The 57,671-nt window shown below is 72.4% G+C and carries 45 protein-coding genes and 2 pseudogenes (1 of these 47 running past the window's edge); 20 read left to right on the forward strand and 27 right to left on the reverse strand.

Going from position 1 to position 57,671, the window contains the following annotated elements:
- The coding region (locus tag RBH18_RS14955; RefSeq protein ID WP_306208034.1) for an alpha/beta hydrolase family esterase at positions 1-570 on the reverse strand (570 nt) is incomplete at its 3' end.
- 77 nt (positions 571-647) lie between these two features.
- Here RBH18_RS14955 and RBH18_RS14960 point away from each other — a divergent pair.
- A complete protein-coding gene (locus RBH18_RS14960; RefSeq protein WP_306208036.1) occupies positions 648-1,229 on the forward strand; it encodes a TetR/AcrR family transcriptional regulator in 582 nt (193 codons plus the stop codon).
- Here RBH18_RS14960 and RBH18_RS14965 read toward each other — a convergent pair.
- Together RBH18_RS14965 and RBH18_RS14970 are read right to left on the reverse strand one after the other, a co-directional pair.
- Complete coding sequence (locus RBH18_RS14965; RefSeq protein ID WP_306208037.1) at positions 1,222-2,340, reverse strand: acyltransferase family protein; 1,119 nt, start codon at positions 2,338-2,340, stop codon at positions 1,222-1,224. The genes RBH18_RS14960 and RBH18_RS14965 overlap by 8 nt on opposite strands.
- A 44-nt stretch (positions 2,341-2,384) precedes the next feature.
- Entirely contained in the window at positions 2,385-4,628 is a 2,244-nt protein-coding gene (locus tag RBH18_RS14970; RefSeq protein ID WP_306208039.1) for a putative bifunctional diguanylate cyclase/phosphodiesterase, read from the reverse strand.
- A gap of 80 nt (positions 4,629-4,708) precedes the next feature.
- On the opposite strand from RBH18_RS14970, the gene RBH18_RS14975 reads away from it, so the two are divergent.
- The 3 genes from RBH18_RS14975 to RBH18_RS14985 all read left to right on the forward strand — a co-directional run bounded on the left by RBH18_RS14975 (position 4,709) and on the right by RBH18_RS14985 (position 8,063).
- A complete protein-coding gene (locus RBH18_RS14975) occupies positions 4,709-5,563 on the forward strand; it encodes an SGNH/GDSL hydrolase family protein (protein ID WP_306208041.1) in 855 nt (284 codons plus the stop codon).
- An 89-nt stretch (positions 5,564-5,652) separates the two neighbouring features.
- Positions 5,653-7,269, forward strand: a complete 1,617-nt coding sequence (locus RBH18_RS14980) for a methyl-accepting chemotaxis protein (RefSeq protein WP_306208043.1) — start codon at positions 5,653-5,655, stop codon at positions 7,267-7,269.
- Between the two features lie 122 nt (positions 7,270-7,391).
- Positions 7,392-8,063, forward strand: a complete 672-nt coding sequence (locus tag RBH18_RS14985; RefSeq protein WP_306208045.1) for a lysophospholipid acyltransferase family protein — start codon at positions 7,392-7,394, stop codon at positions 8,061-8,063.
- 19 nt (positions 8,064-8,082) lie between these two features.
- Here the strand turns inward: RBH18_RS14985 and RBH18_RS14990 are convergent, their stop codons facing one another.
- The gene (locus tag RBH18_RS14990; protein ID WP_306208047.1) at positions 8,083-9,912 is read right to left on the reverse strand and encodes a sensor domain-containing diguanylate cyclase; all 1,830 of its coding nucleotides are present in this window, start codon (positions 9,910-9,912) and stop codon (positions 8,083-8,085) included.
- 73 nt (positions 9,913-9,985) lie between these two features.
- On the opposite strand from RBH18_RS14990, the gene RBH18_RS14995 reads away from it, so the two are divergent.
- Positions 9,986-11,014 carry an LLM class flavin-dependent oxidoreductase gene (locus tag RBH18_RS14995; RefSeq protein WP_306208049.1) on the forward strand — a complete coding sequence of 343 codons (1,029 nt, stop codon included), beginning with the start codon at positions 9,986-9,988 and terminating at the stop codon, positions 11,012-11,014.
- 57 nt (positions 11,015-11,071) lie between these two features.
- Here RBH18_RS14995 and RBH18_RS15000 read toward each other — a convergent pair whose 3' ends face one another.
- Positions 11,072-12,700, reverse strand: a complete 1,629-nt coding sequence (locus RBH18_RS15000) for a methyl-accepting chemotaxis protein (protein ID WP_306208050.1) — start codon at positions 12,698-12,700, stop codon at positions 11,072-11,074.
- 268 nt (positions 12,701-12,968) lie between these two features.
- On the opposite strand from RBH18_RS15000, the gene RBH18_RS15005 reads away from it, so the two are divergent.
- On the forward strand, positions 12,969-14,573 hold the full coding sequence (locus tag RBH18_RS15005) for a GGDEF domain-containing protein (protein WP_306208052.1): 1,605 nt from the start codon (positions 12,969-12,971) through the stop codon (positions 14,571-14,573).
- Positions 14,574-14,727: 154 nt separating this feature from the next.
- Here the strand turns inward: RBH18_RS15005 and RBH18_RS15010 are convergent, their stop codons facing one another.
- The 11 genes from RBH18_RS15010 to RBH18_RS15060 form a co-directional block, all read right to left on the reverse strand.
- Positions 14,728-15,360, reverse strand: coding sequence for a DivIVA domain-containing protein (locus tag RBH18_RS15010; protein ID WP_456237628.1), 633 nt, complete (start codon positions 15,358-15,360; stop codon positions 14,728-14,730).
- A gap of 259 nt (positions 15,361-15,619) precedes the next feature.
- Positions 15,620-16,036 carry a MerR family transcriptional regulator gene (locus tag RBH18_RS15015; protein ID WP_372338918.1) on the reverse strand — a complete coding sequence of 139 codons (417 nt, stop codon included), beginning with the start codon at positions 16,034-16,036 and terminating at the stop codon, positions 15,620-15,622.
- Positions 16,036-17,505 (reverse strand): SulP family inorganic anion transporter, encoded by a 1,470-nt coding sequence (locus RBH18_RS15020; protein ID WP_306208057.1) that lies wholly within the window; start codon positions 17,503-17,505, stop codon positions 16,036-16,038. Before RBH18_RS15020 ends, RBH18_RS15015 begins: the two co-directional genes overlap by 1 nt.
- 46 nt (positions 17,506-17,551) lie before the next feature.
- Complete coding sequence (locus RBH18_RS15025) at positions 17,552-19,834, reverse strand: discoidin domain-containing protein (RefSeq protein ID WP_306208059.1); 2,283 nt, start codon at positions 19,832-19,834, stop codon at positions 17,552-17,554.
- Positions 19,831-20,763 (reverse strand): peptidyl-prolyl cis-trans isomerase, encoded by a 933-nt coding sequence (locus tag RBH18_RS15030; RefSeq protein WP_306208061.1) that lies wholly within the window; start codon positions 20,761-20,763, stop codon positions 19,831-19,833. Before RBH18_RS15030 ends, RBH18_RS15025 begins: the two co-directional genes overlap by 4 nt.
- On the reverse strand, positions 20,760-22,169 hold the full coding sequence (locus tag RBH18_RS15035) for an alpha-L-fucosidase (RefSeq protein ID WP_306208063.1): 1,410 nt from the start codon (positions 22,167-22,169) through the stop codon (positions 20,760-20,762). The genes RBH18_RS15030 and RBH18_RS15035 overlap by 4 nt, the downstream gene beginning before the upstream one ends.
- Positions 22,166-22,330 (reverse strand): DUF6903 family protein, encoded by a 165-nt coding sequence (locus RBH18_RS15040; protein ID WP_306208066.1) that lies wholly within the window; start codon positions 22,328-22,330, stop codon positions 22,166-22,168. The genes RBH18_RS15035 and RBH18_RS15040 overlap by 4 nt, the downstream gene beginning before the upstream one ends.
- A 2-nt stretch (positions 22,331-22,332) precedes the next feature.
- A complete protein-coding gene (locus RBH18_RS15045; RefSeq protein ID WP_306208067.1) occupies positions 22,333-23,211 on the reverse strand; it encodes a carbohydrate ABC transporter permease in 879 nt (292 codons plus the stop codon).
- A 10-nt stretch (positions 23,212-23,221) separates the two neighbouring features.
- Positions 23,222-24,172 (reverse strand): carbohydrate ABC transporter permease, encoded by a 951-nt coding sequence (locus tag RBH18_RS15050; protein ID WP_306208069.1) that lies wholly within the window; start codon positions 24,170-24,172, stop codon positions 23,222-23,224.
- Positions 24,173-24,250: 78 nt separating this feature from the next.
- Positions 24,251-25,564 (reverse strand): carbohydrate ABC transporter substrate-binding protein, encoded by a 1,314-nt coding sequence (locus tag RBH18_RS15055; RefSeq protein WP_306208071.1) that lies wholly within the window; start codon positions 25,562-25,564, stop codon positions 24,251-24,253.
- 148 nt (positions 25,565-25,712) lie between these two features.
- A complete protein-coding gene (locus RBH18_RS15060; protein ID WP_306208072.1) occupies positions 25,713-26,720 on the reverse strand; it encodes a LacI family DNA-binding transcriptional regulator in 1,008 nt (335 codons plus the stop codon).
- 55 nt (positions 26,721-26,775) lie between these two features.
- Here RBH18_RS15060 and RBH18_RS15065 point away from each other — a divergent pair, with 55 nt between their 5' ends.
- Positions 26,776-28,584: a glycoside hydrolase family 35 protein gene (locus tag RBH18_RS15065; RefSeq protein ID WP_306208074.1), complete on the forward strand. Its 1,809-nt coding sequence runs from the start codon at positions 26,776-26,778 to the stop codon at positions 28,582-28,584.
- Between the two features lie 8 nt (positions 28,585-28,592).
- On the opposite strand, the gene RBH18_RS15070 is transcribed toward RBH18_RS15065, so the two are convergent.
- A complete protein-coding gene (locus RBH18_RS15070) occupies positions 28,593-31,160 on the reverse strand; it encodes an amidohydrolase family protein (RefSeq protein ID WP_306208075.1) in 2,568 nt (855 codons plus the stop codon).
- 3 nt (positions 31,161-31,163) lie between these two features.
- Positions 31,164-33,200, reverse strand: coding sequence for an AAA family ATPase (locus RBH18_RS15075; RefSeq protein WP_306208076.1), 2,037 nt, complete (start codon positions 33,198-33,200; stop codon positions 31,164-31,166).
- Between the two features lie 222 nt (positions 33,201-33,422).
- Between RBH18_RS15075 and RBH18_RS15080 the strand changes: the two genes are divergently transcribed.
- Positions 33,423-34,169 carry a CBS domain-containing protein gene (locus RBH18_RS15080; protein ID WP_306208077.1) on the forward strand — a complete coding sequence of 249 codons (747 nt, stop codon included), beginning with the start codon at positions 33,423-33,425 and terminating at the stop codon, positions 34,167-34,169.
- Positions 34,170-34,196: 27 nt separating this feature from the next.
- Complete coding sequence (locus RBH18_RS15085; protein WP_306208079.1) at positions 34,197-35,474, forward strand: YibE/F family protein; 1,278 nt, start codon at positions 34,197-34,199, stop codon at positions 35,472-35,474.
- Between the two features lie 2 nt (positions 35,475-35,476).
- On the opposite strand, the gene RBH18_RS15090 is transcribed toward RBH18_RS15085, so the two are convergent.
- A complete protein-coding gene (locus RBH18_RS15090) occupies positions 35,477-39,913 on the reverse strand; it encodes a WD40 repeat domain-containing protein (protein ID WP_306208081.1) in 4,437 nt (1,478 codons plus the stop codon).
- Complete coding sequence (locus RBH18_RS15095) at positions 39,910-40,296, reverse strand: effector-associated constant component EACC1 (RefSeq protein WP_306208083.1); 387 nt, start codon at positions 40,294-40,296, stop codon at positions 39,910-39,912. The genes RBH18_RS15090 and RBH18_RS15095 overlap by 4 nt, the downstream gene beginning before the upstream one ends.
- A 99-nt stretch (positions 40,297-40,395) precedes the next feature.
- On the opposite strand from RBH18_RS15095, the gene RBH18_RS15100 reads away from it, so the two are divergent.
- Genes RBH18_RS15100 through RBH18_RS15115 form a run of 4 tightly spaced genes read left to right on the forward strand, consistent with a single transcriptional unit; the run spans position 40,396 to position 43,969 of the window.
- Positions 40,396-41,997 carry a xylulokinase gene (locus tag RBH18_RS15100; RefSeq protein WP_306208085.1) on the forward strand — a complete coding sequence of 534 codons (1,602 nt, stop codon included), beginning with the start codon at positions 40,396-40,398 and terminating at the stop codon, positions 41,995-41,997.
- 44 nt (positions 41,998-42,041) lie between these two features.
- Positions 42,042-42,221, forward strand: a complete 180-nt coding sequence (locus RBH18_RS15105; protein WP_306208087.1) for a hypothetical protein — start codon at positions 42,042-42,044, stop codon at positions 42,219-42,221.
- 9 nt (positions 42,222-42,230) lie between these two features.
- The gene (locus RBH18_RS15110) at positions 42,231-42,566 is read left to right on the forward strand and encodes a PadR family transcriptional regulator (RefSeq protein WP_306208089.1); all 336 of its coding nucleotides are present in this window, start codon (positions 42,231-42,233) and stop codon (positions 42,564-42,566) included.
- Positions 42,563-43,969, forward strand: coding sequence for a hypothetical protein (locus RBH18_RS15115; protein ID WP_306208091.1), 1,407 nt, complete (start codon positions 42,563-42,565; stop codon positions 43,967-43,969). Before RBH18_RS15110 ends, RBH18_RS15115 begins: the two co-directional genes overlap by 4 nt.
- 51 nt (positions 43,970-44,020) lie before the next feature.
- On the opposite strand, the pseudogene RBH18_RS44120 reads toward RBH18_RS15115, so the two are convergent.
- A pseudogene (locus RBH18_RS44120) lies at positions 44,021-44,101 on the reverse strand (transposase); the annotation flags it as partial.
- Positions 44,102-44,261: 160 nt separating this feature from the next.
- Between RBH18_RS44120 and RBH18_RS15120 the strand changes: the two are divergent.
- Positions 44,262-44,507, forward strand: a pseudogene (locus RBH18_RS15120) (IS256 family transposase); the annotation flags it as partial.
- Between the two features lie 35 nt (positions 44,508-44,542).
- Here RBH18_RS15120 and RBH18_RS44125 read toward each other — a convergent pair.
- Both RBH18_RS44125 and RBH18_RS15125 read right to left on the reverse strand, forming a co-directional pair.
- Positions 44,543-44,668, reverse strand: coding sequence for a transposase (locus RBH18_RS44125; protein ID WP_372338919.1), 126 nt, complete (start codon positions 44,666-44,668; stop codon positions 44,543-44,545).
- 77 nt (positions 44,669-44,745) lie between these two features.
- Positions 44,746-45,132 (reverse strand): BLUF domain-containing protein, encoded by a 387-nt coding sequence (locus RBH18_RS15125; protein ID WP_306208127.1) that lies wholly within the window; start codon positions 45,130-45,132, stop codon positions 44,746-44,748.
- A gap of 179 nt (positions 45,133-45,311) precedes the next feature.
- On the opposite strand from RBH18_RS15125, the gene RBH18_RS15130 reads away from it, so the two are divergent.
- Together RBH18_RS15130 and RBH18_RS15135 are read left to right on the forward strand one after the other, a co-directional pair.
- A complete protein-coding gene (locus tag RBH18_RS15130; protein WP_306208093.1) occupies positions 45,312-45,695 on the forward strand; it encodes a response regulator in 384 nt (127 codons plus the stop codon).
- 59 nt (positions 45,696-45,754) lie between these two features.
- On the forward strand, positions 45,755-47,737 hold the full coding sequence (locus RBH18_RS15135; RefSeq protein WP_306208095.1) for a PAS domain-containing sensor histidine kinase: 1,983 nt from the start codon (positions 45,755-45,757) through the stop codon (positions 47,735-47,737).
- A gap of 45 nt (positions 47,738-47,782) precedes the next feature.
- Here RBH18_RS15135 and RBH18_RS15140 read toward each other — a convergent pair whose 3' ends face one another.
- The 4 genes from RBH18_RS15140 to RBH18_RS15155 all read right to left on the reverse strand — a co-directional run bounded on the left by RBH18_RS15140 (position 47,783) and on the right by RBH18_RS15155 (position 54,744).
- On the reverse strand, positions 47,783-49,132 hold the full coding sequence (locus RBH18_RS15140) for an RICIN domain-containing protein (protein WP_306208097.1): 1,350 nt from the start codon (positions 49,130-49,132) through the stop codon (positions 47,783-47,785).
- A 323-nt stretch (positions 49,133-49,455) separates the two neighbouring features.
- Positions 49,456-50,100, reverse strand: a complete 645-nt coding sequence (locus RBH18_RS15145; RefSeq protein ID WP_306208099.1) for a YitT family protein — start codon at positions 50,098-50,100, stop codon at positions 49,456-49,458.
- 95 nt (positions 50,101-50,195) lie between these two features.
- Positions 50,196-53,294: a GH92 family glycosyl hydrolase gene (locus tag RBH18_RS15150; RefSeq protein ID WP_306208101.1), complete on the reverse strand. Its 3,099-nt coding sequence runs from the start codon at positions 53,292-53,294 to the stop codon at positions 50,196-50,198.
- Positions 53,295-53,376: 82 nt separating this feature from the next.
- On the reverse strand, positions 53,377-54,744 hold the full coding sequence (locus RBH18_RS15155; protein ID WP_306208103.1) for an FUSC family protein: 1,368 nt from the start codon (positions 54,742-54,744) through the stop codon (positions 53,377-53,379).
- Positions 54,745-55,258: 514 nt separating this feature from the next.
- On the opposite strand from RBH18_RS15155, the gene RBH18_RS15160 reads away from it, so the two are divergent.
- The 4 genes in view from RBH18_RS15160 to RBH18_RS15175 are tightly spaced (at most 34 nt apart) and all read left to right on the forward strand, a layout consistent with a single transcriptional unit that may run on beyond the window.
- A complete protein-coding gene (locus RBH18_RS15160; protein ID WP_306208105.1) occupies positions 55,259-56,491 on the forward strand; it encodes a sensor histidine kinase in 1,233 nt (410 codons plus the stop codon).
- Between the two features lie 34 nt (positions 56,492-56,525).
- Positions 56,526-56,960, forward strand: coding sequence for a roadblock/LC7 domain-containing protein (locus RBH18_RS15165; RefSeq protein ID WP_306208107.1), 435 nt, complete (start codon positions 56,526-56,528; stop codon positions 56,958-56,960).
- Positions 56,957-57,334: a DUF742 domain-containing protein gene (locus RBH18_RS15170; protein WP_306208109.1), complete on the forward strand. Its 378-nt coding sequence runs from the start codon at positions 56,957-56,959 to the stop codon at positions 57,332-57,334. The genes RBH18_RS15165 and RBH18_RS15170 overlap by 4 nt, the downstream gene beginning before the upstream one ends.
- On the forward strand, positions 57,312-57,671 hold the 5' portion of the coding sequence (locus RBH18_RS15175; RefSeq protein ID WP_306208111.1) for a GTP-binding protein. Its footprint extends 216 nt past the window's final position; the window shows 360 of its 576 coding nt (coding positions 1-360); it begins with the start codon at positions 57,312-57,314; its stop codon lies beyond the right edge, outside the window. The genes RBH18_RS15170 and RBH18_RS15175 overlap by 23 nt, the downstream gene beginning before the upstream one ends.

Raw genomic sequence — 57,671 nt, forward strand, 5'->3', positions numbered from 1 at the left:
CGCCCGGCCGCCGACCTTGAACGCCTTGCGCGCCCACCAGGCGAACTCGCCGCCCTCGTACTTGTTGATCGGGTCCTTGGTGCCGTGGATCAGCAGCACCGGCAGCGGCACGGCCGGCGCGTCGGTGACCAGGAAGTTCTCCGGCGCGGGCATGGTCGCCGCGATCACCGTGGCCCCGGCGAGCAGCTCCGGGGCCTCGTGGGCCAGGCGCACGACCAGCTGGCCGCCGTTGGAGTAGCCGACCGCGTAGACCCGGGCGCGGTCGATGCCGTGACTGCCGGCCACCGCGTCGATGAGGGCACGGGTGAAGGCGACGTCGTCGATGTTGTCCCTGCGCGCCGGGAACGAGCTCTCGCGCCGCCCGTCGTTCCAGTTGCCTTTGTGGCCGTCGGGATAGACGACCACGGCGTCGAGGGCGTCGTAGGCGTGCCCGGTGAACTCCTGGTGCTTCCGCCCGGTCTGCTTGGACCCGTGGAAGACGATGACCAGGGCCCGGTCCGGCTTGCCGTCGGCCGCACCGGCGATCTCGTACGTCCGGCGGGCCCCGCCCACCTGAATGCTGTCACGCATGGCAACTCCTCGAAGGGGATAGCTCATCCGTTTTTAGGCTAGCAGAATCGGATGGGCTATCCGCTACGCTTGTGGGCATGACCACTGCCCCGCTGCGCAAGGACGCCGCCCGCAACTGGCAGCGCATCGTGGAGGTGGGCCGGCGCCTCGCCGACGCCGGGCTGCCGATCCAGCTCAACGAGGTCGCCCGGGCCGCCGAGGTCGGCGTGGCCACGGTCTACCGGCACTTCCCGACGCCGGAGGCCCTGCTCGAGACCCTCGCCATGCCGGGGCTCGAGGCACAGGTGCGGCAGGCCGAGCAGGCCCTGGCCGGCGACGACCCGTGGGCGGCGCTGCGCGGCTTCCTGCACGCCGGTCTCGAGGTGCAGATCACCGACCCTGCCGTCGCGGCGGCGCTGGCGGCGCCGGAGACCGCGCTGCCGGGCACCGAGGAGCTGCGGCAGCGTCTCGTCGCGCTCTTCGAGCAGCTGCTCGACCGTGCGCAGGCGGCGGGCGCGACCGATCCGGCCGTGATGGCCGCCGACCTGCGCCCGCTGATGTGCGGCGTCGCGTTCGCCGCCCGGGTGCATCCCGCCGCGGACGCCGCCGGGCGCGCCGCGACCGCCCACCGCTACCTCGACGTGCTGCTCGACGGCCTGCGCACCCGGCCGGTCACCTAGGCAACGACCGCGCGAGCCGGTCGCGCAGCACGCGGCCGAGCGGCCGTTCCACGTACCGGTGCAGCAGCCACGCCGCGCCCGTGACCGCCGCGACGACCAGCAGCAGCACCGCCCAGCGCGGCAGCAGCGGGTGCAGGGCGGCGATCATGGTCCAGCCGATGTACTCGTGCAGCAGGTACAGCGGGTAGGTCAGGGCTCCCGCGACCGTCAGCCACCGCCAGCGGATGCGGTCGAGGCGGCGGGTGGCGATCAGCGCCATCGCCGCGAAGCACAGGGTCACCAGCAGCAGCGCCGGCCAGCCGGCGAGCGGCCGGTCGAGGGTACGCGACACCCGGGCGACCATGCTCGCCACGTGGTGCTGCGCCAGCAGGTACGACACACCGGTCAGCCCCCAGAGCAGCGGGTGCCCGCCGCTGCGGTGGATCAGATAGAGCGCCAGCCCGGCGACGAAGTACGGCGCGTAGTCGGGCATCACGACGACATCGAGCGCGGGCACGTCCGCCTGGTGGGCGACGACCGCGGCGACGAGCCACACCCCACCGAAGACCGCACCCTTGCGTACGCTCAGCCCGCCGCGCCACGCGAGCAGCACCGCGAACAGCAGGTAGAAGCGCGCCTCCACCCACAACGTCCAGTACACCGCGTCGACCGAGCGCACGCCGAGCGGCTCCTGCAGCATCGTCAGGTTGACCAGCATGTCGCCGGCCGACACGGGGTCGCGTACCAGGGGCCACAGCGTCAGCACCGCAAAGGTCAGCAGCACCGCCGCCCAGTACGCCGGGAACAGCCGGGTGACCCGCGAGCGCACGAACTCCCCGGGCGTACGGTCCCACGCGCTCATCGCGATGACGAAGCCGCTGATCAGGAAGAAGAGCTCCACCCCCAGCCAGCCGTACGAGGCGGCGCGCCACAGCCCCGGGAACGCCACGTCGGAGGTGACCCCCCACGGCTTCGCGCCGCCCCGGTCGTACGCCAGGAAGTGATAGCCGACCACCAGGAGCGCGGCCACCAGCCGGAGCCCGTCGAGGACCGCGATCCTGGTACGCACCGGATGCGGCGCCTCGAGCGGGGCCGGAGGCGGATCGGAGCGTCGCTGGGTGATCAGAACCATGCCTGACACAACCCGGTTGGCGCCCCCGAGGCAACGGGGCCCGGTCAGGCGGGCATGAGCTCGAGCCCCCGGCGCAGCAGCGCGTCGAAGTCGGCGCCGGGGACCGGCCGGCTGAACAGGTAGCCCTGCCCGGCCGGGCAGCCCGCCGCGCGCAGGGCGTACCAGTCGCCGGCGTCCTCGACGCCCTCGGCGACCACGCTCATGCCCAGCGAACCGGCCAGCCACAGCACCGCGGAGACGATCGAGGCCTTGCGGGTGTCGGTGGACAGCCCCTCGACGAACGAGCGGTCGAGCTTGAGCACGTCGGCGGGCACGGACTGCAGCCAGGTCAGCGAGCTGTAGCCGGTGCCGAAGTCGTCCAGGGCGATGCGGACGCCGAGGTCCTTGATCGCGTGCAGGCGGGCCGAGAGGTCGCCCGAGTCGGCCAGCACGGCGGTCTCGGTGATCTCCAGGACCAGCCGGGACGGGTCCAGGCCGGGGGCGCGGGACAGCAGGTCGGCCAGCATCGGCACGAAGCCGGGCTCGGCCAGCTGGCGCGGGCTCACGTTGACCGACACGTAGCCCAGGCCGTCCCACAGCAGCAGGTGCCGCAGCGCGGAGTTGAGCACGTGCTCGCCGAGCGGGATGACCAGGCCGGTCTCCTCGGCGACGCCGACGAACTGGCCCGGCGCGAGGATGTGGCCCTCCGGCGTGCGCATGCGCACCAGCGCCTCGGCGCCGGTGATGCGCCCCTCGGCGGACACGATCGGCTGGAACCACACCGGCAGCGTGGTGTCCAGGTCGCCGTCGAGGGCCTCGCGCAGGCGGGCCTCGGCGATCAGGCGCTCACGGACGTCGACGCGCATGTCCTCGCTGAACACCGCGACGCGGTTGCCGCCGGCGCGCTTGGCCGCGTACATGGCGGTGTCGGCGCACAGGATCGCGTCCTCGGCCTGCTCGGGGCCGTTGGCGACGGCCAGGCCGATGCTCACGGTCAGGCGCAGCTGCTGGCTGCCGCCGGCGGACACCGGCTCGGCCAGGCTCAGCGTCAGGGCGTGCGCGACGCGGCGGGCGGCCGCGACCGGGCCGGGCACGGCGACGACGAACTCGTCGCCGCTGAGCCGCGAGACGAGCGCCTCGGGCGGGACGCAGCCGGCCAGGCGGCCGCCGAGGGCGCGCAGCACCTCGTCGCCGGCCGCGTGGCCGATCCCGTCGTTGATCGACTTGAACCGGTCGACGTCGAGGTAGAGGACGCTGACCTGGCCCATGCGGTTCATGAGCAGCGTGGCGAAGTCGGCCTCGAAGCCCGAGCGCGACAGCAGCCCGGTCAGCGCGTCGTGGCGCACCTGGCGCTGCAGCTCGGCCTCCTGCTCGCGCGTCTGGGTGACGTCGAGGCAGTGGACGAAGATCTGGCGCAGCCGGCCCTCACGGTCGTACAGGCCGGAGCCGTGCGTCTCCACCCACAGGACGGTGTTGTCGTCGGTGCGCCGGAAGCGGCGGGTGGTGGAGATGGGCTCGCGGCGGGCGGCCAGCTGCTCCAGGAAGGGGATGTTGGCGTCGTCGAGCGCGGTGAGCGGCAGGTCGGCGAGGCCGAAGCCGGCCGGCAGGCGCAGCGGCAGGCGCAGCCACTGGCGATAGGCGCGGTTGCAGCGGATCAGCCGGCCGTCCGGGGCGAAGACCGCCGAGGGTACGGGCGTCTCGTCGAAGGCCAGGCTGAGCTGCGCCTGGCTGTCGTCGAGGTTCTCCTGCGCGCGCTTCTCCTCGGTCTCGGTCATCTGCCACTGCACGACCTGGAAGGCGGCCGCCAGGAGCACCGCGCCGCCGTGCAGCACGGCCCACAGCCACGGGTGGGTGGTGGCGGAGTGGTGGTCGTACGTGCGGTCGCTGTCGAGCGTGCCCAGCACCGCGTGGTGCAGCGTGGTGCCGATGAGGAACACCCCGAACGGCGTCCAGTCGCGGTAGAGCGCCAGCGCGGCCACCGCGATGAAGAACGTGAAGTGCGCCTCGGTCAGCCCGTGCGCCATCGACACGAAGCCGCCGCAGGCCACGGTGAAGCCGATCGCGACGAACGTCGAGGACAGCCGGCGCTGCTTGAGCGTGACGGCCAGCACGACGCACGGCAGGATGAGCAGGGTGGTCACCAGCCAGCTGCGGTCCAGGCCGTCCTGGAAGACGCCGAAGCCGGTCAGGCCCGCCACGCAGGCGGCCAGTAGCTGGGTCAGCAGACGGTGCCGGCGGGCCCAGTCCTCGTCTCGAAGACCACCGCCGGTCGGGAGCCAGTCGCGCCACGCGATCATCCGGGTCAACACATGCTGCAGAATCGGCTCCCCGGCCCGCGGCCTGAGAAAACCGCTCGCATAGGGTACAGGCGTAGTCACTATCCGTGATCATGAGAGGACACCTCGTGCGTCGCTGGCACCTTGCGATCCTGGCCGTTCTCAGCCTGCTGGCGCTGGCCTGCGAGGGCACCGACGGGGCCGCCCCCGCGCCGACCTCCACCTCCCCATCGCCCCGCCGGCCCCCGACGATGGCCGCGCTCGGGGACTCGATCACCGCCGGGTACGGCAGCTGCGCCGTCTACGTGGCGTGCAGCCGCAACTCGTGGAGCGCCGGCGGGTCGGACGACGTCGACAGCCACTACCGGCGGATCAAGGCCCGCTCGGCCAAGGCCAAGGCGCGCAACCTGTCCGTACCGGGAGCCGAGTCGGAGGATCTGCGGGCCCAGGCCGCCAACGCCGTGGACGCCCGGGCCGACTACGTGACGATCCTCATCGGGGCCAACGACGCCTGCGCCCCGGACACCGACGCGATGACCGGCGTGACCACCTTCCGCAACCGGGTCGACGCCGCCCTGGACCGGCTCAAGGACGGCCTGCCCCGGGCGCGGGTGCTGATCGTGAGCATCCCGGACCTCTACCGGCTGTGGGAGCTGGGCCACACGTCGCCCGCCGCGGTGGCCGCCTGGGACCGCGGCATCTGCCCCAGCATGCTCGCCCGCCCCACCTCCACCGCCGCGGCCGACGAGCGGCGCCGCGCCGCGGTGCGCGATCGGATCGAGGACTACAACACGCAGCTGACGCGCGCGTGCCGGGCGTACGGGAAACGCTGCCGCACCGACGGCGGCGCCGCGCACCGGGTCCGCTTCTCCCTGGACCTGGTGAACAAGGTCGACTACTTCCACCCCAACCTCGCCGGGCAGAACACGTTGGCGGATGTCACATGGCCCGGCCGCATCACCTGGTGACGTTTCCTTGAGTCGTCAATAATCTTGCCGACTGTGCAGGCAACCGGCCCGCAACCCCCCGCGGGCTCAGAAGTGGCGAGGACGGCATCATGCCTGCACGCGCATCGCACCGCACCGGCAACCCGGTGACCCGATGGTTCGACGACCGCTCCGTAGCCACCAAGGTCTTCGCCGCGGTCGGCACCGTCGCCGTCGCCGCGGTCGCCGCCGGCGCGCTGGCCGTCTCCGGCCTGGCCGCGGTCTACCAGAGCGGTGCGGACATCGAGAGCGGCAACATGAAGCCGTCCCTGCTGCTGGCCACCCTGCGCGCCGACGCGCTCACCGCACGCATCGCCGTCCGCGAGATCGCCCTGTCCAGCGACAAGGACGCGGCCCAGACCAAGCTCGACGAGGCCGACGCCGCGGTCGCCGAGGCCGCCGCCGAGTACGCCCCCGGGGCCGCCGACCCGGCCGCCGTCGCCCAGTTCGAACAGCTCTACGACCAGTACCGGCAGGTGCGCGACGCCTCGCAGATCGCCGCCGCCCGCGCCGGCGACTACGACCTGTTCGAGCAGGTGGCCGCCGGCCAGGCCAACCCCATCATGAACAAGGCCATGGCGGCCCTCGACCAGGCGGCCGCCGCGGAGACCGCCGAGGCCGCCGCCAAGGTGGCGTCCGCCCGGCAGGAGTACGAGACCACCCGCACCCGGCTCGTCCTGGTCCTCGGCCTCGGCGTGCTGCTCGGCCTGCTCGCCGGCTGGTACACCGTGCGCCGCATCATCGGCCCGCTGCGCCGCGTCAGCACCGTGCTGACCGGCATGGCCGGCGGCGACCTGACCCGCACGGCCGCCACCGGCACCCGCGACGAGATCGGCCGCATGGCGACCGCCCTGGACAAGGCCACCGCCGGCGTACGGGAGACCGTGGCCGCCGTCGCGAGCACCGCCGGCACCGTCGCGGGCTCCGCCGCGTCGCTCGCCGAGACCAGCACCACCGTCGCCGCCACCGCCGAGACCACCTCGGCCCGCTCCCAGACCGTCGCCGACGCCGCCAACGAGATCTCCGCCAACGTCCACGGCGTGGTCGCCGGCGCCGAGCAGATGTCCGCCTCGATCCGCGAGATCGCCCAGTCCGCCGCCCAGGCCGCCGAGGTCGCCGCCGCCGCGGTGTCCGCCGCCTCGACCGCCTCGATGACGGTCCAGCAGCTCGACGCCTCCAGCACCGAGATCGGCAACGTGCTCAACCTCATCACCTCGATCGCCGGCCAGACCAACCTGCTGGCCCTGAACGCCACCATCGAGGCCGCCCGCGCCGGCGAGGCGGGCAAGGGCTTCGCCGTGGTCGCCTCCGAGGTCAAGGACCTCGCCCAGGAGACAGCCAAGGCCACCGAGGACATCGCCGGACGCGTCGAGGCCATCCAGGCCGACGCCCGAGCCGCCGCCCTGTCCATCGGCGAGATCAGCACGGTCATCGAACGCATCAACGATTTCCAGACCACCATCGCCACCGCCGTCGAGGAACAGACCGCCGTCACCGGCGAGATCAGCCGCAACGTCGCCCACGCCGCCAGCGGCACCGACCAGATCGCCGGCACCATCGCCGGCGTCGCCGAGGCCTCGGCCGCCACCAGCACCGGCATGCACCGCACCCAAGGCGCCACCGCCGACCTGGCCCAGGCCGCCGCCGGCCTGCAGACCCTGGTCGCCCGCTTCCGCTACCAGAACTGACCCGCAACGCCAGCACGCCCCGGCCCTTGCGGCCGGGGCGTTCCGCGTTCGTGCTAGACAGTGCCGGTGAATCGCCGTCCGTGCCGCGGGCACACGGCCCTACCGGACGGTGAGTGTCAGTCATGGAGCACGTCAGGCCCGCCGCGGCGGCGACCGATCGGATCCCGCTCGTCTACCGGGTGGTCATGGCGGCCGTGGGGCCGGTCATCCGCTGGTGGGGCCGTCTCGAGGTGACCGGCCTGCACCATCTTCCGGCGCACGGCGCGACGATCGTCGCGGCCAATCACGACAGCGCGTGGGACCCCCTGGTCATCGCGTTCGCCGCCCGCCGGCACCGGCAGATCCGGGCCCTCGCCAAGGCGTCGTTGTGGAAGAACCCGCTGGTGGGCCGCGTGCTCGACGGCATGGGCCAGATCCCCGTCCGGCGCGATCAGGCCAACGCCGACGCGCTCGGCACCGCGGAGCGGATCCTCACCGCCGGCGGCTGCCTCGGCATCTTCCCCGAAGGCAGCCGCGCCCAGGGCCGCCGGCTGCGGGCCCGCACCGGCGTCGGGCGCCTCGCCCATGCCGTGCCGCAGGCCCGGATCGTGTGCGCGGCAGTGTCCGGCACCGTCGACATCGCCCGCTTCCCGCGCCGCCCCCGCCTCGCGGTCACCTTCTTCGAGCCCACTGCGGCGCCGCCGGCCGAGACCGTGCCCGAGCTGTCCGCCCGGCTGACCGCCGAGCTCCGCGCCGTGGCGCCGCTCCCTCCGGTGGAGCCGGCCGGCCGGGCTGTCCCGGGCGACCAGATCTGAGCGGGCGCCGCCGGCCCGGTCAGAGTCCGGCGCGGTCGTGCTTGACGCGGTACATCGCGGCGTCGGCCTCGCGGAGGAGGCGGTCGGGGTCGTCGGCGGGGCCGGTGGCGATGCCGATGCTGGCGCCCACGGCGAGGAGGGTGCCGGAGATTTCGACCGGGGTGGTCATCACGTGGGCGAAGCCGGCGGCCAGGGTGGCGGCTCGGTCGGCGCCGCCGGTGCGGAGCAGGACGGCGAACTCGTCGCCGCCCAGGCGGACGGCCAGGTCGTCCGGGGCCAGGGGGACGCGGAGGAGGTCGGCGACGCGGACCAGGAGTTCGTCGCCGGCGTGGTGGCCGTGGCGGTCGTTGACCTGCTTGAAGCCGTCCAGGTCGAGGACGAGGACGGCGACTTCGGCGGGGCCGGCCTGGTGGAGGCGTTCGGCGAGGAGGGTGCGGTTGGCCAGGCCGGTGAGCTGGTCGTGGGTGGCCTCGTGGCGGAGCTGGTCCTGCAGGAGGCGGGACTCGGTGACGTCGCGGGCGTTCCAGACGACGCCGCGGACGCTGCGGTTGGCAGTCAGGTCGGCGCCGACCAGATCCAGCCAGCGGTAGGTGCCGTTGTCGTGGCGGACGCGGACCTGGGCGCTGGCGTCGGCTCCCGGGGTGGCCGCCAGGGCGGCGCGCAGGTCGAGGAAGTCGGCGTAGTCGTCGGGGTGGATGCGGTGGTCCAGGCCGGTGCCCTCGAGGCCGGTGCCGAGGATGCGGTCGGCGGCGGGGCTCGCGTACCTGATGAAGTCGCCTGGGGCGACGACCAGGGTGACGTCGGAGGCGTGCTGGACCAGCGAGCGGAACCATTCCTTCTGCTCGTGGAGCTCGGCCATGCTGCGGTCGAGGCTGTGCAGGAGGCGGTCGTTGTCGGTGAAGGCGACCAGCTGGCGGGCCAGGACCACGGCGGTGATCACGATGACGCCCACGGCCACGCCCCAGGTGCGCAGGTCCGCGTCGGCCTTGGGGAGGGCGGCGAGCAGGAGCGCCTCGGCGGCCAGGACGGCCAGGTAGGGGGTGCGGGCGTAGCGGGCGCGGCGCTCGACCGTGCGGCCCACGCCGCGGGCCCGGATGCGCACCTCCTGCATGCGCAGGCTCGCGGGCACCAGGATGCACGGCAGCACCTGCAGCAGCACGGCGACCCGGTGGTCGGAGGCGGAGCTGAAGACCAGCCCGAGGGACGTGCCCAAGGCGGTCAGGGCGACGCCGGCGCTGCCGACCACGCCGGCGGACAGGTTGAACGGCGCCGGGTCGCTGTAGACCAGCTTGAGCACGCCGAACACCACGACGAGCATGACGGCGGTGCTCGCCGCGGCCAGGTAGCGGTCGGCGACGCCGCCCTCGCTCAGCTGCGGGGCGAGGGAGAAGTACCAGAGGAAGACCGCGACGCCCAGCAGGACGGTCACCGTGTCGAGCCCGAGGCGCAGGCGTTCGCGGCCGACGGCGCCCAGCGGGTGCCGCAGCATCGTGACGACCATGATCGACATGCCGGTGGCGACCATGGCGGTCTGCACGACGCTGACCTCCGTACGGGCGGGGTCGAGCAGCACCAGCACGGTCTGGAAGCCGTCCCCGGTGACGCAGAGCACCATGGTGACCTGCAGTGCCCGCCAGAAGCGCAGCGAGAAGCGCTGCCCGGTGCTGAGCCGCGCCAGGCGCCGGCCCGACCACAGCATCAGCAGGTCCAGGCCCGTCTGGACCAGCCACGACGAGCCCAGCGGCGCCGGACCGGACAAGAACCACGGCACGCACGCCACGGCGAGGGCGATCAGGCCGAGCAGCCAGGGGTCGCGCAGGTACGAGTACCTGCCGGTGTGCTGCCCCATGAAGCTCCTGTCCTCCGCGTCCTCCTGCCATCGGCGGCAATCACCCCGACCTGAGCGAACTAGGATCATGCCCATGAGTGACGTCGAGTTCGGCCTGGACACCTTCGGTGACGTGACAGCGGGCCCGGACGGTGAGCCCCTGCCCTACGCCAAGGTCATCCGCAACGTCGTCGAGCAGGCCGTCCTCGCCGACGAGCTGGGCATCGACGCCTTCGGGCTCGGTGAGCACCACCGCGACGACTACGCCGTGTCCTCCCCCGAGGTCGTACTCGCCGCGATCGCAGCCCGCACCCGCCGCATCAAGCTCGGCACCGCGGTCACCGTCCTCAGCTCCGACGACCCCGTACGCGTCTACGAGCGCTTCGCCACCCTCTCGGCCCTCGCCCACGGCCGCGCCGAGATCACCCTGGGCCGCGGATCGTTCACCGAGTCATTCCCGCTGTTCGGCTACGACCTGGCCGACTACGAGCAACTCTTCGCCGAGAAGGCCGACCTCATGGCCGAGCTGCTCACCGAGAAGCCGGTCACCTGGCAGGGCACCGTCCGCCCGCCCCTGACCAACCAGCAGGTCTACCCCAAGACCGAGGCCGGCCACATCCCCACCTGGATCGGCGTCGGCGGCAGCCCCGAATCGGTCGTCCGCGCCGCCCAGTACGGCTTCCCGCTGGTCCTGGCCATCATCGGCGGCGAACCGGCCCGCTTCGCCCCCTACGTCGACCTCTACCACCGGGCGCTCAAGGAGTTCGGCCGCGACCCGCTGCCCGTCGCCGTCCACACCCCCGGCTTCATCGCCGCCACCGACGAGGAGGCCAAGGAGACCCTCTGGCCCCACGCCCGCAGGTCGATCACCCGCATCGGCCGCGAGCGCGGCTGGCCGCCCCTCACCCGCGACCGCTTCGAGGCCGACATCGCCGAGGGCGCCTGGCACGTCGGCTCCCCCGCCACCGTCGCCGCCAAGATCGCGAAGACCGTCAAGGCCCTGGGCATCCAGCGCTTCGACCTCAAGTACTCGCACGGCACCCTCCCGCACGAGGACCTGATGACCGCGATCCACCTGTACGGCACCGAGGTGGTCCCCCGCGTCAAGGAGCTGCTGGCGTAGTGCCGAAACCCCGCCGGCTGCTCGACGGCAGCCGACGGGGTCCCGGGGTCCAGGGGATCAGACGCGGAACGTGCCGACCAGGCTCTGCAGCTCGGTGGACATGCGGGCCAGCTCCGAGGCCGCCCGCTGGGTGTCCGCCACGCTCTCCGTGGTCAGCCGCGTCGCCGTGGCCAGGGTGTCGATGCCCGACGCGATCTGGTTGACGCCGCCCGCGGCCTCGGTCACGCCCCGGTTCATCTCGCCGGTCGTCGCCGTCTGCTCCTCGACCGCGGCGGCGATCGTCGTCTGGTAGTCGCTGATGCGGGCGATGATGTCGCTGATCTCGCCGATGGCGGTGATGGCCGTACCCGTGTCGTTCTGGATGGCCGTGACCCGGGCGCTGATGTCCTCGGTGGCCTTGGCCGTCTCCTGGGCCAGGTCCTTGACCTCGGACGCGACCACCGCGAAGCCCTTGCCCATCTCCCCGGCCCGCGCCGCCTCGATGGTGGCGTTCAGGGCCAGCAGGTTCGTCTGCTCGGCGATGGCGGTGATCAGCTTGATGACGTTGCCGATCTCGGCGGACGACGTGCCCAGCTGGGTGACCGTCTCGTTCGCCGTGCCGGCCATGGTGACGGCGGAGCCGGCGACCTCGGCGGCCTGGTTGGCGTTCTGGGCGATCTCGCGGATCGACGCGCCCATCTCCTCGGCGCCGGCCGACACGGTGTCGACGTTGCGCGAGACCTCCTCCGCGGCACGGGCCACGGTCTGCGCCTGCACGTCCGAGTTGGCGGCGCTGTCCGCGATCTGCGAGCTCGTCGCCGACAGCTCCTCGGCGGCGGCCGCCAGCGACTGCGAGGCCGTCCCGAGCGTCTGGACCGTCTGCCGCATCGTGGCGACGGTGCCGTTGACCTGCTGCGCCATCACGCCGACCTCGTCGCGGCTGGACACGGCGACCGTACCGGTGAGGTCGCCGTCGGCCATGCGCGCCAGCACGTCGCTGACCTCGCGCAGCGGGCGGGTGATGCGGCGCACGGTCACGAAGCCGACGAGGGCCGCGACCACGAATCCGGCGGCCAGGCAGATCAGCATGAGCGTCAGGCTGCCGCTGTAGGCCTCGCTGTTGGCGGCGTCGGCGTCCTTCGCGCTCTGCGCCTCGAAGGTCGCCAGGGCGTCGAAGGACTTGTTGATCTCGTCGCTGAGCGGTTGGACCTCGTCGTCCCACGCCGTCTCGAAGGCGGCGCTGTCACTGCCGAGGGCAGCCGTCTTCAGCGTGCTGTCCCGGGCCTGCGCCAACTTCGCGAGGTCGGCCTTGATCGTGGCGACCGGCTCCTCCTGAGCCGCGTCGACGCCCAGCGCCGCGTAGCCCTGGATGCCCGAGACGACGAGCTGGTGCGCGGCCACCGCCTTGTCGAAGTCCTGCTGGCTCTCCGCGGTGGTCGAGTCGATGTCCGCCATGGTGAGCGAGAGCAGCTCGTCGTCGAACGCCCCTTGCGCCGAGGCGAGCGCCTGCGACGGCAGGAGGTTCTCCGCGTAGATCGCGGCTCCGTTGGCCTTCACGGTGCTCATGCCCGCGATCCCCGTGCCGGCGACCAGGCCGCCGGCCAGCAGCGCGGCCCCGACCGCCACACTGATCTTGACCCCTACCCGCAGGTTGCCGAACCAATTGGCCCCGGCCCTGCCCGCCTGCTCCCCCGCCGACTGCGCCATCGCGATGCGGTTCCTTTCGTCGTGGGCGCCGCCTGCTGAAGTGAGGGTCCGCGCCGACCTCCCGAATCGGCAGCCGGTCCCCCCGGCCAAGCGTCCAGGCAGTTGCATCCCGGGAGCATCCCGCCAGGCCACGCTCTTGCACGGTGTCACACCATCGGCGCCGGCCGCGTCACAACGCCGATTCCGGCCGGATCACCACGCGTAGGGCATCCTAGGAGGCTAGTTCGGGGCGGCTCATGAACGGCGGGCGGCTGCCGAAGGGGCGTATGTGGAGCGTCGCCTGGTCCCCGCGCTGCGAATCCTGCTGCTCGGGTTCGCCCTGATCTTTCTCGCCCGGCACGTCCCGGGTCTCGGCCCGAGGCTGCCGGACTGGCTGTCGCCGCTGGGCACCGTCGGCGTGTACGTGGTCACGACCAGCATGGTCCTGCTGCGCGCCACGGTCGTGGCCGAGCAACGGGCCGCCTGGGCGTTGATCGGGGGCGGGCTGTGCGCGTACACGGCGGGCATGATCTGGTCCTGGCATCTGACGGCCGACGGCAGCACGCTGCCGTTCCCCTCGGTCTGCGACGTGGCGTGGCTGTCGTTCTACCCGCTGGCGTACGCGGGGATCCTGATGTTCCTGCGGCGGCAGGCACCGGCGCGGCGCACCCTGCTCGACGGCGCGATCGCCGGGCTCGGCGGCGCGGCCGTGTTCTCGGCGGTGGTGGTCGACGCGCTGGTGGGCACGTCGGGCGCGGGCGGGCTTGAGCAGTACGTCGCGCTGGCCTACCCCCTGGGCGACTCGCTGCTGGTGGGCACGCTGCTCGCCCGGATGATCGTCGGCCGGTGGATCGGCGCGCCCAGCGTGCTCGTGATGGCCGGCCTCGGGACGTTCATCGTGGCGGACACCGGCTACGTGACGCTGGGGACGATGGACGGCTACCAGCCGGGCGGGCTCGTCGATCTGCTGTACCTGGCCGGGCTGAGCCTGGTGGGCCTCGCCGCCTGGCAGCCCGCCCGGGCCCGCCCCGAGACCGCCGAGCGCAACCGGCTCGGTGTGTCGATCTGGTTCGCGTTCGGGGCGCTGGGTGTCACCCTCGTCGCCACCCGGGTGCCGCTGTCCAACGCCACCGTGACGCTGGCCGGGCTGACCCTGGTGGCCGTGGTGCTGCGGGTCATGGCCTCGTTCCGGGACCTGTCGGCGCTCGGGCAGGCGCTGCACGACGAGGCCCGGCACGACGCGCTGACCGGGCTGGTCAACCGGCGCGGCGTCCTGGAACGCCTGACGCAGACCCTGGCGGTCCCGCGCCCGGCACCGCTCGCGCTGCTGCTGCTCGACCTGGACAAGTTCAAGGACGTCAACGACACGTACGGCCACCAGGCGGGCGACCGCCTCCTCGAGCTCGCCGCGGCGCGCCTGGTCGCGATCACGCGCGCGGGCGACGTGCTCGGGCGGCTGGGCGGGGACGAGTTCGTGCTGGCGCTGTCCGGCGACCATGTCGGCGAGCGCATGGCGGCGGGGCTGGCCACGCGGATCCGGACGGCGCTGCGGGAGCCGTTCGACCTGGGCCACGGCGTGGTGGTGACCATCGACGTGAGCGTGGGGATCGCGCTGCGGGGCGCGGGCGACGACGAGATCTCGCTGTTCCGCCGCGCCGACATCGCCATGTACGAGGCCAAGCGCGCCGGTGGCGGCCACGCCCTCCACCGCGAGAGCCCGTCACCGCGCGCGACGGACAAGACCGCCGGAGACGCGCCGGCCACGGGGGCGGGCGGCACGAGCACGGGGGCGGGCGGCACGAGCACGGGGGCGGACACGGCACCGGCCGGCTCCCGCCCCGGACAGGGAAGGGAACCGGCCGGATCGCCGGTGGGCCCGGCAGGCCACAGCTGAGCGCCGCCGAAAGCGAGCCGCAACCGAACTCCGCCGAAAGAGCGAGCCGCAACCGAGCCCCGCCGAAAGAGCGAGCCGCAACCGAGCCCCGCCGCAAGCGGACGGCGCCGACAGGACAGCGACCGCGCGACCGCAGGCGACGCTCGAGACAGCGTCAGGGCTTGTTGGCCACGCTGTTGAGCTCCTCCAGCTGCTGGCCGAGGTGCTCCTTGAGGGCGCCCTGGTAGCCCTGGGCCAGCTGGCCCAGCCGGTCGATCTCGTCGAGCGCCGCGGCGCGCTTGGCCTGCAGGCTGTTGATCGCCTCCGAGTGGTTGCGGCGCGCCTCGCTCTCGACGTTGTCGGCCTTGAGCAGGGCGTCGCCGGTGATCTCCTCGGCCTTGGTGCGGGCCTCGCCCAGGATGGCGTCGGACTCGCGCTGCGCGTCGCGCATGTGCTCGTCGGCGGTGCGCTGGGCCATCATGAGCACCGGGGAGGTGCGCTCGTCGTCGCCGGAGGGCCGCGGCGGCGCGGACTGGGCGCTGGCGCGGGCCTCCTCGAGCTGGGCCTGCATGGAGCGGGCCCGGTCCTCGGCGCGGGCGCGGGCCTCGCGCAGCCGGTCGAGCTGGGCGGCGAGGTCGGCGAACTCCGAGTTGATGACCATGGTCGAGGCGGGCGAGGACGACGCCCCGCCTCCGCGCTGGACCTGGTCCTGGAGGGCGTTGTTCTCTTCGAGGAGGCGGATGAGCTCTTGTTCGACCTCGTCCAGGAAGGCGTCGACCTCCTCCTCGTCGTATCCACGCTTGCCCATCGGCGGCCTCTTGAAGGCAATGTTGTGGACGTCAGCTGGAGTGAGCGACATCGTGCTCCTTAAATGATGTCGACAGCGGTCGGGGAATCCGAATCTTACGCAACGCTCCGGGGAACGCGACACGGGTCCGATCACGGGAGCGCACGAAGACACCGTAATCGGCCCGCGCACCCCTGTCACATTCAGTCATTCACACCTTTTGCCCCGGAAAAGCAGCGCACCGTGATGGATCAATGACGCCGGGTCAACGTGTCGGGCGTCACTGTCTGCTATGACCGATCTCGCGCGCGTCCCCGCCGTACCGATGGATGTGCTCTCGCATCTCGCGCGCGAAGCCCTCCGCCATGGCGAGCTGCGCCCGCAGCCGTGCGACCCGCTCGCGCGCCGCCTCGTGGAAGCCCTCCAGCCGCGCCTGTAGCACGGCCCGCTCCTCCCCGGCCGCCGTCGCCAGCGCGCCGAGGACGTCGAGCAGCTCGCGCATCTCCGCGAGAGTGAAGCCCAGCGGCTTCATCCGCTTGACGACCCGCAGCCGGTCGAGATCGGCATCGGTGTAGAGCCGGAAACCACCCCCGCTGCGCGCCGACGGCACGATCAGCCCGGCCTCCTCGTAGTGCCGGATCGTCCGGATGCTGAGGCCCACCCGCTCGGCCGCCTCCCCGATCTGCATGCGAGGCATCAGTGCCCGGCCCCGAGCTTCCCGGCCAAGTTCTCGTGGAAGCGCGCGCTGTCCTCGTTCAGGCCGGTGATGTCCACCTGCTTGCCGCGCGACTCGTACTTGGTCGTGATCGCGTCCAGCGCGGCGACCGACGAGGCGTCCCAGATGTGCGCGGCGCTCAGGTCGATCACCACGTGTGCGGGATCACCCGCGTAGTCGAACTGGTGCACCAGGTCGTTGCTGGAGGCGAAGAAGAGCTCGCCGTGGACGCGGTAGACCTTGGCGCCCCCGGCGACCGAGCTGGTGACCTGGGCGACGTGGGCCACCCGCCGGGCGAAGACGACCATGGCGGTCAGCACGCCGAGGACGACGCCGATCGCCAGGTTGTGCGTGGCGAGCGTGCCGGCGACGGTCACGAGCATGACGACGGTCTCGCCGGCCGGCATCCGGCGCAGCGTGGCGGGCGCGATGCTGTGCCAGTCGAAGGTGCCCACGGAGACGACGATCATGACGGCGACCAGCGCGGCCATCGGGATCTCCGCCACGACGTCGCCGAGCACCACGACCAGGATCAGCAGGAACACCCCGGCGAGGAAGGTCGACAGCCGGGTCCGCGCCCCGGACGTCTTCACGTTGATCATCGTCTGGCCGATCATCGCGCAGCCGCCCATGCCGCCGAAGAGGCCGGTGACGATGTTGGCGACGCCCTGGCCCCAGGACTCGCGGGTCTTGTCCGAGCGCGTGTCGGTGATGTCGTCGACGAGCTTGGCGGTCATGAGCGACTCCATCAGCCCGACCAGGGCCACCCCCAGCGCGTACGGGGCGATGGTCGTCAATGTCCCGATCGTGAACGGCACGTCGGGCAGCCCGGGCACCGGCAGGCTGTCCGGCAGCGCGCCCTCGTCGCCGACCGTGGGGACGGTCACGTGGGCGACGGCCGTGCAGACGGTCAGCACCACGATGGCGACCAGCGGCGCGGGCACGGCGGTCGTCCAGCGCGGCAGCAGCCAGATGATCGCCAGCGCGACCGCCACGAGCGGATAGACCAGCCACGGGACGCCCACCAGGTGCGGCACCTGCGCGGTGAAGATGAGGACGGCGAGCGCGTTGACGAAGCCGACCATGACGCTGCGCGGGATGAAGCGCATGAGCTTCGCCACGCCCAGCAGCGCGAGCACCACCTGGATGACGCCGCCCAGCACGACCGCCGCCACCAGATGCCCGAGCCCGTGCGACGCGACCAGCGGGGCGACCACGAGCGCCACGGCCCCGGTGGCGGCGCTGATCATGGCGGGGCGGCCACCGGCGAAGGCGATCGTCACCGCCATCGTGAAGGACGCGAAGAGCCCGACCTCGGGATCCACCCCGGCGAGGATCGAGAAGCTGATCGCCTCGGGGATCAGGGCAAGGGCAACGACAAGGCCCGCGAGCACCTCGGTACGGAACACCCGGGGCGACGCGAGCCAGGCGGGACGACGAGACAAAATCACCGCCGGACTCTACCCTTACGTAAGGGTAGAGTCCGGTCGGCTGTGATCAGGCGTACAGCTGGATCTCCGTCAGCGACGGGGTGTACTGCTCGGTGGCGATCTGCGAGGTGAGCGCCACGCGGACCTTGCTCGTGGTGACCGCGCCGAAGCCGGTGACCGTCCTGTCGTGCCCGATGCCGTCCGCGCCCGTGGCGAAGGTGAGCCACGTGCCGGTGGCCGCGTCCCAGCTTTGCAGCTCGAAGGTCTGCACGCGCGGGTTGGTGCCGGAGTCGGTGTACTCGTCGAGGTAGACCTGGGTGAACGTGGTGTCCGCCCCGAGGTCGAGGTCGAGCGTGATCGGATAGGTGGCGTCGTCCGCGGCGGCCCAGCGGGTGCTCAGGTCGCCGTCGGTCAACTTGTCCGCCGTGAGCGTGCCGTTGGCGCCCGGGTGGGTGGAGCTGGCCGTGACCGGCTTGCCCTGCGCGAGGCTGACCCGGCCGTCCGCCTCGTCCTCGATCGGATTCGTGTCGACCGGGTCGGACACCTTCCGGCCGGTCCTGGACTCGATCGTGCCGATGTCGGGCGCCTTGCCGTAGTAGATCTGCGAGCCGAGGAAGTCCGCGGTGCCCAGGTGCGCGTTGTAGCGCCCCGCGTCGATCAGCGGCGAGTCCTTGCGCAGGGAGTAGTGCGCCGCCGCCTTGCGGATGTTGTCCACGCCCGCACCGGTCACCGGCGACGTGGGGTCGCCCACGAACCGCGGGTCGGCACGCAGCCCGTCAGGATCCGCCGGTTCCTGCGGGGAATGCGTACCCGAGGCCTCGTAGTAGTCGTTGTTCGAGAAGACGGCCTGGCGCAGGGCCCCGGTCCGCCGGTACCACGGCGTGGCGGCGGTCGACGAGTAGTTGTAGAAGATGTTGTTCAGGAAGTAGACGCGGCTCAGGAACGTCTCGTCGTGCACGTAATCGAGGTCCGCGCCGTCGTACACGAAGGTGTTGTTGACGAAGTACGTCGGCGAGTAGTTGGTCGACAGCATGTTCTTCACGAGCACGCCGTTGTCGTCGACCGACAGGTTGTACCGCGCCACGCTGTTGGAACTGTTGCCCATGTAGGCCATCCAGCCGGCGGCGTTGTCGTGCGAGTAGTTGTACTGGTAGGTGACGTTGAAGTTGGTGTACTCCAGGTCCCAGGGCGTGCCGTCGTACTCGTTGTCGGGCCCGCCGTAGACCTCGTTGTACTGCATGACCGAGTCGGCGCCCGCCCACAGGTAGAGCCCGCAGCTGACCGCGTCGTAGCGCTCGAGGAAGCCGTTCACCTCGTTGTACTCCACGGTCATGTGCTTCGTGTTGGCCAGCTGGAAGGCGCCCTGCCCGATGCTCTCGGCGTAGTTGTGGCCGATGTAGACGTCCCGGCTGTAGAGATCCCGGGTACGGACCCAGAGCTGCTCCCAGCCCTCGTGGAACTTGCCGGCCTCGTCGTACTGGCCCGCGGCCGTGCCGTCGGCGTTGAACCAGTTGAAGGCGAACTGCACGGCGTGCAGCTCGACGTGCTCGAACGTGTTGTCCTCGATGCGGACGTCCTTGAAGTACCAGCCGCCGGGCGCGTACTCCTTATAGCTCTTCGACCCGAAGACCTGGAAGTTGACCGCGCCGTAGTGGATCTTCTGCCACGAGCTCGGGCCGTCCGTGTTGTGGACGTACATGTCGTGGATCCGGAAGTAGTCCATGATGGTGTCCGCGCCGGCCGGGATCAGGTCGGCGTTGATGGACACCATGATGCCGTCCCGCACGTACGTGCCCGTGGTGATGTCCGTGGCGAAGTCGTCATCGTTCGACAGCGCGATGTTGCTGATGTCGTAGCCCTGCTGGTTGCGCAACACGATCGCGCCGGTGAGCCCCACGGTCGCCGGGTTCTTCGTCCCGTCCGCGTGGAACGGACTGGGCACGTTACCGTTTGTCGCGATGTAGGGGCGCGGCGACGACGCGGAGCCGTACGCGGTGATCGTGATCGGGCGCCGGGCGGTGCCCGAGCCCTTGGGCCACAGCTGCTGGTCCTGCCACACCGAGCCGGCCTTCAGCAGGATCCGGTCGCCGGGCCCGAAGGTTGTCGCGCTCGCCTTGGTGAGGCTCTTCCAGGCGGCCTGCGACGACCGGCCGGACGCCTTGTCGCTGCCCCTGACAGAGTCGATGTAGAAGTCGCGCCCGCCCGTCTTGTTGGGCGCATTGCCGGGCCACGAAGCGCGCGCGGCCGGCGCGCCGTGGGCCGCGGCCGGGGAGCCGGGCAGCAGGGGTACCACGAGCAGCCCGGCGGCCAGCGCCGCCACCGCCGCTCGGATCCGGGAACCAGGGGTCATCGCACATCCTCGGGGTTGACGGCATCCACCGCCGCGCGATCGACATCCATGTCGGTCGCGTCGACGCGGCGCTGGAGGAACTGGGTGAACTTCTCGCCGAGCAGCGACTGCCGGATCCGCGAGGAGTACGCGGCGAAGGCGGCGTCCGCGTCGACGGTCTCGCTGTCGAGCTGGTAGTAGGTGACCTGCCCGCCGCCCGCGACCGGGGCGGAGATCTGCCCGGGGTCGAGCGTGCCGAGGACGGCCATCACCTCCTGGTCGTGGCCGTTGAGGCCGGTGGCCACGCTGCCGTCGTGAGTGGCGGTGCTGTAGCGCGCGCCGGGCACCCCGGCGGCCTTCAGCGTGCGGGACGCCGCGACCTTCGCGCGCGCCGCTGCGGAGTCCGGAACGACAAGCGTCGAGTACGTGTACCTCGTCGCGTTGGCGCTCCAGGACGAGCGGTCGGCGTCGAAGGCCGCCCGCACCTCCGCGTCCGGGACGGCGAGCGGGCCACCGGTGGCGCCGAGCTTCTTCTCCAGCGCGGTGGTCAGGTCGGTCATCCGGTGCGTGTAGTACTCCTCCGGCGAGAAGCTCGTGACGCCGTAGACCGTGTCCGCCGTCGCCCGGGCCTCGTTCTCGGCGTCCACCTCGGCGAGGAAGTCGTCGTGGTCGACCGAGCCGAGCAGCCCCTGTTCCTGGGCGACGATCAGCAGCGTCTTGTCGTGCTTGATCTCGTCGAGCGCCCGCTGCCGCAGCGTGCCGGTGCTGCCTTGCTCGTTCAGCACGGCCGGCGCCAGCCGGCTCATGTGGAACGCCAGCTCGTCGCGCGTCACCGGATGCCCGGCCACCGAGGCGACCTCGTCGGTGCGGGTCACGGCCACCACGGCGGTGACAACGATGGCAGCGAGGAGGGCCGATACGCCGCCCGCGCCGAGGAGACGCCGCTTCACGACGCCGCTCCGATCACCGCGGCCCGCGCGATCAACGGGGTGTCCCGCGCCGCCGTGATCCGGATCCGCACGGCGTCGACCTGGATGCGCGGGAACGTCAGGATGCGCTGATGTCCCACCGCGTTGCACGCGCCGAGCGGGACCCAGGATCCGTTCGCCCGCCCGGTGACCAGCACGTGCTCGACCCGCTGGCCGCGGCTGACGTCCTCCCCGATCACGACGGCCACCACAGCCTGAGCGGCCCCGAGCTCGAGCGTCACGGCGGGCTGCGGATCGCCGGCGGCCGGCTCCCACGGCGTCCGGCCGCAGTCGGGCCACTCGGTCGCCACCCGCCCCGGCGTCCCGGACGTCACCGTGGCCGTGACGGGCAGCCGGCGCGCCTTGAACGACCGGATGCGGTCGCCGAGCCCGGCCAGCACCGCCACGTCGCCGGGGGCGATCAGCCCGTCGCGGGCCGGCGGCACGTTGAGCAGGAAGCACGCGTTCCCGCCGACCGCGCGCAGCCAATTGCCGAACAACTCGTCCGCGCTCTTCACGGCGCCGTCCTCGGCCGGGTGGTGGAACCAGCCGGGCCGGATCGACGTGTTGACCTCGGCCGGGTACCAGACCAGGTCAGTCTGTCCCGCCAGGGCGGAGAGGCTGCCCAGGTCCCGGTCGTCGCTGCGGACCAGGCGCGCGAAGGCGGCGGAGTCCTCCTGCTGCGAGCGTGACGCGATCCGCTCGGCATCCTGCAAGGCCCGCGGCACGACGCTCCACTCGTCCGGGCGGGTCTCCCCCGCCTCGTTGCCGCACCAGCGCACGTCCGGGCCGCACACGCTGATGACCGCGTCGGGCTGGTGCTCGCGGATGACGGCGTAGTAGCGCTCCCAGTCGTACTCCTGGCGCTTGCCGTCGGGCCCCTCGCCGTTGGCGCCGTCGAACCAGACCGAGAAGATCGGGCCGTAGCGGGTGAGCAGCTCGGTCAGCTGGGCCACGTAGAAGTCGTCGTAGCCGGTGCCGCTGCCGTACGAGGCCTCGCTGCGGTCCCACGGCGACAGATAGACGCCGAACTTGAGCCCGTGCCGCCGCGCCGCCTCCGCCGTCTCCCCCACGACGTCGCGCGGGCACGGGGAGGCCTTCACCGAGTACGACGTGGCGTCGCTGGGCCACAGGCAGAAGCCGTCGTGGTGTTTGGCCGTGAGGATGACACCCGTCATGCCGGCCGCGGCCAGGGCTCGTACCCATTGATCGGGGTCGAGGGCGGCAGGGTCGAACAGCGCGGGATCGTCGTGGCCCTCGCCCCACTCGCGATTCGTCATGGTGTTCATGCCGAAGTGCAGGAAGCCGTAGAACTCCAGGCGCTGCCAGGCGAGCTGACGCGCACTGGGCCGCACGGCCGCGAGCGCCGGGCCGTCCAGGAAAGTCATCGGTACCTCCGGTTGTACTCGGCGAGGAGCGCCAGCAGGACGACGAGCGCGGCGAGCATGCCGGCGAGCGCGCCCCAGCCGGTCGACGGGCGCAGGACGATCACCGCGGCGACGCAGGCCAGCGCCACGACGATCCGCAGGGTGACGAGCAGTGCGTTCACGATCAACCCTTCACGCCGCCGGCGGCCATGCCCTCGATGAGCCGGCGCTGGACCAGGGCGTAGACGACGAGGACGGGGACGATCACGATGACCATGCCGGCGTAGAGGCGCCCGTAGTCGGCCGCCGCCTTCTGCGCGGTGAACAGGTTGAGCAGTCCCACCTGGACGGTCTTGTTCTCGCCGGGCAGCAGGGTCAGCGAGATGATGAAGTCGTTCCAGTACGCGAGGAAGTTGAACAGGATCACGGTGGTGACCGCGGGCCGGGCCATCGGCAGCATGATCCGGGTCATGACGGCGAAGCGGGACGCGCCGTCGAGCGACGCGGCCTCCTCGTAGTCCGCCGGGATCGACCGGAAGTAGGCGGTCAGGAGGTAGATCGTGAACGGGATCGACGTGGCCGCGTACACGAGCGACAGCATCGCCGGGTTGTCAATGAAGAAGCCGTCCGGCAGGACGTCGACCAGCGCGCGGTCCCAGTCCACGAGCATGAGGAAGATCGGGACGACGATGTAGTTGACGTTCACGAACAGGCCGGCCAGCAGCGCGACCTCGACCAGGCCCCGGCCGCGGAAGTCGTAGCGGGCGATCACGTACGCGGCGGGAATGCTCACCGCGAGCACGAACACCAGCCCGAGCACGGTCACCAGCAGCGACAGCGCGAAATACCGACCGATCCTGGCGTCGACGAAGGCGTCCACGTAGTTCTGCACGCGCAGGCCCGCGGGCAGGCTCCACGGGTTGCCGTAGAACTCGCTCTTGCCCTTCACCGAGGCGAAGAGCACCCAGGCGACGGGTACGGCGATGGCGAGCGCGATGGCCCCGACGAGGATGGACGTGAGTCCCCGTCCCGTGCGGGCGCGCTTCTCCTGAAGAGTGGTCATATGTTGATCCTCAGAACTGCAGTGGCTCGCGCTTGGTCGCCCGGGAGACGAGCAGCGACACGAGGAAGGAGAAGGCGAAGATGACCACGCCGATGGCCATGCCGTAGCCGTACGAGGAGTTGGTGTAGGCCTGCTTGTACATGTAGCTGAGCAGCACCTCGGACGCCCCGTCGGGCCCGCCGCCGGTCATCGCGCGCACCAGCACGAAGCTCAGGTTGACCGCGCTCATGATGAAGAAGGTCAGCGTGGTGCGCAGGTTCTGCCAGATCAGCGGCATCGTGATGGTGAAGAACTGGGTGGGCGCCGTGGCGCCGTCGAGCGACGAGGCCTCGTAGAGCTCCTCGGGGATGCTCGACATGCTCGACATGTAGAGGACCATGTAGTAGCCCAGCGACTGCCACACCATGGCGATCGCCACCGACCAGAGGACGACCTTCTGGTTGCCCAGCCACACCTGCTGCAGCCCGTCCAGCGAGAGCAGCCGCAGCGTGCCGTTGATCAGGCCGTTCTCCTGGTCGTAGAGCGCGGAGAAGATGGCGGCGATGACCACGACCGACAGCACGTTCGGGATGTAGAGCACGAACCGGTAGAGGTTGCGGCCGCGCAGCTTCTGCCGCGTCATGACGGCCGCCAGGAAGAGGCCCAGGCCCATCGTCGCCACGGTGACCACCACCAGCAGCGCGACCGTGTTCTGGAACGCCCGCACGAACTGCTGGTCGTCGGCGAGCTTGGTGAAGTTGTCCAGCCCCACGAAGCGCATCGCCGGCGAGAAGCCGCTCCACTGGTAGAGCGACATCCGGAACACGTTCACGGTCGGCCAGACCATGAACAGCGCGAAGAGGACCAGCGCGGGGAGCAGGCACGCCGCCACGAAGCCGCCGTTGCCGCGCTTGCGCTTCCTGGTCTCCGGTACGGGCACCTGCTGCTCGGTCGCTGTCGGGGGTGGGGAAAGAGTGGTCACCGCGTACCTCGGGGGGTTCTGTGGAACAGGGGCCGGCGGCGGGCCCGATCTGGGGTCAGGCCCGCCGCCGGAGCTTTCTCAGCTGCCCGCCTGGCGCAGCTTCTCGGAGGCGTCGTTCAGGGCCGTCTGCCACTGGTCCTCGGTCTTGTCGCCGCTGATGATGCTGTTGGCGGTGTCGAAGAGGGTGGCCTTGATGTCGACGCCCTCGACCGGAGCCGTGCTCGCGAAGCCGCCGACCAGCGCGGCCACGCCGGGCTGCTCGTACAGCTGGTAGAACGTCGCGTTGTCCCCGGTCAGCGTGGCGGCGAGGCCCTTGATCGGCTGGATCGCGCTGGACCTGGCGAAGATCTTGGCGGCCTCGTCGGAGTACAGGTAGGCGACGAAGTCCTTGGCGGCGTCCTTGTTCTCCGCCGCGCTGGGCACCCACACCGACTCGACGGAGGTCGTCAGGTACTGCGCGTCGCCGGTCACCTTGGGCAGCGGGGTCAGGCCCCACGCGAAGCCGCCGGCGCGCGGCGCGTCCTTCATCTCGCCGACGATCCAGGTGCCGTTGGGCATGAACAGCGCCTTGTTGTCGAGGATCGACTGCTGGTTCTTGGTGAAGTCCTGCTCGTTGGCGTAGCCCACGGTGGTGGGGGCCGCGTACGAGAGCAGTTTGGTCGTGATGTCCAGGACCTGCCGGGCCTGCGCGCTCTTCCAGACGTCCTGCTTGTAGGTCATGACGTCGGTGTAGAACTGCTCGCCGCCGACGTCGGCCAGCAGCGCGAAGAAGTACGAGTCCAGATAGCCCGCCGTCGGGTAGGTGAACAGCGCGATGCCCTCGGCCTTCGCCTTGTCGCCCAGCGCCCACATCTCGTCCCAGCTCGCCGGGACCGTCCACTTCTTCTGCTCGAACAGGCCCTTGTTGTAGACCAGGCCGGTCGGCGCGTAGTACATCGGCAGCGCGTAGGTCTTGCCGTCGCCGTAGGGGTCGGTGTTGAGGTTGCCGACGATGCCGTCGACCAGCTTGCTCTTGACCGTCGCCTGCTCGCCCGGCACTGTCGTGTCCAGCACGCCGGTCAGGTCCTCGAGGCCCTTGTCCTTGATCAGCGTCTCGGTGAGGGCGGCCTTGCGGCCCTGGCCCAGCACGACGACGTCGGGGAACTTCCCGGCCTTCATATTGGGGCTGATCTCGTCCTCGATGCTCTTCGAGATCTGCAGCTGGACGTCGAGGCCCGGGTGCTTCGCCTTGTAGGCGTTGATGACCTCGGTGTACATGTCCTTGCCGTAGCCGCCCTCGAGCGCGGCGACCTTCAAGACCTTGCTGTCCCCGCCGCTGTCGCCACCGCCACAGCCGGCGAGCAGGCCGAGCGCCGTGACGGCGACTCCCGCCCAGACCAGGGTTTTACGCATGTTATCGGGGTCCTTCCGTGGAGCCGCAGCCCTCGCGCCGGCCATGGGTGCCGCCGGACGTTGTTACGGTGGCATCGATAACATCAGGAATCAAGAGTCGTTCACAAATTCGCCATCGGGAGGTTGCCGGGGCCGTGCGGCCCGTCGGTCAGCTCCGGCGCGGGGGCGCGGTGGAGAGGCGCACGGAGAGTGTCGCCTCGGGCACCTCGCTGTCGCCGCCGCCGAGCAGGAGGGCGACCGCGGCCTCCCCGGAGTGGTAGAAGTCCTGCCGCACGGTGGTCAGCGGCGGATGGCAATAGGCGGCCAGCGCGATGTCGTCGACGCTGACGATCGACACGTCCTCGGGCACGAAGCGGTGCCGCTCGCGCAACGCCTTGATCAGCCCGAAGGCCATCTCGTCGCTGGCCGCGAAGATCGCCGTGACGTCCGGGATCAGGGCGAGGATCTGCCCCTGCCGGTAGCCGGACTCCGGCGACCAGTCGCCCTCGAGCGGCGGCGGCGCCTCGATCCCGGCCGCCGCCAGGCACTCCTGCCAGCCCTGCCGCCGCTGGCGTGCCTCGATCCACTCGTCCGGCCCCGCCACGTGCCACACCTGCCGGTGCCCGAGGTCGAGCAGGTGCTGGGTCGCCAGGCGGCCCGCTTCCTGCTGGTCGATCCCCAGGACCCGGGCGCCTTCCGTACGGGACCCGTCCAGCGTCACGGTGGGGATGTCCCGCGTGATCTCCTCCATCTTCCGCGTCACCGAGATCAGCGGAACGGCGATGACGATCCCGTCGACGCCCTGGTCGGCCAGCTTGGACAGCGACCGCTCCATCAGGGCGGTGTCGAGCCCCGCGATGGTGGCGATGCTGACCGCGTAGCCGGCCCGGCCCGCGGCGGCCTCCACGCCGGCGGTCACCGCGGACCGCGAGTAGTAGCCGCCGGACTGCAGCAGGACCAGGCCGAGGGTGTGGCTGCGCCCCGACGACAGCACCCGGGCGGCGTTGTTGAACCGGTAGCCGAGCTGCTCGACGGCCGCCAGCACCCGGCGCCGCGTCTCGGGGTTGACGTTCGGCGAGTCGCGCAGCGCCCGGGAGACGGTCTGCGCCGACACGCCGGCGGTCCTGGCGACGTCGGCCATGCTGGGCTGCCGGACGCTCCGGGGGGCCTCACTCATGGCGAGGATCATAGCGCCGTTGTTAAGCATGGCATCGGTAACATAGCCTCACATCGTGATCGAGTCCCGCGCGCCGGAGATCGCCCCGGCTCCCCCGACGAGCCCGCCCGCCCTCACCTGGCGCGACCGCCGCCTGCTCCGGCACGGCGCGCGGCACCAGATCCTGTCCGGCGCCCTGCACTACTTCCGGGTCCACCCCGAGCTGTGGCGCGACCGGCTGCGGCGGCTGGCGGCGCTGGGTCTCAACACCGTCGACACGTACGTGGCCTGGAACTTCCACCAGCCCACGCCCGCCGCCCCGCGCTTCGACGGCTGGCGCGACGTCGAGCGGTTCATCGCCACGGCGGGCGAGGAGGGGCTCGACGTGATCGTGCGCCCGGGGCCGTACATCTGCGCGGAGTGGTCCAACGGCGGCCTGCCCAGCTGGCTCACCGCCCGCGACACGGCCGTGCGCAGCAGCGACCCGGCCTTCACCGGCCCGGTCGCGGCCTGGTTCGACGAGCTGATCCCCCGCCTCGCGGCGCTGCAGGCGAGCGCCGGCGGCCCGATCGTCGCGGTGCAGGTCGAGAACGAGTACGGCAGCTTCGCCGACGACCACGACTACGTCAGCTGGACCAGGGCGGCGCTGGAGTCACGCGGCATCACCGAACTGATGTTCACCGCCGACGGCCCGACCGAGCTGATGCTCGACGGCGGCACCCTGCCCGGCACGCTGACGGCCGCCACGCTCGGCTCCAAGCCCGAGGCCGCCCGCGCCCTGCTCGCCACGCGCCGCCCCGGCGAACCGTTCGTCGTCGCCGAGTTCTGGAACGGCTGGTTCGACCACTGGGGCGAGAAGCACCACGTCCGGGGCGTGCCGAGCGCGGTTCGTACGCTCGAGGGGATCGTCGCCGACGGGGGCAGCGTCAGCCTCTACATGGCCCACGGCGGCACGAACTTCGGGCTCTGGGCGGGCGCCAACGAGGACGCGGGTCGGCTGCAGCCGACCGTCACCAGCTACGACTCCGACGCGCCGATCGCCGAGGACGGCACGCTGACCCCCAAGTTCCACGCCATGCGCGAGGTGCTCGGCGGCCACGGCCCGCTGCCGGCCCCGCCGCCCACGCTGCCCGCCGCCACGGTGCCGCTCACGCCCCGCGCAGGGCTGATCGAGGGGCTGCGCGCGGTGCCCGCGCCGGTCACCACGGGTCCGCGGCCGGCGACGTTCGAGCAGCTGGGGCTGGACGCGGGGATGGTGCTGCTGACGGCGTACCCGCGAATCCCGCAGGGCGACCACACGCTCACCGTGACCGACGTGCGCGACCGCGCCACGGTCCTGGCCGACGGAGTCGTGGTGGGCGTGGTCACGACCGCCGAGCCGCGGCTGACCGTCAGCGGCACGGGCGCGGCGGTCCGGCTGGAGATCCTGGTGGAGAACCTGGGCCGGGTGAACTACGGGCCGGGGCTGGGCGGCCACAAGGGCGTGCTCGGCCCGGTGCTCGTCGACCGCCGCATCGTGTACGACTGGCAGAGCACGCCCCTCGCCCTGCAGGACTGGGACGACCAGTCGCTGGCACTGGCCACGGCGGCCGGCGGCCCGGCAGGCGCGGGCTTCGCGTCGGCGCGCTTCGAGGTGCGCGAGCCGGCGGACACGTTCCTGGCGCTGCCGGGCTCGGGCCGCGGCCTGGCCTGGATCAACGGCTTCCTGCTGGGCCGCTACTGGAAGATCGGGCCGCAACAGACCCTCTACTGCCCGGCCCCGCTGGTCCGGCCGGGTGCGAACACGGTGACGGTGCTGGAGCTCGAGCATCGGGGGCCGGTGCTGCAGCTGCGGGCGGCGCCCTCGCTGGGCCCCACCGAGGAGTACGTCGAAGAGTTCGACTGACTGCCCGGTCAGAGAAGGAATCTCGGCGGCCGGTCCGGATCGGACCAGGGCCGCCGGACCACACACTCCCGCACGGTGAAGCGGCGGTTGAGCCCGTTGTTGCGCACCTGATCGAGCCAGTGCATCGCCTCCATGTCGGTCAGGCCGGCGAGTACCAGCGAGTCGTAGAGAAGCTGGTACTCGCCGGGAAGCCGGCAGTTGAAGACAAGCGGGTCGTCGGATCCGACCGTCACCGTCAGGGGTGGCAGATCGGGACGCGGCCGCGGCGGGGCCAGCCGCCACAGCGGATGCGCGGACAGGTCGCCCATGTCCCCGACCAGCAGATTCGATGTCGGATTGACCTCGACCGCGAGCCCGTTGCGGGCCAGCTCCGACCGCAACGACGTCCCGATCCTCATCAGCGCGTCCACCTCGGCGACCGGCTCCACCCACTCGGTCCGGCGGCCGCGCCGGAACGACGGGACGTCGGTCAGGAACCGACGCATCAGGACGAGCTGTCGATCGCTCGCCCACGCTGCCGGTCCGGACGGGAAGCCCGCTGCTTTCAGGAGGTCCTCGTCACTCAGGCCGGCCATCAGCTGTTCCATGTCCAGGGCCGTCACAGGCGCGCCGAACCAGCGCCGGCTCAGCCGCTCTATCTCCCCGGCCAGATAGGCCAGCCGCGCTCCGTCGGCACCCGCTCCCCGCCGCGCCCACCACGACCATTCCCAGGTGAGATCCCAGACCCGGTCCTCCAGCGGCATTGCCACCCGGCCCGCGCGCCGGGCCCAGGCCTCCGGGTCGACGCCCAGGGCCATGCCGTGCCCGATCCGGTCGCCCTCGCCCATGTCGAGCAGTTGCATCGCCTCGTACACGTGGCGCAGGCCGGTCAGCAGATGAGCGAAGTCCTCCCCCGCGTGTGCGGTGATGCGAAGTGGTCGTAGCACGTCGCCCCAGCAGCGCCGGACGAATTCCGCGCCCGCGCCCGCGGCCGCGCGGACGTGCCGGACCAGGGGTGCCAGGACCCACGTCGGGACCGCCAGTTCGTCCGCACAGATGTCCAGGCCCCGCACGGTTTGCTGGCAGTCCGGCAGGCGGTGCAGGAAATCGCCGAGGATCAGCGCCGCCTGCCGCTGGCCGGCGAAGTACCTCGCATAGCGGTAGCCGGTCGGATTGACCTCCCGGCTCGGATCCGCGTTCGTGCCGGCGGCGTGTGCGCGGGGGAATCCGGCACCGTGAGCCCCCGCGCGGTCCTTGAGGAAATGGAGGACCAGGCCGACCTCCGCGCCCGCCGACTTCTTCGCCTCCTTCCGGGCGGCGTCCACCCACGAAAGCAGTTCCCCCGGTCCCGTGGCCGGGCTGGTACGAACCTCCAGAGACCGGAGCCCCTCCACGCGGCCGCTGGTCACACCGGCCGAGGAGACCTGGAGAAGCGGCGGCAGCTCGCCGCGGACGGCGGACATCCGCTTGTAGAACCTGATGAAGTACGGGAGACCGGGGGTCAGCGGCCGCTGGGTCAGGTGACGATAGAGCACGGTACGGACCCGGACCGTCTGCCAGAACAACCGGCTCGCCAGCGGGTCCTCGGTGTTCCGCAGATGGCGGCACAGCGCGACGACGTACCGCTGTTCCGTGCTGCTTTCGTCGTGGCTGCCGAACAGCGGCTCCAGCGGATCCAGTCGCCTGATCTCCTCGATCTCCCGCAGCCGCTCGGGGCGCGGCGCCCGGACCAGAGCCCCGTACGCTCCGGGGAGAGCGACATCGCCTGTCCGGCCCGGCGGCACAGCGCCGGTGCTCAGTTCGTGCAGGGACTTGAGGATCAGCGACCAGTTCGCGGCGCCTGTCGATCGGCGGGCACGGCGGACCACTCCGGGGTCGCTCAGGAAGCGCTCGAACGGTCCGGGGTGCCCCGACGCCACGTACGAACCGAGCAGATAGCGCGCGACGCTCGCCCGGGCCAGCCACCCGGGGATGCTCCCTCCCTCGTCCAGCACCGCTCCGGGGGCTCCCAGCGACCGGCCGGCCAGATCGGCATGAGCCATCCGATTGACGATCAGCGACCAGACCTCTCCGAAACCGATCGCGGCACCGACATGCAGATGGGTCTCGGCGAAGCTCCGTGACAGCAGCTCACGCACCGGCGGGCAGAGCGGGCCGGGACCGGCGAAGGGATGCCGTCCCGACAGCACCGTGAGCAGATCAGCGGGCAGGGCGAGAGTCAGCCACATCCACCGGCGGCGGGCATCGGCGGCTTCCGGTGAATCGGTCAGCGGGCCGCCTCGCCGGGCGTTCCGGAAGGCTTGCAGCGGCCACTCCGCGGCGCGCTGCAGATGCCGTTCCAAAGTCCGGCACCCGATGGCGTCCCCACCGAACCAGGTCTCGTCGCGCAGCGCGGTGAGCTCATCGAGGGACAGTCCCGGCGCGGCGCCGAGAAGCACCCGTTCGGCAGCCCGCCAGAGCTTCTTGGTGGCGGCATCGGACATTCCAGGATCGAGGACAGTGACGGGATTGGTGAGCGCGGCTTCGGAGCCGAGCGGAAAGGCGGCCAGCTCGGCCACGAGGTGGTCGAACGGCAGCCGCGCTGTCCGGCCGAGCACTGGTCAGCTCCTCGCGCCCGGGGCCGCCGGTGGGTCCAGATCCGCCGGCCAGTGCTCCGCGCCGACCTCCCACAGCCGCTCCCGCCGCTTCGCCGTGATGCGGCGCTGGATGGGCTCGTCGTCCGGAATCAATCCGTCCGGCGGGGGACCCGTGAACCCCATCTCCTCGGTGCAGAGGGCACCCACCGCGACTCGCCAGCCGGACCGCACTCCCGGCCGCCCCTCGGGCAGCAGGTCGAGCTCGCGGACGAGGCGTTCCCACGAATCGGCAGCGACGGGCAGGAGGACCGAGGTCTCGGTGTTGGTCATGGCTTCGAGCAGCAGGCTCGTCATCGCGGCCAGCCAGCTGCCGTGCCAGGTGTTGACCCCCTCCTCGGGCCACTTGTTCTGGGCGTCCCGCACCGCCTGCTGCATCCGCTCCCACCCCCAGAACCGCGAGTGGAGGAGGACGGGCCAGGGGAAGATTCCCAGTTCCTGTGCCTCGGGCGAGAGGTAGACCGTGTACCGCTGCAGGGGTTCCCTCTCGAACATGAGCGGTTTCGCCTCGTCGCCCAGCAGGTCAGCCGTTCCCGCGTAGATCAGCGAGTCGCGGGAACCGAGTCTCATGCTGCCGCCCGTCACCTGCCACCGGCTGAACCAGACCGTACGGATCCGATGCCGGGGACCCAGCCGCTCCACATCCTCGAACTGTCGCGGGAGGGCCGATGCGGGCTCCTCTCCCGCGTCCGCGCGTGGGACCAGCTCGATGAGCTGGTCGCGAACGACGTCCTGCAGGGCCTTCGGCCCCACACCGCCCTGCGCCCGGGCCTGCATGTCGAGGTCGACCACCTGTCGCATCGTCAGCCGCAGCGCCCAGGGCCAGGAGAAGTTCCTCGCCATGTTGGAGGAGACGACCTTCGGCTGGCGCAGCCAGGCCAGTCCGGCGGTATCGAGGGATGCCCCGTCGACCTGGACCTCGTCCGGTGCCAGCTGGAAGACTCTCAGCAGGTCACCGAGTTCCTCCCCGTCCGGCGCGGTGAGCGGCCGGAACCGGACCACCCGGCCAGGCATCAGTCGTTCCAGCTCGATGCGCTGATGCGGTGGTATGTGCTTGCGCATCGCGCTCGCCGCGAGCACGTCAGCCAGCCGCCTCTCCTCCTCCTCGAGACCGTCCGGACCGGCGACCTCACGCAGCTCCTTCCGATACCGCAGCCGCAGCACGGTTCTCAGCAGCTCCGCATCCGCCGCCAGCAGGACGAACAGATGCGGCGAGTGGACCGCACGGAGCAACTGCAGCAGTTCGACGCATGCTGTGGGGTTCAGGTCCAGATCGTCCACCGGAAGGACGAAGAGGGGCCGGTCCAGTCGCTGCGACACGGCGAGGACGTTGCTCAGCCTGGCGAGCGCCCCGGCGAACTGTTCGTTGAGGTTCAGCCGGGCCCGCTCCGTCCGGCGCGTCTCGACGGCCGGGGTGTCCGGGTCGAGGCTCGCCGCCCGCCGGCTCCAGCCGGGCCGGAAGGCGACCGCGACCGCCTCCTGCAGTCCCTGCAGTTCTCCCATCGCCTGGTGATAGGGATCGCCCGGGCTCAGCAGGCCGACCGGATCGTCCGGCCCGGCCGGGCGGGACACGAGCTCGCCTGTCGTCTCCTCGAGCCGGGAAAGGACGGCACCGAGAAGATTGGTGCTCGGCGAGAGCGGCTCCATGTCGATCGTCTCCAGCCAGACCAGATGCCGCGCGAGCTCGTCCAGGTCACGGTTGCCGCTGGGCTCCCGGTCCGGGCCGAGCGCCTGGAAGAGGCTGAGCAGCAAGGTGGTCTTGCCAGTGCCACGCTGCCCACCGACCAGCACGGTGGTGGCCGCCCGATCCCTGTCCAGGAACGGACCCGCACCCTGGTCGCGCCGGCCCTTCGGCTGCGCCACGCCGGGAGCCTCGGCGGCACGTCTCAAGAGGCCGACGATCCTGTCGAAGGCCGCTCGCTGCTGATGATCGAGGCTCTGGTAGCTGAGAGGGCGTGCCTCGGGCCGCAGCCGCGCGTCCCGGTCAGGCTCGGTCGTCGTCATCGGGGCCTCCTCCCCGGAACCGCCGGAACCGGTCCCGGTCGAATCCTCACCCCGTGTGTGTACTTCCCGGAAGCTAGGTCCGTCCGCGCTGCTCGTGCCCCCAACGTCGCCGTTCCGACAGCAGCGCTCGCCACGGAGTCGGATCGCGGACGGCACGCTTGCACCCACTGGCGGCGGGACGTCCACTCCTCGCACGAGTCGTTCCCGGACGGAGGTGGACCGATGGCTCTCCCGGACACAGGCGCCGGCAATCCGCGAGGACGTCTGGTGCTCGGTTACGGCGTGGTGGGCGCCGGCATCGCCGGGGTCGTGGTGATCTCGGTGGTCGTCATCTGGCTGGCGGCCGAGACGGATCGGCCCGAAGCGGCTCAGCTGGTCTTCACCGCCGCGCTTCCCCTGCTGGGCACCTGGGTCGGCACGGTGCTCGCTTTCTACTTCGCCGGCGACAATCTGCTCACGGCCACCCAGAGCACCATCAACACGCTGCGCCTCGCCGGCGAGCTGGCACCCGACACACCCGTGACGGAGGTGATGATCGGCGTCGGCCGGATCCGTCCGAAGGAACTGGTCGCCGGGGAGGCGAAGGCCGGCGAGCTGGTCCTGAAGACGTTGTACGCCGCCATGCGCAATGAGCATCACGGCCGCCTGCCGGTCTTCGACACCGGGACCGGCGCCGCCCTCTACGTCGTCCACGAACCGGACATCGACAAATACGCTCAGGGCCGGGGGACCAAGGCGGAATCCCTGTCCGCGAGGGACACCCTGGCCGCTCTGGTGAGCGCGGGTCCGGAACTGGCCGCCGCGGTGCGGAACTTCGTCGCGGTGCCCGCTTCGGCGACCGTCGCCCGCGCCCGGGACGAGCTGCGCGGGAAGCCGCAGTCGAAGGACGTCTTCGTCACCGAGGGCGGCGGGGAGGGCGACAGGGTGCTCGGGTGGCTGACGCACAGCGACCTTGCCCGGGTCTCATGACGGAATCCAACCGCTATTCTTGGCGGCTTGAGCCACGGACATCACCACCACGCATCGGCCGGCCTGCCCTGGGCGCGGCGTCTCACCGTGCTGCTGCTCGCCGTCGTGGGGCTGGTCACCGTCGCGGGGATGGCGCTGCTCTGGCCGCGCGACACGCCGGAGGTCGAGTCGACGCCGTCGACCCGGGTGCTGGGTTCCGTGGTGTCGGTGACGTCGGCGGCGTGCCCGGAGGAGGCGCCCGCGGGGACGGCGTGCGGGTCGGTGGCGGTGCGGCTCGACGACGGGTCGTCGGTGACGGCGGAGATCCCGAACGGGCCGGGTGCGCCGGCGGTCGGGCCGGGCGACAAGGTGACGCTGCTGGTCCTGGACGACGGGGCGGGCGGGCCGCGGACGTACTCGATCGCGGACTATCAGCGGGGGACGTCGCTGTGGATCCTCGGGGCGGTGTTCGCGCTCGCGGTCGTCGCCTTCGGGCGGTGGCGGGGGCTGACGGCGCTGCTCGGGCTGGGCATCACCTTCGCGGTGCTGCTGCTGTTCATCGTCCCGGCGATCCTGGACGGCCGCTCCCCCGTGCTGGTCGCCGTGGTCGGGGCGGCGTTCATCATGCTGACGGTCCTCTATCTGACGCACGGGCTGACGGCCACGACGACGGTCGCCGTGGCGGGCACGCTGGCGAGCCTCACGCTGACCGCGGGGCTGTCGGCGCTGGCGATCGCCTTCACCCATCTGTCGGGCATCGGCGACGAGACGGCCACGTACCTCAACATCACCGAGGGCGACGTCAACATGCGCGGCCTGCTGCTGGCCGGCATCGTCATCGGCTCCCTCGGCGTCCTCGACGACGTGACGGTCACGCAGTCGGCCACCGTCAGCGAGCTCGCCCTGGCCAATCCGGCGTACGGCTTCCGCCGCCTCTACGGCGCCGCCACCCGCATCGGCCGGGCCCACATCGCCTCGGTGATCAACACCATCGTCCTGGCGTACGCGGGCGCCTCCCTGCCGCTGATGCTGCTGTTCCGCACGAGCGGCACCCCGGCGGGCGAGCTGCTGACCGGCGAGATGATCGCCCAGGAGCTGGTCCGCAGCGCGGTGGGCACGATCGGCCTGATCGCCGCCGTCCCGATCACGACGGCGCTGGCGGCCTTCATCGCCGCGCGTACGCAGGTGGTGGCCCCCGCCTCGTCCGCGCCGTCAGCCGCCGAACCTCCTGTGGCGGGCCGCGGTCCGGACCGGCCGCCCGTCTCCGCACCCCGGCCGCCCGGCGAGGACCCCTGGCAGTCCTTCTACGAGCGCGACCACCGCTGACGTCAGCGGCACGGCGGGTCGTAGGGCAGGTCGCCGACGTACAGGTTCCACTGATGGCGGGTGAGCGGGTCGCCGCCGAGCCGGCAGAGGGACTCGACGACCTCGGCCGGGTCCGCCGGCCACAGGTCGGTGCGGTCGGGGTACTTCACGGCGAGGAACCGGCCGTCGCGGCTGAACGCGAGGGCGCCCACGCCGTACAGGTCGAGCAGTGTGATCGACGTCCGTGGGCGCGGTGCCCCGGGGTCCCGGATGTCCCAGAGGTCGATCTCGCTGTTGTCCAGGATGCCGGCGACGGCCAGCTTCGTCCCGTCGGGGCTGACGGCGAGGCGCCGATTGCCCGAAGGCGTGCGGGAGACCACCTCGACCGGCTCGCCGGCCACCCCCGAGCCGTCCAGCTCGAAGACGCGGAGCAGCCGGCTGTTGTCGCCCACCACCAGGTGCCGGCCGTCCGGTGTGAACTCCGCGGACGGCAGTGACGTGTCGGCCGGGAAGGTCCACGACCGCAGCGACCGGGGGCGGGCGGGCTCGCTGAGGTCGTGCACCAGCAAGGTGCGCGAGGTCAGCACGGCCAGGACCCGGCCGACCGGCCCGAAGGACAGATCCGACGCCTGCCCCGGGATGCGGCTCACGAGCCGCGGCGTCGTGGGGTCCGCGACGTCGTACACCTTGACCTCGGCCTCCGCCGACGCCGAGGACCGCCCGCTGTCGGCGACGGCGAGCAGCCGCCCGTCGGCCGAGAAGGACACCTCGGCGGCGCCCTGACCGAGGTCGGTGATCGTGGCGAGCGGGGCACCGTCCGGGTGGTCCGTGGGCAGCAACACCAACCGGGGCTTCTCGTTCTCGACCTGCGCGGCGGCCAGCAGGGTGCCGTCGCGGCTGAAGGCCAGCCCCGCCCCGGCCTCCTGACCGATCGCGCCGTCCACCGCGCCCGCGGTGCGGATCGCGGCGATGAGCGCGGGCCGTCGCGGGTCGGTGATGTCGTAGATCCTCGAGCCGTCGCGACCGCTGCCCACGGCCAGCAAGGGGCGCCCCGCCGGGCTGAAGCGCACCCGCTCGACGACGCCGTTGGGTTGCTCGGTCAGCGACGCGAACGCCCCCGGCCACACCGGGTTCGTGACGTCCCGGACGAGGACGCCCATCGTGCCGGCCACCAGGATGCGCTCGGTGCCGTCCGGCCCGGGCCAGGGCAGGACCGCGCCGAGCTGGGTGTCCGCCTCGCTCGGTGCGGGGGTGCGCCGCGCGCTCAGCAGCGGCGCCCTGCCTGCCTGCCCGAGAGCCACGGTCCACCCGATGACACCGGTGTACGGGCAGGTGGTGAACAGTCCTTCGGCCACCGCCAGTACCGCGTTGACGTGCTGGCACTCGTCGCGCGGGTCGAGCTGGTACAGCGGCCGGGGCGAGCGCGGATCCGTCACGTCGTACGCGAACGGCAACTCGTGCGGCTGCGCGCCGCCGGCGACGGTCGTGGGGCTCGTCTTCACGGTCGCCAGCCGCCGGCCGGAGGGGTCGAAGCCGACGCGGTGCTGGATCACGCGAACCGCGGGTTCCGGGCGGTTCGTCGAGGAGACCACGCGGGCCAGCACCACGGGCCGGGCGGGGTCGGCGAGATCCCAGAGGCGGGTCGTGCCGTCCGTGGCGATGCTCGCCAGGCGGGGCGCCGCAGGGCTGAACGCGACGGAGTCGACCCGGCCGCTGTGGCCGGTGAGGGCGGGCCGCTGCCGTACGGCGGAGGGGTCGGACGTGTCCCAGACGTGGATCCGGCCGCCGGTGCCGGCGCCCGCCAGCATGCGCCTGTCGGCGGAGAAGGCGAGCGTCGTGATGCTGCGCTCGCCCGACGCCAGGGTGGGCAGCGCAACAGGGTGCCGGGGGTCACGGACGTCCCACAGGCGGATCTCCGGCCGCGGCTGCTCGATCAGCACCGGGTCGGCGGCGACCGGGAACGGTCCTTCGCCGTCCAGCGGCCCGTTCGCCGCGGCCAGCAAGGTGCCGTCGGGTGACAGGGCGACCGGACCGGTGAACAGGGGCCCGAGGCGGGACAGCTCCGCACCGGCGGCCAGGTCCCAGAGCACCACCGCGCGCCCGACCGCCAGGGCCAGGACCCGGCCGGCGCGGTCGCGGGCCACGTCGAAGACCTTCTCCTCGCCGTCGATCTGCGCGGCCAGGCCGGGGCTCGCGAGCACCGCCTCCGAGGCCTCCTCGCGGGCGAAGTCGTACGCCACGAGGGCGAGCTGCTGCGCCAGGCCCGGCTGACGGTCGCGCAGGCTCTCCGCGTCGGCGGAGAGGGCGCGGGCCAGGGCCCGGTTGCGTTCGGTCACCGCCGTGCGCTGGGCCGTGAGGGCGACGACCACGCCGGCCCCGGCGAGCACCAGCAGCACCGCGAGCGCGGCGGTGACGGCCCGCCGGACCCGGGCCGCGCGGGTGGCCGACCGTTCCGACGCGGCCAGGAAGTCGCGGGCGACCGGGGGGACGTCACCGTGCCCCCGGTCGCCGGCGCGGGCCTCGGCCAACCGGCTGCCCCGGTAGAGCAGCGCCGGGTCGTGGCCGGCGCGCTGCCAGGCGGCGGCGTCGGCGGCGAGCCGCTGGGCGGTGCGCAGCCACGCGCGGTCCTCGTCCAGCCAGGTCCGCAGCAGCGGCCAGCCGTGCAGCAGGGCCTCGTGCGCGAACCGGACGGTGTGCCGGTCCTGCGTGACGAGCCGGGCCTCGGTGAACCTTTCGAGGGCCGCGACACCGGCCGCTTCGTCCGGGAGGCTGCGCAGGAGCTCGGCGCGCGCCGCCGGGCGTACGGTGTCGGGGTCGCCGTCACGGACCCGCACCAGCTTGGGAAGCATGCGGCGCAGCGCCGCGCGGGCGGGCGGATCGAGCGCGGCATAGGTCTGCCGGGCGGTGGTGGCGACCGCCTGTGCGACTCCCCCGGCCGCCCGGTAGCCGGCCACGGTGAGCAGGTCGCCGCTGCGCCTGTCCCAGGTGGCCCAGAGCGCGTGCGACAGCAGCGGCAGGGCGGCACCGCCCGCCGCCGGCTCGGCGGCGGGGGCGAAGGCGCCGAGCTCGTGCAGCATCACGTCGGCCAGGCCGGCCTCGAGCCGCACCCCACCGGCCCGGGCGGGTTCCTCGATCACGGCCCGCAGCTGCCCGGGCGTCATGGGCCGCAGCAGGAACGGGTGCTCCTGCAGCGACCGGTGCAGCTCGCTGCGCTCCGCCGCCCGCGGGTAGAAGTCGTCGCGCAGGCCGAGCACGACGAGGTGCTCCGCGGCCAGTGCGGTCAGCCGCGTCAGGAAGGCGTCCCGCTCCGCGGGCGGGCTCAGCACGAACACCTGCTCGAGCTGGTCTGCCACGATCACCGTGGGCCCGGCGGCCGGGTCCGTCGCGCCGAGCCGGGCCGCGAGCCGGGCGGCGGGCCGCTCGCCGGGGGTCAGCGTGAGGACCGGCCAGCGTGCGGAGCCTTCGAGGCCGGGGGTCCCGGTGCCCCGGTGCAGCGCCGCCAGCAGACCGGCATGCAGCAGCGAGGTCTTGCCCGCGCCCGAGGGACCCAGGACGGTCAGCGGGACGCCGGCCCGGCGCGCCCGGGCGGCCGCCGCGAGGAGGTCGTCGACGGCTCGCTCGCGCCCGAAGAACAGGCCCGCGTCGCCGGCGCCGAAGGAGGCGAGCCCGAGATAGGGGCTCGCTCCGGGGCTGGGCGGCTCGGCGCTGTCCGGCTCCGGCGGGCGCGCGGCCGGATTGGCTGCCAGGACCAGATCGCCGGCGTTGTCGCCGCTGAGGACCCGGGGCTGCGGTGCGCCCCGGGCGAGCAGCCGGCGCGACAGCCGGTCGTAGACCACGGCGAGAGTCAGCTGCGGCGGGGCGAGCCGGTCACCGTCGCGCAGCAGGCCGACCAGCTCCCCGGTGAACGTGGTCAACTCGGCGTCCGCGGGCGCTTCGGCGAGGTTCTCGGCGGAGGCGAGCACGTAGGCGCCGTGCACGGGCCGGGGCGTGTACCCGGGCCCCGCCTCGCGTGGCGCCCCCGGGTTGCGGGCACGTCCCGAGTAGCAGCAGTCGAGCACCAGGACCACCGTGGCGGCGGCGCAGCCCGCCACCGCCTGGCGGATCGCCTCGTACGGCAGGGCCTGGAAGCCGCTCATGCCGGGCTGCAGCCGGTCGGTGCTGCTGGCGGCGAGGTGCAGCTCGTCGCCGGTGTCGAGCAACCCGTGACCGGCGAAGTAGAGGAACAGCACCGACTCCGCGGCCGCGGCGGCCGCAGACACCGCACGGGCCATGTCCACGGCCTCCGGCGGATCGAGGAGCAGCGTGACGTGCTCCGCCGGCACCCGGCACACGTCGACCAGCACGTCGCGGACGGCGCGCGCGCTGCGGGCCGCCGACGGCACCGACGGCAGCAACGGTCCGGCGTGGGTCGCGGTGCCGATGACGAGCGCCCGCACGCCGGGGCCCGCCAGCCCGGTCACGGCGTCCGGTCCTCCGCGGCCGGCGCTTCGAGTGCCCGGGTGAGCGCGGTGATCTCGGCCCGCAGCCCGGCGGCGTCGAGCCCCTTGACCCGCTGCGCGGTGATCTCGAAGGAGCTGCCGTCGGCGCGCTCGACCCGCACGGTCAGATCCGCCCGCTCGTGGCGCAGCCAGGACACCAGACCCGTGACCAGCGCGGCGGCCACCCCTCCGGGGCCGAGGGCGACCAGCACGGCGTCGAGCACCGGGCCGAGGGTGCCGGGCGCGGGCGGCAGCTCCCGCTCGGTGACCCGGCCGCGCAGCGCCGGCTCGGCACGCAGCCGGCTCCGCAGCTGCCGCAACGCCTCCGCCCCGGCGTCGCCAGCGACTGTGATCGATACGCTCACAGCCGAACCGTAGCCGATCAGCGCTCCCCGCGCCGACCGGCCGTCAAGATCACCCCGGGCCCGGGCCGTGGGGCGCGGGACATGAGGTAGAACATGAACATGACTGAGACGGATGCGCTGCGTACGGCGATCGAGCAGGGGCGGACCTCGCTCGGGATCGAGCTGGGGTCGACGCGGATCAAGGCCGTGCTGACCGGGCCGGACCACGCGGCGATCGCGACCGGCAGCCACGACTGGGAGAACCAGTTCGTGGATCGGACGTGGACGTATTCGCTCGAGGCGGTCTGGTCGGGGCTGCAGGCCTGCTTCGCGGCACTGGCCGCGGACGTGCGCCGGCAGTACGGGACCGAGCTGCGCACCGTCGGCGCGCTGGGCGTGTCGGCGATGATGCACGGCTATCTGGCGTTCGACGCGGAGGGCGAACTGCTGACGCCCTTCCGGACGTGGCGCAACACGAACACCGGCGCGGCGACCGAGGAGCTCAGCGCGGCCTTCGGGTTCAACATTCCGCACCGGTGGAGCATCGCCCACCTCTACCAGGCTGTCCTGGACGGCGAGGAGCACCTCGGGCGGCTGGCGCACTTCACGACCCTTGCCGGGTACGTGCACTGGCAGCTGACCGGCCGGCAGGTGCTCGGGGTCGGGGACGCCAGCGGCATGTTCCCCATCGACATCGGCACGGGCGGCTACGACCAGCGGATGCTGAGCCGGGCCGACGAGCTGATCGCGGCCCAGGGGCTGAAGCTCAGCGTGGCAGAGCTGCTGCCGGCCGTACTCCCCGCAGGTGAGCCCGCGGGGACGCTGACCGCGAGTGGCGCGAAGCTGCTCGACCCCAGCGGTGGCCTGCAGCCCGGCGCGGTGCTGTGCCCGCCGGAGGGCGACGCGGGGACGGGCATGGTGGCGACCAACTCGGTGGCGCGGCGCACGGGCAACGTCAGCGCCGGGACGTCGATCTTCGCGATGGTCGTGCTCGACGGGGAGCTGAGCCGCGTGCACCCGGAGATCGACCTGGTCACCACGCCCGCGGGCGATCTGGTGGCGATGGTGCACTGCAACAACGGCGCGAGCGAGCTGAACTCGTGGGCCGGGCTGTTCGGCGAGTTCGTCCGGGCGCTGGGCGTCGAGGCGGACAGCAACCGGGTCTTCGAGACGCTGTTCCGCGCGGCGCTGGGCGGCGCGCCCGACGGCGGCGGGCTGATGGCCTTCAACTATCTCTCCGGCGAGCCGATCACCGGCCTGCACGAGGGCCGGCCGCTGTTCGTGCGCGAGCCGGGCAGCACGCTGTCGCTGGCGAGCTTCATGCGCACCCAGTTGTACGCCGCACTGGCCACCCTGCGCATCGGCATGGACATCCTGCTGAAGAAGGAGTCCGTGCGGCTGGACCGGATGTTCGCCCACGGCGGGCTCTTCAAGACCGAGGGTGTCGCCCAGAACCTGCTGGCCGCGGCCATCGACACGCCCGTCTCGGTCGGCGACCTGGCCGCGGAGGGGGGCGCGTGGGGCATCGCCGTGCTGGCGGGCTTCGTCACGGGCCGCGCGGAGGGGCAGAGCCTCGACAACTTCCTCGACACCGTGGTCTTCGCGGACGCGCAGCTGGACACGGCGGAGCCGGACCCGGCCGACGTGGCGGGCTTCGAGGCCTTCATGCAGCGCTACGTGGCGGCGCTGCCGATCGAGCGGGCGGCGGTCGAGCACAGCTGACCCGGAGTTGACCCCATAGTCAGATCATCTCTATATTGGCTCGCATGACGAGCGATCCCGGCCGGGCATACCGGCGGCTCCTGCGGGTCTGTCCGCCGGGCCCGCGCCGGGAGGAGCTGCTGGCCACCCTGCTGGACGCGGGGCGGCGCCACCCGAGTGTGCGGGAGGACGGCGACCTGCAGGGGCCGGCGGGCGTCGTCGCCGTCCAGCGGATCCCCGAGTAGGAGAGTCTCATGCGAGAGCCCACGTTCTGGATCCTCACGTCGCTGGCGACCGAGGCGCGCCACGGCTACGGGGTGATCCAGGAAGCCGCCCGCCTGTCGGACGGCAAGGTCAAGCTCCAGGCGGGCACCCTGTACGCCGCCCTGGACCGGCTGGTCGCCGAGGGGCTGGTCGAGCCGGACCGCGAGGAGACCGTCGACGGGCGGACCCGGCGCTACTACCGGCTGACCGACTCCGGGGCGCGCGCGCTCGACGCCGAGGCCGAGCGGCTGCGGGCCAGCGCCGAGGCGGCCGCCGCCCAGTTGCGGACCCGCCGGCGCTTCACCCTCGGCGAGGCGTTCTCATGAGCCGGCTCGCCGCGCGCTACGCCGTCCTGGTGCGCGTGTACCCGCCCGGGCCGCGCCGCGACGAGCTGCTCGGCACGTTGCTCGACTGCGCGCCGCCGGGACGCGCGTGGCCCCGGCCCGGCGAGACGCTGGGGCTGGTGCTGCGCGGGCTGCGGGCCCGGCTCGGGCGACCGTTGTCCTCCTTCGTCGTCCTGCTCGCCGTCCTGGCCGCGCTGACCGGGGCGGTGGCCGGGGCGAGCGCGGGCTCGTGGCTCGGCTGGCAGGCGCCGCCCCGGCTCCCGTCCGGCGAAAGCGCCCACCAGCTCGGGCAGACCGTCTTCCCCGGCCTGACCGTCTGGGGCGGCGGGGACGCGGCGGCGTTCGTCCGCACCGGCGACGGCGAGGGCCTGCAGTACGGCTTCGCCGACTACTGGGTGGAGCACACCGACGCGACGCGGGCCGTCGAGCCGTACACGGTGGGCGCCCGCGACCGCCTGGCCGCCGACGGCTGGGAGGTCGGCGCCACGGGCACCGGCACCTTCGTGGCGACCAAGGACGGCCTGGTCCTGTCCTTCGAGGACCAGGTGTGGACGGGCCGGCCCTGGTACGACTCCGACGGCTGGGCGGGCTTCGAGCTGTCGCGCTCGGCGCCGTGGTGGACCAACGCCCTCACCCTGGCCGGTGCCCTCCTCGGCGCGCTCACCGGCTGGCTGCTCACCGGCTGGGCGAGCCGCCGCACCGAGAGCCACCCGGTCCACGCCCGCACCGCCGCGGTGCTCGCCCTGTTCGGGCTGAGCCTGACCACGCCGCTGCTGCTGCTCAGCTTCGGCTGGTCGCCACCGGACTCCGGGCGTCCCTGGACCGAGACGCTGCACCTCGGGCTGCGCTGGGTGCCCCGGTGGGCGCCGATCCCGATCACCTGGCTTCCGCCGCTCGCGCTCCTGGCCGCCTGGTTCGCCCGCCCGCGGCGACGCAGCCTGATCGCCGCGGGCGCCACGCTGCTCGCGGTCTCCGCCGCGATCGCCGTCCTCAGCACCCGCCCCGGCCCGGCCACCGCCGCGGCCGCCTGCCCGATCCGCCCCGCCGAGCCGCCCGCCGAACTCCCCGCCGCCGCCACCCGGCTCAGCACCGTCGCGCGCGTCTTCGTGCGCCAGGACACCCCCGCCGACCAGCGCAACCTGATCACCGCGGCGATCGGCCGGGTGCCGGCGACCCGCGCCTACAACTTCGAGTACGACCCGCTGTCCGCCGCCTACCGCGACGCCTACTGCGCCGGGGCGCCCCTGCCCGCGGGCGTGGGCGCGACCCTGCCCTACTTCTTCGACATCGACCTCTCCAGCCCCGGAGCCGTGCCCGGCCTGGCCGCCGAGGTGGGCGGCATGACCGGCGTCCTCGCCGTCCGGCACGGCCTCCCCCGGCCCTGAGCACGCGCCGGCGTCCCGCCACCCGGGGAGAGTGTTGGTTGCCTGGTGACTACGGGCCACCCGTCTGCACCGTCCCCACCAGGCGAAAGTCCGTTCCACCACCCAGCGGCGGGGCAGCATCGGGAAGCCTTTGACATCGGCGTTTACGCGCCCCGATCTGCAACTCGACACCGGCGCGTCCACGCCCCGGGGCAGTGCTCGAAACCTGCGGATGATGCGTCGGGAGGCATACCCGCCCGGCGACGCCCCAAGTCCAGGAATCAAGTAGTGCGCGGGCCGGGAAGGGCACGCCGTGCTTACCGTGGTCAACCCGGAAGAGCCCACGCCAGCGGCCGTGGCCGAGCCGGCCGCGTCCGGCGGCTCGTTTATCGATGAGATGGTGCGTGACGGCGCGCGGCGGATACTCGCCGCCGCATGGGAGGCAGAGGTCGCCGCCTGCATCGCCGCGCATGCCGGCGAGCTTGCCACCTTCGTGGCTGTGCGCGGTCTGCGGGTCCAGCACCGCGACCGACGGCTGCGGGTCACGTCCCCGGCCGTGCCGACCAGATCACGTAACCGGTCGTGCACCCGGTCTTAGGCGCCATCAGCGCTCCAGCAGCGAGACCAGCGGTAAGCGGCGTCCCACGGCGCCAGATCGTGCGGAACGTGCCGCCACGCAGTCCGGGTGCGCAGCAAACAGAGGATCGTGTCGGGGACCACCGCCGCGAACGACGCAGCGGGCGCCCACCCCCGGCCCGAGATGTCATCGCAGCGTCAGCCGCGGAACGGCCGGTGGGTCACATCGTGGCGCCGGTTGCCTGGAGGCTGCGTAGCGTCCGCAGGGCGGTGGCGGCTGTCATGGATGGCGGGTGGAAGGCGTCGCGATCCAGTGTGTCGACGCTCATGGCGCCCATGGTCCAGTCGGGGAAGAGGCGGGCGCCGGCCTCTTCGAAGGCGATCAGCGTGACTCCGCTGTGCCGCTGGTCGCGGGCGATGGTCAGGAACTTCCGGGTCAGCGCATCGCGTGGTCCCTCGAGGCACTGCAGGAACCAGCGCCGGTCGAAGGCGAGCACGCCGGTGATCCCCTCGGCCTCGTTGCCCGCCCGCGCCTCGTCGAGGATGCGCAGGACGCCATGCACCCCGACGTCGCGCTCCTCGCTGAAGTAGATCAGGCGGCTGAGCATCACCGTCCCACGATAGCCACCTCGGCGTGCGCTCATGGGCCTTTCCGACCGCACCGAAGGCCATTGGTCCGAGCCACCCGTTCGGCGGATCTTGGCGCGGTCGTGGCCGATAACCGGGTCGCGCGCCACACCGGCACATAGCGTCGCCCGTAACGGTCCGGCGAGGAAGCGGCGGTGCGATGGCGCTTGTGGTGGTGGCTGAGGACGACGGGGACATCCGCGAGATCATGGTGCGGATCCTGCGCCGGGCCGGTCACACCGTCGTGGCTGCGGAGGACGGCGGCGCCGGGCTGACAGCGGTGCGCGCGCAACTCCCGGATCTGGTGGTGAGTGACATCGACATGCCGGTTCTGTCCGGCATTGAGATGGTGCGGGAGCTGCGCGACAATCCGGCGACGGCGGACCTGCCGGTGCTGTTCGTCAGCGGCAGCCTGGCGCCGGGCGATCCGGGCCCCGAGGGCCTGCCGGGTACGTCGGTGCTGTTCAAGCCGTTCCTGCCGCGCGAGTTCAGCGACGCGGTGGACCAGGCGCTGGCAACCGGTCCTTCGGCCGGCCGCGGGTGACGGCACCGGGCGGCGGCCCGGAAGAGCTCGACCACCGCGCGCTGTTCCGTGGTGCTCCCGTGGCGTTGCTGGTCCTGGACCCGGAGCTGACGATCGTCGAGGCGAGCGACGCCTATCTGGCGGCCACCGCGCGGACCCGGGAAGACCTGGTGGGGGTGCCCGTCTTCGCCGCCTTCCCGGACAACCCGGCCGATCCGCGGGCCGACGGGGTGGCCCAGCTGGGCGCGTCCCTGCGCAGGGTGCTGCGGGATCATGCCTCCGACGTCATGGCGATCCAGAAGTACGACATCCCGGGGCCCGGCGGCTTCGACGTCCGGTACTGGGCGCCGGTCAACGCGCCGGTGCTCGGTCCGGACGGGCGGCTGCACTGGATCGTCCACCGCGTCGAGGACGTCACGTCGTACGTGCGCGCCCGGCACGGCGGCGTCGAGGTGGCCCAGCTTGCCACCGAGCTGCGGGCGCGCACCGACCAGATGGAGGCCGAGGTCTTCGCCCGGCGCCGGCTGCAACAACGGCACGAGGCGCTGCAGGCGGTCGTCGACAGCCTGGAGGTCGCGGTCATCGGCAGCGACGACGACGGGCGGCCGGTGCTCTACAACGAGGCGGCCCGCGAGCTCTTCGGCCCGGACATCGCCGAGCTGGCCCCCGCCGACCGGGAGGCGCGGCTGCACCTGCGGAGTCCTGACGGGCACCCGCTGGGGCCGGACCTGCCGCTGCTGCGCGCCCTGCGCGGTGAGGAGGTCCGCGACGCCGAGGTCGTCGAGGTCGTCCCGGGGCGGCCCCGGCGGTTCTTCCGCGTGCACAGCCGCCCGGTCGCCGGGCATCCGGGCGTGACCGCGGTCGAGGCCATCCACGACACCACGATCTCCCGGCGCATCGCCCAGTTCCAGCGGTGCGAGCTGGCCATCGCCCGGGTGGTCGCGGAGCCGCGGCCGGACGAGGAGGTGTACGCCGAGGCGGTGGCCACGGCGGGGTCGATGCTGGGCTGGGACGAGGCCGAGCTGTGGATGTGCGACGACGGCACGCGCACAATGCGCCGGGTGAGCCGGTGGGCGGACCCCGGACGCGATCCGGCCCCGCGTGGGCCCGGCGTCCTGGCCTCCGGCGCGGGTCTGCCGGGTCGTGCGTGGCGGAGCGGCAAGCCGGTGTGGCTGGTGAATCCGCCGGCCGGGCACGAGGCGCACGGGGACGGGGACCCGCTGCGGACGGCCGTGGCGGTCCCGCTCCCCCACGGCGCGCCCGCGATCGGGGTGCTGGTCTGCTACAGCGCCACGGTGGCGATGCCGGATGACGTGCGCACCGAGATGATCACCGGCATCGCGCCGCCGCTGGGTGCCTATCTCGTACGCCGGAGCGCCGAGCGCCTCGCCGCCGACCTCGCCGGCGCGCACGACCAGTACATCGCGCTGGCCGGCCACGAGCTGCGCACGCCGCTGACCAGCATCCAGTCCTGCACCGACCTGCTGCTCGACGAGCCCGGCCTCACCGGCGACCAGCGGCACATGCTCACGGTCATGCAACGCAACGCCGCGAGCCTGCGCGCCGTCGTCCTCCGGCTTCTCGACGTGGCCGCGCTGCGGGCCGGGCGCTTCGACGTCCGCAAGCAGCGCACCGACCTGGCAGCCGTCCTGCTGGAGGTCACCGGCGCCCTGGCCGGCGACGCGGACCTCGTCGACCTGCACACCCCCGGCTCGCTGCCGCTCGACGGCGATCCCGCCCGGCTGCGCCAGCTCGCGGAGGAGATGATCAGGAACGCCTTGACGTGGGCGGATCCCGGCTCGACCGTCACCGTGCGGCTGACCGGCGACGACCTGGCCGCGACCCTGACGGTGTCCAACCGGGGCCCGGCGATCCCGGCGAGCGAGCGCGACCACGTGTTCGACCTGTTCTACCGCGGCGACGAGGCCCGCCGCCGCGGTGTTGCGGGCACGGGTCTCGGCCTGGCCCTGGCCGCGGCGGTCGCCGATCGGCACGGCGGGTCGCTGACGCTGGACCCGGCCGCCGACGGTGTCACCTCCTTCACCGCCCGCCTGCCCCGCTGAGCCCGCGGGGCAGGCAGGGCCGGGCGCGCTGATCTGCGCGCCGGGTCAGAGCTTGCCCCAGAGCTGGTTGGCGGTGGCGGCGCAGTCCCAGAGCTGGAGCGCGGCGCCGTTGCCGCCGGCCCAGTCCTTGAGGTCGACGCAGCGGCCCGAGGAGGTGTTGACCAGGGTGCTCGCGGCGGTGAGGGTGAAGCGCTGCACCGGGTTGGCGGTGCAGTCGGCCAGCTGGATGCGGGTGCCGTTGGCCAGGGCGCCGCCGGCCGGGTCCAGGCACTTGCCCATCGCGCGCAGGGTGCCGTCCGCCGCGAACGACCACTTCTGCGCGTCGCTGCCGTTGCAGTCCCAGGTCTGCAGGAGGGTGCCGGCCGTCGGCTGGGCGTTGGGAATGTCGATGCAGCGGCCGCTGAAGGTCGACTGCAGCATCGTCGCGCCACCGGACGGCGGGGTGGTGGCGGCGGGCGCGCCGGGGTCGCAGTCGTTCGCGGCGGTGACGTTGTCGGCGAAGGTGGTGCCCGCGGCGCGGTAGGTGCCGATCGCCGAGGCCGCCTGCGCCGGGGTCAGGACCTGCTTCTTGGCGTGGTAGACGTAGTCGATCGACTGCAGGTAGGTGCTGGTGCCGCCGGTGTGCCCGGCCAGGTCGATGAACCACTGGTTGAAGTCGATCGACATGTTCTGCCGGGGGTAGACCTTGCCCGAGTGGTCGCCGGCCAGCGCGCCGTCGATGTAGTACCGGACGTGGCCGTCGGCGACGGTGGCCATCACGTCGTGCCAGCCGGCGATGCTGCGCTGCTGCTGGCTGTGCTGGTTGTCGGCGTACCACGGGTCGGGGACGTAGGTGTACCAGGTGGTCTGGTAGTTGATCGGGCCCGCCTCGCCCCAGCCGCCGTTGGGCAGATACTCGGAGAAGTCCATCTCGGAGTAGCTGGGGTCGCGCGGGGCGGCCAGCGGGGAGATGGTGTAGAAGGTCTGGTTCACGTGGTCGCCGTCGGGCCCGCTCGCCGGCGCGTCGGCGAACTTGATCCGGGCCAGATAGGTGCCCTCGAGGAAGCGCCGGTTGCTCTGCGAGAACTCGGCGTGCGAGGTCCCGCCGGCGGTGCCGTCGGTAACCGCCTTGAGCTGGGCGACCTGCTGCCCGTCGACGGTCGGGAAGGACACGTTGCCGGCGAGCCAGCCGGCGCCGGCGACGCCGGGACCACCGGCGCTGGTGCGGATGCTCCAGCCGTGCCGGCTCAGCGCCGCGTCGGTGCGCGAGGTGTAGGAGAAGTCGTCGAAGAGCACGCCGCAGCTGGTCGCCGCGCTGCTGGTCGAGGCGGTGGCGACGGCGGCGCCGGCGAGGGCCACGGCGGTGGCGGACAGGACCGCGCCCAGGGCGATCTTGCGACGGGGGGACAGACCCATGGGGGGTGGGCTCCTTGTCGTGGGGGATCCCGGCCGGCCTGGGGAGGACCTGCCGGGTACGGAGCGGCCGGACTGACCAGTGGTATAGCCGTCGGCCGCACGAGCACGGTCGTCCCTACCAGTGGTTTGCGTCAATACGGCGGTCGACAGCAGCGTCATCGAGGCAGAAAATGGGGACCGGCCATCCCCTCGACAGGAGGCTGCGGTGCGGCGTGCCGAGGTGCGGGACAGGCTCCCAGCCACCTGCGATTCGGGCCGGAGTCAGGCTGGTCCTCCCAGCACATGTCCCCGGACCAGCGACGACTGGTGCGCCTGAGCCGGGCTCACATGGCGGCGGGATAGCGTCCGGGGCGGTGGTTGACCACGAGGACCAGGTTGAGCACGGCCACCCCGGCCGCGGACAGCAGGACGGCGGAGAAGGGGATGACGAAGGCCGAGGCGATCACCACGGCCACGTCGAGGGCCAGCAGCACGTATCCGACCCGCCAGCCGAAGCGGTCGTGGCAGACCAGGGCGAGCACGTTGAAGCCGCCGAGGCTGCTGTGGTGGCGCAGGATGATGAGCAGGCCGATCCCGGCGGCGAGGTTGCCGAGCAGGGCGGCGTAGACGGGGTTGACGTCGTCGAGGGGCAGCAGCCGCGGCTGGATCAGGGAGAAGCCGGCGAGCAGCAGGATCGACAGCACCGAGCTGACCACGAAGCGGGGACCCCGGCGCCGCCACGCCAGCACCGCGAAGGGCACGTTCACCAGGGCGAAGATCAGCCCGAACGGCCCCGAGGTCAGCCGGGCGAGCAGCAGCACCAGCCCGGCCGTCCCGCCGGTCACCGCGCCCGCGGACTTGACCAGGTAGAGGCCGACGGCGGTGATGAGGGTGCCCATGGTGAGGGCGAGCAGGTTCTCCGCGACGCTGTGCCCGATCGCCGGGCGGGCCGGTGCCCGCTCGGCGACCGTCGGGTGGGACATGATCATGTCGCCACCCTGCAAGATCGATGACCGTTACGGCAACTGCGGCGGCAAAGACTGATCATCCTGTACGACGGAAGGCCCCCACCGCCGCAAATTGCCTAGCCGCGCACCTCCACCTCGTAGATCCGCGCCGCGGCGGAGCCGTTCTGCGCCGGGGTCACCACGGCGATCCGCACGTACCGGGCATCGGCGTTCACCGTGCTTGTCGTGGTGTCCGCGGTGTTGCCCCGGACCTGCGCGCGCGTGGTCCACGTGGCGCCGTCCGCGGAGGTCTGGACGTCGAAGTCGCGGGTGTTCCACGCCGGGACCTCGCCACCGGCTCCGGCGTGCCGGATCACCACCGATCCGATGTGCTGGGCGGTGCCCAGATCCGCCTGCAGCCACTTGGTGCTGCCCTGCGAGCACCACTTGTCGTTCCAGCCGCCCAGCCAGCTGCCGTTGAACGCCCGGTCCGGCCCCTCGGCGGCGGCGCAGGACGAGTCCGCGGTGGCCGGGCGGCGCAACGCCAGGTCGGCCGGCGCGCTGCTGCTGCCGTACACCTCCAGTTCGTACACCCGGGCGGTGCCGGTGCCGTCCGCGGCCGGCTGGGTCGCCTCGAACCGCACGTAGCGGGCGGTGCGGGCGGGGATCGGCAGATAGCTGCGGCTGGCCCTGGCGCCGGTCACCGTGACGGCGTTGCTCCAGGTCGTGCCGTCGGTGCTGGTGGCGATCGTGTACGCGCCGGTGTTCCAGCCGGTCTGCTCGCCGCCGAGCCCGGCGTGCTTGACGACGAACGAGCTCACCGTCCGCGCCGACCCGAGGTCCAGTTGCAGCTGCTGCGGAGCGGCGCCGGAGCAGAACTTGCTGTTCCCCGCGATCGCACCGTCGACCGCCTTCGCCGGCGACTCCGTGGCGGCGCAGGACGCGCTGCCGCCGGCGCTGGCGCCCAGGGCGAGGTTCGCCCCGAGGTCCGGTTCGGCCGGCGGCGAGGTGCGGCCGTCGGTGAAGCTCGGCGGGATGTCACCGGCGCCGGTTCCCCAGGACGACGGCGTGCTGCCCATCGTGTACGCGATCGTCGCGCCGCCGGCGATGTCGGCGTACCGGAAGAAGTTGTGGGTGGTGGAAGTGCCCCCCACCGACAGCGACTGGACGTAGCGGTTGGTGGCGCTGCCGCCGGTGACGGTGATGGCGCCGGCCGGCCGCTGGATCACCACGCTCGGGAAGACGCCGCCGTGCACGGCCAGGGTGTCCGCGCCGGGTGTGACCGGGTAGAAGCCGAGCGCCGACCAGACGTACCAGGCGGAGGTCGCGCCGAGGTCGTCGTTGCCGGGCAGCCCGCCGGCGCCGGTGGTGAACGACTCGGCCATCACCCGGCGCACGGCGTCGCTCGCCCCGGCGGGCTTGCGGGCGAAATTGTAGGTCCACGGCACGCTGTGCTCCGGCTCGTTGCCGATGTAGAAGTACGGCCGGGACAGCCCGCCGTTGAGCTCGGTGAAGTGGTGGTCGAGGCGCTGCACGGCGGTGGCCTGCCCGCCCATCAGGGTGATCAGGGCACCCAGGTTGTGCGGCACCATCCAGGTGTACTGCGCGGCGTTGCCCTCGACGTACGGGCTCTCCTGCGCCGGGTTGAGCGGGCTCGACCAGGCGCCGCCGCCGTCGCGGGTGTGGATGTACGACGACTCGCCGTTGAACAGGCTGCGCCAGTACTGCGAGCGGGCGCTGTACGTGGCGTACGCGCCGGTGTCGCCGAGCGCCCCGGCGAACTGGGCGATGGCGAAGTCGCTGGACGCGTACTCGAGGGTCTCCGACGGGTTGCCGGGGATGAACTGGTTGGCGTCGTACGTGGCCTGGTTGCCGCGCAGGACGTAGCCCTGCGTGCTGCCGCCGGTCGCGCTCTTCTTCATCAGCGCCAGGGCGGCGGCGGTGTCGAACCCGCGGACGCCGAACGCGTACGCGCTGCCCACGATGATCGGCCCGGGGTCGCCGGGCATGACGAAGTCCTCGATGCTCTGCTGCGACCACTTCGGCAGCAGGCCGCCCTGCTGGCCGTCGAGCACCATCGACTTCACGATGTCGCTCATCACGTCCGGGGCGATCAGCGCGACGAGTGCGGACCACGAGCGGTAGATGTCCCAGCCCGAATAGTTCTGGTAGACGGGATGGGAGGCGGTGTGCACGGCACCGTCGAAGCCGCGGTACTCCCCGTTGGTGTCGCTGGCCACGTTCGGGTTCTGCAGCACGTGGTAGAGGGCGGTGTAGAACTTCTGCAGCTCCTGGGCGCTGCCGCCGCTCACCTGCACGCGGTTGAGCGCGGTGTTCCACGCGGCGTCCGCCTGGGAGCGTACGGTGGCGAAGGCCGCGGCCTCGGCGGTGGCGTTGTTCTGCGCGTTGGCGACGCTGACGAACGAGACGCCGATCGTCGCGTTGACCACGGCGTTCGAGGTGGTGTCGAAGGTGACGTAGGCGCCGGCCTGGGTGCCGCTCGCCGTCGTGGACCCGGCCGTCACGGTGCCGCCGTTGAACGTGCCGACCCCGGTGGGCGTCCGGTCGAAGAGGATCGAGTAGTACATCTTGTACGTACGGCCGCCGCAGAAGCCGCCCGCCGTGTGCTCGCCCCAGACGCGGTTGCCGGTGACGGTCACGGTGCCGGCGCGGTCGCCGGTGGCGGAGCGGCTGGCGTTGATCAGCACCCGGGCGCTGGTGGTGGCCGGGTAGGTCAGCCGCAGCGCGCCGGTGCGGGTGGTGGCGCTCAGCTCGGCGTCGACGCCGTACTTGTCCAGCCGGTTCTTGTAGTAGCCGGCCTGGGCGATCTCGTTGCTCTTGGTGTAGCCGGAGGCGTAGCTGGTCCACGAGCTGCCCGGCGACGCGCCGATCGCGCCGGTGACCGGCAGGATCGGCAGGTCCTCGTTGTTCGGGCAGCCGGCCCCGTTGAAGTGGGTGAGGCTGAACGACTCGATCGTCCGGTCGCGGTCGCGGTAGCCGGAGGGGGACGCGGTCGGCGTGTCCGGGCTGAACTGCAGCATGCCGAACGGCACGGTGGCACCGGGGAAGGTGCTGCCACCGGCGCCGCCGCCGACCGGGTTGGGCGAGTTGCTGTCGTCGGTGCCGACCAGGGGATTGACGTACGGGGTGAGGGCGAGGTCCGCCGCGTGGGCGGCCTGCGGAACGGTGAGTGCTGCGGCGGTGACCAGGACCGCCGTGGCGAGGGTACGGAGCATGGGGGTGCCGTCCCTTCATCAATGGCGCTGACAACGTTGTCTCCAACATCGGCGAATGTCAATGCCTCCGCCGGACCGGCCGTCACTGCTTGCGCGGATCGCCGGCGCCGGGCTCACCCTTGGTGGTCAGTGCCCTCTCCCAGAAGCTGCGCACCGCGGGCACCACCTCCGAGACCGCCGGGATGCCGGGGCCCGGCTCCCGGGCGTCGACGGTGAGCGCGGGCGCCGAGCGCTCCAGGGCGCCGGCCATCCGGTCGATGTCGGTGATGATCGAGCCGGTGAGGACCAGCACGCCGGTGTCGTCGATCTCGGTGCGCACCTTGCGCAGCGTGTGCCGCCGGGCCTCGCGCAGGTCGTCGAGCAGGTCCTCGAGGGCGCCGGCGTCCTGCGTGGTGTCGGCGTCCGGATCGGTCTCCAGCCGGGCGTGCGCGGCGAACGCCTCCGAGGCGGCCGTCAGCAGCGGACCGATGTCGTCCGGCACACCGGGACAGTGCGGCGTGGCGGCGGCGTCGAAGAGCGTCCGGGCCACCGAGTTCACCTGGTGCACCCCGTGCTCGAGCACCCGGCAGGTGTGGTGCACCGGGGCCACCTCCGTGAGCGGGGTCGTCAGGGACCAGCGGGCCTGCCGGTCCAGGTCCTCCACGGCGTCGACCGCCTCGCCCAGGGACTCGCCGAGCCGGCGGGAGCGCGCCAGCCACTGCGTGGCCTGGTCCCGGCCGTACCCGCGGGCCGCCCCGGCGCCGAGGTCGCCGAGCAGGCGGGCGATCTCGGACGACAGGTGCGCCAGCTTGTCGTGGGCGCGCTCCAGCGGTGTCATCCCGCCGACGAGCGGCGACAGGATCACGCCGACCACGATGCCCAGCCCCGTCGCCCCCACCCGCTCCCAGACGACGGCCTCGGTGACGCCGCCGGTGACCAGGACGCCCAGCGACGTCGCCGACACGGCGACCGCACCGTCGCCGAGCAGCAACAGCCGGCCGACCACGAGCCCGCACCCGGCGATCACCGCGATCGACACCGGGCTCGGGCCGGACACGCCCCACACGGCCACCGCGATGCCGATGCCGGCGAGCGTGCCGACCAGGCGCTTGGTCCCGTCGCGGACCGAGGCGTGCGCGCTCAGGTGCACCGACAGCATCGCGGAGATCGAGGCGGTGACCGCGCCGACCAGGTGCAGGGTCTGCGCCGCGGACCAGGCGATCCCGGCCGCCGCGGCCGCCACCAGGATGGAGCGTACGGTCGCCGGGTCGACCCGGTCGTACCAGCCGCGGGCCACCCGGCGCAGCCCGGCGGGCAGGTGCGGCCGCAGCCGGGCGATCAGGTCGCGGCCGGCGGCCTCGACGACCGGCTTGACCTTGCGGCGCAGCAGCGCCGTGGCCAGCGCGCAGAGGGCGAGGCCCGCGCCGACGACCAGCACCGGGTCCGCGGACCGGACGAACGACGGGAACAACGCTGCGGCCTTCTCCTCACGACCCGGACTCTCCCGTCGCCGACCGTAGCGCCGGGGCGACGGGCGAGGAGGCAGAACGCGAAATTTATTCCGAAATTGCCGGGCGGCGACCGCGGGTACCGGGACGGCCGGGGCGGCCCGCTCGGGACGCAGCCCCGGCCGACGCGGCGGCACATTGACAGCTATCGCTTGACGACCCGGGATTGACCCGGAGTTTCCGCTACGCCGAAGCGGGAATTTTTCCGGTGGCCGGAATGGCGACCGGCCGCAATACCGCCGCCGTTTGCGCAGGGCGCAATCCGTCGCACAGGGTGTGCGATTCCCCCAGAGACGACGGGGCGGGCACGGTGGTGGCCATGGTGACTCAACGCCGGTACCGGCGTTCGCGTGACGGCCTGTTCACCCATTCGATGGCGTCCGGAATTCCGTCCTTGGTCACGCATCCGGCGGCCACTACAGTCATTGCCTTCTACACCGGCCGGACATTGCCGCATCGACGAAAACAAGGATGCCCATGGTCCCCATTCCGTATCTCGTCGCCGTGGTCGCGGTGCTCGGCGCGGTCCTGTTCGCCGTCCGGGCGGGCCGGCGCTCCGGCTCGCGGCCGGGCGCGCCACCGGACCCGGCCGCGGCGCCGCCTCCCGCGCTGTCCGAGTGCCGGTCCGAGCTGGCGGCGGCCCGGACCGAGATCGACGAGCTCCGCGAGCGGCTGCGGCAGGCGCAGGCGCAACCCGCGGCGCCCACCGGCGACAGGCACGTCGAGGTCTTCGTCAACCTGTCCCGGCGGCTGCAGTCGCTGGTCCACCGCGAGATCATGCTGCTCGACGCGCTGGAGAACGAGGTCGAGGACCCCGACCTGCTCAAGGGCCTGTTCCAGGTCGATCACCTGGCAACCCGGATCCGGCGTCACGCCGAGAACCTCGCGGTGCTCGGCGGCACGGTGTCGCGCCGGCAGTGGAGCCGGCCGATCGCGCTGACCGAGGTGCTGCGCTCCGCGGTCGCCGAGGTGGAGCACTACTCGCGGGTCAAGCTGGTGCCGCCGATCGACGGCACGCTTCCCGGGCACGCCGTGGCCAGCGTCATCCACCTGATCGCCGAGCTCATCGAGAACGCGACTATGTTCGCGCCGCCGCACACCCAGGTGCTGCTGCGCGCCCAGCGGGTCGCCGCCGGGATGGCGGTCGAGGTCGAGGACCGCGGGCTCGGCATGCAGCGCGCCGACCTGGACCGGGTCAACCAGCTGCTGGCCGACCCCGACGACACCGACCTCGACGACCTGCTGCGGGACGGGCGGATCGGGCTCTACGTGGTCTCGATGATCGCCCGGCAGCACGGCATCGTCGTGCAGCTGCAGACCAACATCTACGGCGGCACCCAGGCCGTGATCATCCTGCCGCCGCAGCTGATCGGCGCGGCGGCCGAGGCGGCGCCGGAGTCCCCCGCACCGGCCCTGATCGAGGAGACGCAACGGCTCGAGCTGCCGTCCGAGGTTCCGGAGCGGCCCCCGCTCGAGCGGCGCGTCCCGCTGCAGAGCCGGATCCCCGGGCAGCCGGCGCCGGACGCGTCGTCGCGGCCCCCGCTGCCGCGCCGCCGCCGGCAGACCCACATGGCCCCGCAACTGCAGCTCGGCCCGTCCCGCCCGGCGGCGGACGAGGCCGGCGAGCACCACCCCGGCCTGATGGCGTCGTTCATGAGCGGCGTCTCCCAGGGCGAGGCGGCCGCGCCCGCCCCCGGCAGCCATGACTGACCAGCGGTCCCGAACCCAGAAAGGCCCGGCTCTCATGTCGCGCACCGAACCCGCACGTACGTCCCAGGACCTGGTCTGGCTGCTGTCCGGCCTGATCGACCGGGTACCGGGCACGAGGAGCGCGCTGCTGCTGTCGTCCGACGGGCTGCGCAAGGCCGCCCACGGGCTCGACGACGACGGCGCGGACCACCTGGCCGCGGTCGCCTCCGGGCTGTTCTCGCTGGCCCGCAGCGCCGGCACCCGGCTCGGCGGCAGCGACGGCGTCCGGCAGGTCGTGGCCGAGCTGGACGAGGCGCTGCTGTTCGTCTCCGCGGCCGGCTCCGGGGCGGTCCTGGCGGTGCTGGCGGGCAAGGCGGCCGACCCGGGCGTGCTGGGCTACGAGATGGCGCAGCTGGTCAAGAGCGTCCGGCCGTACCTGTCGACGCCGGCCCGCCACGAGGCCGAGTTCCTGGGTGCGCGCGGGCGGTGAGCGTGCCGGGCACCGACGACGAGCACTGGTTCGACGACGCGGCGGGACGGCTCATCCGGCCGTACACGGTGAGCGACGGCAGGACCGAGCCGACCACCCGGCTGGAGCTGCTGTCGATGGTGATCGCCACCGGCCGCCGGCCGCAGGGGCTGCTCGGCACGGAGCACGCCCAGGCGCTCGGCCTCTGCCGCAGCGTCACCACGGTCGCCGAGGTCGCGGCGCGGCTGCGGCTGCCCGCGGTCGTCACCAAGATCCTGCTGTCCGACCTGGTGGACTGGGGCGTGGTGGACACCCGCGCCCCCGACCCGATGGCTGATGCCACCGACCTGACGGTACTGGAGACCATCCTCAATGCTCTTGAACGACGGATCTGAGGGGTTCCCGTCCCCGCTCAAGCTGCTGATCGCGGGCGGCTTCGGCGTGGGCAAGACGACGTTCGTCGGCTCGGTCAGCGAGATCGAGCCGCTGCACACCGAGGAGCTGCTCACCACCGCCGGCGTGGGCACGGACCGGCTGACCGGGGTCGAGGACAAGGTCACGACGACCGTCGCGATGGACTTCGGCCGCATCACCATCAGCAGGGACCATGTGCTCTACCTGTTCGGCACCCCCGGCCAGGAGCGCTTCTGGTTCATGTGGGACGAGCTGTCCAGCGGCGCGATGGGCGCGGTCGTGCTGGCCGACACCCGCCGGCTGGAGGACTGCTTCCCG

This window comes from Actinoplanes oryzae (genome assembly GCF_030757795.1).
Classification (GTDB): domain Bacteria; phylum Actinomycetota; class Actinomycetes; order Mycobacteriales; family Micromonosporaceae; genus Actinoplanes.

Coding starts and splice junctions, on each gene's coding strand:
- RBH18_RS14960 (WP_306208036.1), top strand. CDS start 648: ATGACCACTGCCCCGCTGCGCAAGGACGCCGCCCGCAACTGGCAGCGC.
- RBH18_RS14965 (WP_306208037.1), bottom strand. CDS start 2,340: ATGGTTCTGATCACCCAGCGACGCTCCGATCCGCCTCCGGCCCCGCTC.
- RBH18_RS14975 (WP_306208041.1), top strand. CDS start 4,709: ATGAGAGGACACCTCGTGCGTCGCTGGCACCTTGCGATCCTGGCCGTT.
- RBH18_RS14980 (WP_306208043.1), top strand. CDS start 5,653: ATGCCTGCACGCGCATCGCACCGCACCGGCAACCCGGTGACCCGATGG.
- RBH18_RS14985 (WP_306208045.1), top strand. CDS start 7,392: ATGGAGCACGTCAGGCCCGCCGCGGCGGCGACCGATCGGATCCCGCTC.
- RBH18_RS14990 (WP_306208047.1), bottom strand. CDS start 9,912: ATGGGGCAGCACACCGGCAGGTACTCGTACCTGCGCGACCCCTGGCTG.
- RBH18_RS14995 (WP_306208049.1), top strand. CDS start 9,986: ATGAGTGACGTCGAGTTCGGCCTGGACACCTTCGGTGACGTGACAGCG.
- RBH18_RS15000 (WP_306208050.1), bottom strand. CDS start 12,700: ATGGCGCAGTCGGCGGGGGAGCAGGCGGGCAGGGCCGGGGCCAATTGG.
- RBH18_RS15010 (WP_456237628.1), bottom strand. CDS start 15,360: ATGGGCAAGCGTGGATACGACGAGGAGGAGGTCGACGCCTTCCTGGAC.
- RBH18_RS15015 (WP_372338918.1), bottom strand. CDS start 16,036: ATGCCTCGCATGCAGATCGGGGAGGCGGCCGAGCGGGTGGGCCTCAGC.
- RBH18_RS15025 (WP_306208059.1), bottom strand. CDS start 19,834: ATGACCCCTGGTTCCCGGATCCGAGCGGCGGTGGCGGCGCTGGCCGCC.
- RBH18_RS15035 (WP_306208063.1), bottom strand. CDS start 22,169: ATGACTTTCCTGGACGGCCCGGCGCTCGCGGCCGTGCGGCCCAGTGCG.
- RBH18_RS15045 (WP_306208067.1), bottom strand. CDS start 23,211: ATGACCACTCTTCAGGAGAAGCGCGCCCGCACGGGACGGGGACTCACG.
- RBH18_RS15055 (WP_306208071.1), bottom strand. CDS start 25,564: ATGCGTAAAACCCTGGTCTGGGCGGGAGTCGCCGTCACGGCGCTCGGC.
- RBH18_RS15060 (WP_306208072.1), bottom strand. CDS start 26,720: ATGAGTGAGGCCCCCCGGAGCGTCCGGCAGCCCAGCATGGCCGACGTC.
- RBH18_RS15075 (WP_306208076.1), bottom strand. CDS start 33,200: ATGACGACGACCGAGCCTGACCGGGACGCGCGGCTGCGGCCCGAGGCA.
- RBH18_RS15080 (WP_306208077.1), top strand. CDS start 33,423: ATGGCTCTCCCGGACACAGGCGCCGGCAATCCGCGAGGACGTCTGGTG.
- RBH18_RS15100 (WP_306208085.1), top strand. CDS start 40,396: ATGACTGAGACGGATGCGCTGCGTACGGCGATCGAGCAGGGGCGGACC.
- RBH18_RS15105 (WP_306208087.1), top strand. CDS start 42,042: ATGACGAGCGATCCCGGCCGGGCATACCGGCGGCTCCTGCGGGTCTGT.
- RBH18_RS15110 (WP_306208089.1), top strand. CDS start 42,231: ATGCGAGAGCCCACGTTCTGGATCCTCACGTCGCTGGCGACCGAGGCG.
- RBH18_RS15115 (WP_306208091.1), top strand. CDS start 42,563: ATGAGCCGGCTCGCCGCGCGCTACGCCGTCCTGGTGCGCGTGTACCCG.
- RBH18_RS15125 (WP_306208127.1), bottom strand. CDS start 45,132: ATGCTCAGCCGCCTGATCTACTTCAGCGAGGAGCGCGACGTCGGGGTG.
- RBH18_RS15130 (WP_306208093.1), top strand. CDS start 45,312: ATGGCGCTTGTGGTGGTGGCTGAGGACGACGGGGACATCCGCGAGATC.
- RBH18_RS15140 (WP_306208097.1), bottom strand. CDS start 49,132: ATGGGTCTGTCCCCCCGTCGCAAGATCGCCCTGGGCGCGGTCCTGTCC.
- RBH18_RS15145 (WP_306208099.1), bottom strand. CDS start 50,100: ATGATCATGTCCCACCCGACGGTCGCCGAGCGGGCACCGGCCCGCCCG.
- RBH18_RS15150 (WP_306208101.1), bottom strand. CDS start 53,294: ATGCTCCGTACCCTCGCCACGGCGGTCCTGGTCACCGCCGCAGCACTC.
- RBH18_RS15160 (WP_306208105.1), top strand. CDS start 55,259: ATGGTCCCCATTCCGTATCTCGTCGCCGTGGTCGCGGTGCTCGGCGCG.
- RBH18_RS15165 (WP_306208107.1), top strand. CDS start 56,526: ATGTCGCGCACCGAACCCGCACGTACGTCCCAGGACCTGGTCTGGCTG.